The sequence below is a fragment of the Phycobacter sedimenti genome (genome assembly GCF_038148855.1).
In the GTDB taxonomy this organism is placed as follows: Bacteria; Pseudomonadota; Alphaproteobacteria; order Rhodobacterales; family Rhodobacteraceae; genus Phycobacter; species Phycobacter sedimenti.
On record NZ_JBBVGR010000001.1, the window covers coordinates 284,984 to 341,018 of the forward strand.

Annotated in this window: 57 protein-coding genes, 1 tRNA gene and 2 riboswitches (2 of these 60 cut by a window edge); of the genes, 30 read left to right on the forward strand and 28 right to left on the reverse strand. The window is 61.1% G+C overall.

All coding sequences use genetic code 11. The annotated features are described in order from the left end of the window. Both AADA15_RS01355 and AADA15_RS01360 read left to right on the forward strand, forming a co-directional pair. Positions 1–454, forward strand: partial view of a corrinoid protein gene (locus AADA15_RS01355; protein WP_341639744.1) — the 3' portion only. 248 nt of this gene lie to the left of the window's left edge; the window shows 454 of its 702 coding nt (coding positions 249–702); the start codon falls outside the window, past its left edge; it ends in the stop codon at positions 452–454. Position 455: 1 nt separating this feature from the next. Beyond that, positions 456–1,169 carry a DUF1638 domain-containing protein gene (locus AADA15_RS01360; RefSeq protein WP_341639745.1) on the forward strand — a complete coding sequence of 238 codons (714 nt, stop codon included), beginning with the start codon at positions 456–458 and terminating at the stop codon, positions 1,167–1,169. Positions 1,170–1,205: 36 nt separating this feature from the next. On the opposite strand, the gene AADA15_RS01365 is transcribed toward AADA15_RS01360, so the two are convergent. Then, complete coding sequence (locus tag AADA15_RS01365) at positions 1,206–1,835, reverse strand: glutathione S-transferase family protein (RefSeq protein WP_341639746.1); 630 nt, start codon at positions 1,833–1,835, stop codon at positions 1,206–1,208. A gap of 109 nt (positions 1,836–1,944) precedes the next feature. Between AADA15_RS01365 and AADA15_RS01370 the strand changes: the two genes are divergently transcribed. Continuing rightward, the gene (locus AADA15_RS01370; protein WP_341639747.1) at positions 1,945–2,661 is read left to right on the forward strand and encodes a helix-turn-helix transcriptional regulator; all 717 of its coding nucleotides are present in this window, start codon (positions 1,945–1,947) and stop codon (positions 2,659–2,661) included. Between the two features lie 13 nt (positions 2,662–2,674). Here AADA15_RS01370 and AADA15_RS01375 read toward each other — a convergent pair whose 3' ends face one another. Continuing rightward, positions 2,675–3,082: a SufE family protein gene (locus AADA15_RS01375; protein ID WP_341639748.1), complete on the reverse strand. Its 408-nt coding sequence runs from the start codon at positions 3,080–3,082 to the stop codon at positions 2,675–2,677. Positions 3,083–3,218: 136 nt separating this feature from the next. Between AADA15_RS01375 and AADA15_RS01380 the strand changes: the two genes are divergently transcribed. After that, entirely contained in the window at positions 3,219–3,728 is a 510-nt protein-coding gene (locus tag AADA15_RS01380) for a hypothetical protein (protein WP_341639749.1), read from the forward strand. A gap of 89 nt (positions 3,729–3,817) precedes the next feature. On the opposite strand, the gene rnd is transcribed toward AADA15_RS01380, so the two are convergent. The 4 genes from rnd to AADA15_RS01400 all read right to left on the reverse strand — a co-directional run bounded on the left by rnd (position 3,818) and on the right by AADA15_RS01400 (position 7,790). Next, positions 3,818–4,975, reverse strand: a complete 1,158-nt coding sequence (rnd, locus tag AADA15_RS01385) for a ribonuclease D (protein WP_341639750.1) — start codon at positions 4,973–4,975, stop codon at positions 3,818–3,820. Between the two features lie 83 nt (positions 4,976–5,058). Continuing rightward, the gene (gene purN / locus AADA15_RS01390) at positions 5,059–5,655 is read right to left on the reverse strand and encodes a phosphoribosylglycinamide formyltransferase (protein ID WP_341639751.1); all 597 of its coding nucleotides are present in this window, start codon (positions 5,653–5,655) and stop codon (positions 5,059–5,061) included. Beyond that, positions 5,652–6,698 (reverse strand): phosphoribosylformylglycinamidine cyclo-ligase, encoded by a 1,047-nt coding sequence (gene purM / locus AADA15_RS01395; RefSeq protein ID WP_341639752.1) that lies wholly within the window; start codon positions 6,696–6,698, stop codon positions 5,652–5,654. Before purM ends, purN begins: the two co-directional genes overlap by 4 nt. A gap of 123 nt (positions 6,699–6,821) precedes the next feature. Continuing rightward, on the reverse strand, positions 6,822–7,790 hold the full coding sequence (locus AADA15_RS01400; protein ID WP_341639753.1) for an MBL fold metallo-hydrolase: 969 nt from the start codon (positions 7,788–7,790) through the stop codon (positions 6,822–6,824). Between the two features lie 114 nt (positions 7,791–7,904). Here AADA15_RS01400 and AADA15_RS01405 point away from each other — a divergent pair, with 114 nt between their 5' ends. Together AADA15_RS01405 and AADA15_RS01410 are read left to right on the forward strand one after the other, a co-directional pair. Next, positions 7,905–8,840, forward strand: a complete 936-nt coding sequence (locus AADA15_RS01405) for a LysR family transcriptional regulator (RefSeq protein WP_341639754.1) — start codon at positions 7,905–7,907, stop codon at positions 8,838–8,840. 36 nt (positions 8,841–8,876) lie between these two features. Further along, a tRNA-Ile gene (locus tag AADA15_RS01410) sits at positions 8,877–8,952 on the forward strand. Positions 8,953–9,105: 153 nt separating this feature from the next. Here the strand turns inward: AADA15_RS01410 and AADA15_RS01415 are convergent. The 5 genes from AADA15_RS01415 to AADA15_RS01435 form a co-directional block, all read right to left on the reverse strand. Beyond that, positions 9,106–9,306 carry a hypothetical protein gene (locus AADA15_RS01415; protein ID WP_341639755.1) on the reverse strand — a complete coding sequence of 67 codons (201 nt, stop codon included), beginning with the start codon at positions 9,304–9,306 and terminating at the stop codon, positions 9,106–9,108. 284 nt (positions 9,307–9,590) lie between these two features. Next, complete coding sequence (locus AADA15_RS01420; RefSeq protein WP_341639756.1) at positions 9,591–9,956, reverse strand: hypothetical protein; 366 nt, start codon at positions 9,954–9,956, stop codon at positions 9,591–9,593. Continuing rightward, positions 9,953–10,705, reverse strand: a complete 753-nt coding sequence (locus AADA15_RS01425) for a hypothetical protein (RefSeq protein WP_341639757.1) — start codon at positions 10,703–10,705, stop codon at positions 9,953–9,955. The genes AADA15_RS01420 and AADA15_RS01425 overlap by 4 nt, the downstream gene beginning before the upstream one ends. A 29-nt stretch (positions 10,706–10,734) precedes the next feature. After that, entirely contained in the window at positions 10,735–10,998 is a 264-nt protein-coding gene (locus AADA15_RS01430; protein ID WP_341639758.1) for a spike base protein, RCAP_Rcc01079 family, read from the reverse strand. Between the two features lie 377 nt (positions 10,999–11,375). After that, positions 11,376–12,953 carry a bifunctional metallophosphatase/5'-nucleotidase gene (locus AADA15_RS01435; protein ID WP_341639759.1) on the reverse strand — a complete coding sequence of 526 codons (1,578 nt, stop codon included), beginning with the start codon at positions 12,951–12,953 and terminating at the stop codon, positions 11,376–11,378. A gap of 161 nt (positions 12,954–13,114) precedes the next feature. On the opposite strand from AADA15_RS01435, the gene AADA15_RS01440 reads away from it, so the two are divergent. Genes AADA15_RS01440 through arsC form a run of 4 tightly spaced genes read left to right on the forward strand, consistent with a single transcriptional unit; the run spans position 13,115 to position 15,274 of the window. After that, positions 13,115–13,453, forward strand: coding sequence for a DUF952 domain-containing protein (locus tag AADA15_RS01440; RefSeq protein WP_341639760.1), 339 nt, complete (start codon positions 13,115–13,117; stop codon positions 13,451–13,453). Further along, positions 13,450–13,881, forward strand: coding sequence for a DUF1330 domain-containing protein (locus AADA15_RS01445; RefSeq protein ID WP_341639761.1), 432 nt, complete (start codon positions 13,450–13,452; stop codon positions 13,879–13,881). Before AADA15_RS01440 ends, AADA15_RS01445 begins: the two co-directional genes overlap by 4 nt. Next, positions 13,878–14,936 (forward strand): quinone-dependent dihydroorotate dehydrogenase, encoded by a 1,059-nt coding sequence (locus AADA15_RS01450; protein WP_341639762.1) that lies wholly within the window; start codon positions 13,878–13,880, stop codon positions 14,934–14,936. Before AADA15_RS01445 ends, AADA15_RS01450 begins: the two co-directional genes overlap by 4 nt. Further along, the gene (arsC, locus tag AADA15_RS01455) at positions 14,933–15,274 is read left to right on the forward strand and encodes an arsenate reductase (glutaredoxin) (RefSeq protein WP_341639763.1); all 342 of its coding nucleotides are present in this window, start codon (positions 14,933–14,935) and stop codon (positions 15,272–15,274) included. The genes AADA15_RS01450 and arsC overlap by 4 nt, the downstream gene beginning before the upstream one ends. Here arsC and AADA15_RS01460 read toward each other — a convergent pair. The 3 genes from AADA15_RS01460 to AADA15_RS01470 are packed head-to-tail and all read right to left on the reverse strand — an operon-like array spanning position 15,271 to position 17,550. Then, positions 15,271–16,599: an MATE family efflux transporter gene (locus AADA15_RS01460; RefSeq protein ID WP_341639764.1), complete on the reverse strand. Its 1,329-nt coding sequence runs from the start codon at positions 16,597–16,599 to the stop codon at positions 15,271–15,273. The two genes, arsC and AADA15_RS01460, sit on opposite strands and share 4 nt — an antisense overlap. Positions 16,600–16,612: 13 nt before the next feature. Beyond that, positions 16,613–17,131 (reverse strand): PaaI family thioesterase, encoded by a 519-nt coding sequence (locus tag AADA15_RS01465; RefSeq protein WP_341639765.1) that lies wholly within the window; start codon positions 17,129–17,131, stop codon positions 16,613–16,615. Continuing rightward, entirely contained in the window at positions 17,128–17,550 is a 423-nt protein-coding gene (locus tag AADA15_RS01470) for a PaaI family thioesterase (RefSeq protein WP_341639766.1), read from the reverse strand. Before AADA15_RS01470 ends, AADA15_RS01465 begins: the two co-directional genes overlap by 4 nt. A gap of 137 nt (positions 17,551–17,687) precedes the next feature. Between AADA15_RS01470 and AADA15_RS01475 the strand changes: the two genes are divergently transcribed. The 9 genes from AADA15_RS01475 (at position 17,688) to AADA15_RS01515 (ending at position 26,693) form a co-directional block, all read left to right on the forward strand. Next, a complete protein-coding gene (locus AADA15_RS01475; RefSeq protein WP_341639767.1) occupies positions 17,688–18,056 on the forward strand; it encodes a MerR family transcriptional regulator in 369 nt (122 codons plus the stop codon). 332 nt (positions 18,057–18,388) lie between these two features. Beyond that, the gene (locus AADA15_RS01480; RefSeq protein WP_341639768.1) at positions 18,389–18,790 is read left to right on the forward strand and encodes a MerR family transcriptional regulator; all 402 of its coding nucleotides are present in this window, start codon (positions 18,389–18,391) and stop codon (positions 18,788–18,790) included. Between the two features lie 77 nt (positions 18,791–18,867). Further along, positions 18,868–20,649, forward strand: coding sequence for an acyl-CoA dehydrogenase C-terminal domain-containing protein (locus AADA15_RS01485; RefSeq protein WP_341639769.1), 1,782 nt, complete (start codon positions 18,868–18,870; stop codon positions 20,647–20,649). Positions 20,650–20,725: 76 nt separating this feature from the next. Next, positions 20,726–20,938 carry a hypothetical protein gene (locus AADA15_RS01490; protein ID WP_341639770.1) on the forward strand — a complete coding sequence of 71 codons (213 nt, stop codon included), beginning with the start codon at positions 20,726–20,728 and terminating at the stop codon, positions 20,936–20,938. Between the two features lie 32 nt (positions 20,939–20,970). Then, the gene (locus tag AADA15_RS01495) at positions 20,971–22,122 is read left to right on the forward strand and encodes an acyl-CoA dehydrogenase family protein (RefSeq protein ID WP_341639771.1); all 1,152 of its coding nucleotides are present in this window, start codon (positions 20,971–20,973) and stop codon (positions 22,120–22,122) included. A 30-nt stretch (positions 22,123–22,152) separates the two neighbouring features. Then, entirely contained in the window at positions 22,153–22,785 is a 633-nt protein-coding gene (locus AADA15_RS01500) for a glutathione S-transferase family protein (RefSeq protein ID WP_341639772.1), read from the forward strand. A gap of 10 nt (positions 22,786–22,795) precedes the next feature. Next, a complete protein-coding gene (locus AADA15_RS01505; RefSeq protein ID WP_341639773.1) occupies positions 22,796–24,007 on the forward strand; it encodes an acetyl-CoA C-acetyltransferase in 1,212 nt (403 codons plus the stop codon). After that, positions 24,007–24,492, forward strand: coding sequence for a cupin domain-containing protein (locus AADA15_RS01510; RefSeq protein ID WP_341639774.1), 486 nt, complete (start codon positions 24,007–24,009; stop codon positions 24,490–24,492). The genes AADA15_RS01505 and AADA15_RS01510 overlap by 1 nt, the downstream gene beginning before the upstream one ends. Then, positions 24,489–26,693, forward strand: coding sequence for a 3-hydroxyacyl-CoA dehydrogenase NAD-binding domain-containing protein (locus AADA15_RS01515; RefSeq protein ID WP_341639775.1), 2,205 nt, complete (start codon positions 24,489–24,491; stop codon positions 26,691–26,693). Before AADA15_RS01510 ends, AADA15_RS01515 begins: the two co-directional genes overlap by 4 nt. A 142-nt stretch (positions 26,694–26,835) precedes the next feature. On the opposite strand, the gene AADA15_RS01520 is transcribed toward AADA15_RS01515, so the two are convergent. The 3 genes from AADA15_RS01520 to AADA15_RS01530 form a co-directional block, all read right to left on the reverse strand. Continuing rightward, entirely contained in the window at positions 26,836–27,498 is a 663-nt protein-coding gene (locus tag AADA15_RS01520) for a Hint domain-containing protein (RefSeq protein ID WP_341639776.1), read from the reverse strand. Positions 27,499–27,607: 109 nt separating this feature from the next. Further along, entirely contained in the window at positions 27,608–28,258 is a 651-nt protein-coding gene (locus AADA15_RS01525) for a sulfotransferase family 2 domain-containing protein (RefSeq protein WP_341639777.1), read from the reverse strand. 46 nt (positions 28,259–28,304) lie between these two features. Next, entirely contained in the window at positions 28,305–29,228 is a 924-nt protein-coding gene (locus tag AADA15_RS01530) for a DMT family transporter (protein WP_341639778.1), read from the reverse strand. Between the two features lie 76 nt (positions 29,229–29,304). Here AADA15_RS01530 and AADA15_RS01535 point away from each other — a divergent pair, with 76 nt between their 5' ends. The 3 genes from AADA15_RS01535 to AADA15_RS01545 all read left to right on the forward strand — a co-directional run bounded on the left by AADA15_RS01535 (position 29,305) and on the right by AADA15_RS01545 (position 32,358). Continuing rightward, a complete protein-coding gene (locus AADA15_RS01535; RefSeq protein WP_341639779.1) occupies positions 29,305–30,930 on the forward strand; it encodes an AMP-binding protein in 1,626 nt (541 codons plus the stop codon). Between the two features lie 103 nt (positions 30,931–31,033). Further along, complete coding sequence (locus AADA15_RS01540) at positions 31,034–31,225, forward strand: YgaP family membrane protein (protein ID WP_341639780.1); 192 nt, start codon at positions 31,034–31,036, stop codon at positions 31,223–31,225. Positions 31,226–31,347: 122 nt separating this feature from the next. Beyond that, positions 31,348–32,358 (forward strand): hypothetical protein, encoded by a 1,011-nt coding sequence (locus tag AADA15_RS01545; protein ID WP_341639781.1) that lies wholly within the window; start codon positions 31,348–31,350, stop codon positions 32,356–32,358. 66 nt (positions 32,359–32,424) lie between these two features. On the opposite strand, the gene AADA15_RS01550 is transcribed toward AADA15_RS01545, so the two are convergent. The 7 genes from AADA15_RS01550 to AADA15_RS01580 all read right to left on the reverse strand — a co-directional run bounded on the left by AADA15_RS01550 (position 32,425) and on the right by AADA15_RS01580 (position 43,271). After that, complete coding sequence (locus AADA15_RS01550; RefSeq protein WP_341639782.1) at positions 32,425–34,185, reverse strand: methyl-accepting chemotaxis protein; 1,761 nt, start codon at positions 34,183–34,185, stop codon at positions 32,425–32,427. A gap of 261 nt (positions 34,186–34,446) precedes the next feature. Beyond that, positions 34,447–35,223 carry a transporter substrate-binding domain-containing protein gene (locus AADA15_RS01555; RefSeq protein ID WP_341639783.1) on the reverse strand — a complete coding sequence of 259 codons (777 nt, stop codon included), beginning with the start codon at positions 35,221–35,223 and terminating at the stop codon, positions 34,447–34,449. A gap of 349 nt (positions 35,224–35,572) precedes the next feature. Further along, on the reverse strand, positions 35,573–38,422 hold the full coding sequence (gene gcvP / locus AADA15_RS01560) for an aminomethyl-transferring glycine dehydrogenase (RefSeq protein WP_341639784.1): 2,850 nt from the start codon (positions 38,420–38,422) through the stop codon (positions 35,573–35,575). 110 nt (positions 38,423–38,532) lie between these two features. Next, positions 38,533–38,892 carry a glycine cleavage system protein GcvH gene (gene gcvH, locus AADA15_RS01565; RefSeq protein WP_341639785.1) on the reverse strand — a complete coding sequence of 120 codons (360 nt, stop codon included), beginning with the start codon at positions 38,890–38,892 and terminating at the stop codon, positions 38,533–38,535. Positions 38,893–38,933: 41 nt separating this feature from the next. After that, a complete protein-coding gene (gene gcvT, locus AADA15_RS01570) occupies positions 38,934–40,073 on the reverse strand; it encodes a glycine cleavage system aminomethyltransferase GcvT (protein WP_341639786.1) in 1,140 nt (379 codons plus the stop codon). A 99-nt stretch (positions 40,074–40,172) separates the two neighbouring features. Then, positions 40,173–40,239: riboswitch (glycine riboswitch) on the reverse strand. Positions 40,240–40,242: 3 nt separating this feature from the next. After that, a riboswitch (glycine riboswitch) is annotated at positions 40,243–40,351 on the reverse strand. 82 nt (positions 40,352–40,433) lie between these two features. Next, the gene (locus tag AADA15_RS01575) at positions 40,434–41,885 is read right to left on the reverse strand and encodes a glutamine synthetase family protein (protein WP_341639787.1); all 1,452 of its coding nucleotides are present in this window, start codon (positions 41,883–41,885) and stop codon (positions 40,434–40,436) included. A gap of 69 nt (positions 41,886–41,954) precedes the next feature. After that, positions 41,955–43,271, reverse strand: a complete 1,317-nt coding sequence (locus AADA15_RS01580; RefSeq protein WP_341639788.1) for a Rieske 2Fe-2S domain-containing protein — start codon at positions 43,269–43,271, stop codon at positions 41,955–41,957. A gap of 148 nt (positions 43,272–43,419) precedes the next feature. Between AADA15_RS01580 and AADA15_RS01585 the strand changes: the two genes are divergently transcribed. The 4 genes from AADA15_RS01585 (at position 43,420) to AADA15_RS01600 (ending at position 46,716) form a co-directional block, all read left to right on the forward strand. Continuing rightward, positions 43,420–44,196, forward strand: coding sequence for an IclR family transcriptional regulator domain-containing protein (locus AADA15_RS01585; protein ID WP_341639789.1), 777 nt, complete (start codon positions 43,420–43,422; stop codon positions 44,194–44,196). A 165-nt stretch (positions 44,197–44,361) separates the two neighbouring features. Beyond that, entirely contained in the window at positions 44,362–45,192 is an 831-nt protein-coding gene (locus AADA15_RS01590) for a bifunctional allantoicase/(S)-ureidoglycine aminohydrolase (RefSeq protein ID WP_341639790.1), read from the forward strand. Positions 45,193–45,282: 90 nt separating this feature from the next. Next, positions 45,283–45,630 carry a hypothetical protein gene (locus AADA15_RS01595; RefSeq protein ID WP_341639791.1) on the forward strand — a complete coding sequence of 116 codons (348 nt, stop codon included), beginning with the start codon at positions 45,283–45,285 and terminating at the stop codon, positions 45,628–45,630. Between the two features lie 99 nt (positions 45,631–45,729). Next, positions 45,730–46,716, forward strand: a complete 987-nt coding sequence (locus tag AADA15_RS01600; protein WP_341639792.1) for a type I glyceraldehyde-3-phosphate dehydrogenase — start codon at positions 45,730–45,732, stop codon at positions 46,714–46,716. Between the two features lie 310 nt (positions 46,717–47,026). Here AADA15_RS01600 and AADA15_RS01605 read toward each other — a convergent pair whose 3' ends face one another. The 3 genes from AADA15_RS01605 to puuE form a co-directional block, all read right to left on the reverse strand. Further along, positions 47,027–48,454, reverse strand: a complete 1,428-nt coding sequence (locus AADA15_RS01605; RefSeq protein WP_341639793.1) for a uracil-xanthine permease family protein — start codon at positions 48,452–48,454, stop codon at positions 47,027–47,029. An 84-nt stretch (positions 48,455–48,538) separates the two neighbouring features. Beyond that, the gene (locus AADA15_RS01610; RefSeq protein ID WP_341639794.1) at positions 48,539–49,027 is read right to left on the reverse strand and encodes an ureidoglycolate lyase; all 489 of its coding nucleotides are present in this window, start codon (positions 49,025–49,027) and stop codon (positions 48,539–48,541) included. After that, on the reverse strand, positions 49,024–50,439 hold the full coding sequence (gene puuE, locus AADA15_RS01615) for an allantoinase PuuE (RefSeq protein ID WP_341639795.1): 1,416 nt from the start codon (positions 50,437–50,439) through the stop codon (positions 49,024–49,026). Before puuE ends, AADA15_RS01610 begins: the two co-directional genes overlap by 4 nt. A 202-nt stretch (positions 50,440–50,641) precedes the next feature. Between puuE and uraH the strand changes: the two genes are divergently transcribed. Next, on the forward strand, positions 50,642–50,998 hold the full coding sequence (gene uraH, locus AADA15_RS01620; RefSeq protein WP_341639796.1) for a hydroxyisourate hydrolase: 357 nt from the start codon (positions 50,642–50,644) through the stop codon (positions 50,996–50,998). Between the two features lie 260 nt (positions 50,999–51,258). On the opposite strand, the gene AADA15_RS01625 is transcribed toward uraH, so the two are convergent. After that, positions 51,259–52,188, reverse strand: coding sequence for a LysR family transcriptional regulator (locus tag AADA15_RS01625; RefSeq protein WP_341639797.1), 930 nt, complete (start codon positions 52,186–52,188; stop codon positions 51,259–51,261). 116 nt (positions 52,189–52,304) lie between these two features. On the opposite strand from AADA15_RS01625, the gene AADA15_RS01630 reads away from it, so the two are divergent. The 3 genes from AADA15_RS01630 to AADA15_RS01640 all read left to right on the forward strand — a co-directional run. Next, complete coding sequence (locus AADA15_RS01630; RefSeq protein ID WP_341639798.1) at positions 52,305–53,537, forward strand: urate hydroxylase PuuD; 1,233 nt, start codon at positions 52,305–52,307, stop codon at positions 53,535–53,537. A gap of 173 nt (positions 53,538–53,710) precedes the next feature. After that, positions 53,711–55,522, forward strand: a complete 1,812-nt coding sequence (locus AADA15_RS01635; RefSeq protein ID WP_341639799.1) for an autotransporter assembly complex protein TamA — start codon at positions 53,711–53,713, stop codon at positions 55,520–55,522. Further along, positions 55,519–56,035 carry the 5' portion of a translocation/assembly module TamB domain-containing protein gene (locus AADA15_RS01640; RefSeq protein WP_341639800.1) on the forward strand. Its footprint extends 2,987 nt past the window's final position, so only the first 517 of its 3,504 coding nucleotides appear in the window; it begins with the start codon at positions 55,519–55,521; the stop codon falls past the right edge of the window. Before AADA15_RS01635 ends, AADA15_RS01640 begins: the two co-directional genes overlap by 4 nt.

Consider the following 56,035-nt stretch of genomic DNA (forward strand, 5'->3'; position numbering starts at 1 on the left):
AATGAAGGGCGGCATGGCCATCCTGAAACCGCTGCTGGCCGAAACCGGCGCGCCCCGCATGGGCTCCATGGTGATCGGCACGGTCAAGGGCGACATCCACGACATCGGCAAGAACCTGGTTTCGATGATGATGGAAGGCGCCGGTTTCGAGGTGGTGGATCTGGGCATCAACAACCCGGTTGAGAACTACCTGGAGGCACTGGAAGAGCACCAGCCAGACATCCTTGGCATGTCTGCATTGCTGACCACCACCATGCCCTACATGAAAGTCGTGATCGACACGCTGGTCGAGCAGGGCAAGCGCGACGACTATGTGGTGCTGGTGGGCGGCGCGCCGCTCAACGAAGAGTTCGGCAAGGCCATTGGCGCAGACGCCTATTGCCGCGATGCCGCGGTGGCCGTGGAAACCGCCAAGGACTTTGTTGCGCGCAAGCACAACCAGATGAGCGCCTGATTTGGCCCGCAAAGGACGCGCAGCCCGCCTGACAGAGCGGGTTGCCTTCCGCCCCCCGTCCGGGCGCAGTCTGGATGAGGCCTCCTTGCGCGACGAGGGCCTTGCCGCGCCCGAGAAGAAGACAGGCCGGATCCTTTTGATCGGCTGCGGCGCGCTGGCACGCGAGATCCTTGATATCAAGGAAAAGAACGGTCTGGATCACATGGATCTGACCTGTCTGCCCGCCAAACTGCACCTATATCCAGACCAGATCGCGCAGGCCGTTGAAGGCGCGGTTCTGAAACACCGGTCGGTCTATGATCAGATCTATGTGGTCTATGCCGATTGCGGCACTGGCGGCCAGCTGGAGCGGGCATGCGCCGACTTGGGTGTCGAGATGGTTCCCGGCCCCCATTGCTATGCGTTCTTTGAAGGTAACGACACCTTTGCGCAGCACACCAAAGACGGGGAAATCACCGCCTTTTACCTGACCGACTTTCTCGTCAAACAGTTCGATGCCTTTGTCTGGCGCCCCATGGGGCTGGATAAACACCCCGAGCTGCGCGACCTGATCTTTGGGAACTACACGAAACTGGTCTACCAGTCGCAGATCAAGGACCCGGCCTTGCTGGAGAAAGCGCAGGCCTGTGCCGCGCGAATGGGACTTGCCTTCGAACATCGCCACACCGGCTATGGCGATCTTGAAATCAGCCTGACCCGATGGGCTGCCGACTGACGCACCGCGCAGGCACACCAGCCGGGATTCTGCTGCCTATGCGGGTTCAAGCGCGCTGAGCTGCTCCATTGCGGCGGTCTCATAGGCCTGAAGCGCTGCGCCGTCCATTGCCTCGCCAACCCGTTTGACCCAGGTTTTGATCACCGCACTGTCCGGCATGAACTGAGGCGCCCACTGAAAGGCCGAAGCCATGAGGATGTCAGCCGTGCTCAGGTCTTCACCCAGAAGAAACGGCTTGTCGCCAAGACCGCGCTCAAGTGCGGCACCGACCTCCTCCATGCTGCGGAACGTGCTAGCGAATGCAGGATGTTCGATGCCCGCAAAGGCTGCGACCAGAACAGGCTCCAGTACGCCACCATAATAGGCCATCCAGCTGAGGTAAGCCCCGCGTTCAACTGAACCGGGTTTGGGGTTGAGCGGCTGGCCGAACTGCTCATCCAGGTACATCATGATGGCGGCGCTTTCGCGTACCTCCTGACCATCGTCGGTGATCAGGAACGGCACCTTGCCTTCGGGGTGTGGGTTGCCGGGGTCGCGCCGTCCGCCGCCGTCCTGGCGCGGCACATCGACGACCACGACCTCCACATCGCTCAGATGACCCATCTGCATCAACTGGGCAATCACGCGCGAGGACCGGCTGTTCGGGGAATGGAAAAGTTTCGGCATATCAAAGACCTTCTCGTTTTCATGTCTGTCATCTTGGGATTGATGATGCGCTGCTTATGCGGCTATCTTCCTGCCAATTCCCGTCAGGATGTTTTGATAGCCATACCCCATGTCCAAGAGCGATCGCCTGTTTCGACTTCTCCATCTGATCCGAGGCTTGCGCCCGCCTGTGACGGCGGCGCGGCTGGCCGCTTCGATGGAGGTGTCCGAGCGCACCATCTACCGCGATATCGACAGCCTGCGCGCTGCCGGGGCGCGGATCGAAGGCGAGGCAGGCCTGGGCTATACCATGACCGAGGACCCCGCCCTGCCGCCGCAGACCTTTACCCAAATCGAACTGGAAGCGCTGACGCTGGGTTTGGCAGATGTGAACCAGCGTGGCGATGCCGATCTGGCGCAGGCTGCAAATGACGCTCTGGTCAAGATCCTTGCGACCTTGCCAGAACGCCAGCAGCGTCAGGCCATGCATGCGGTCAATCTGGTACACCGGTTCAACACGCCGCCGGAGCCGACAATCGACATGACCCTCCTGCGGGAAGCAATGTGGGCAGAAGAAGCCCTGGATATCGGCTATCGCGACCTCAAAGAGGTACGCACCGAGCGCCGGATCTATCCGCTCGCCCTGTCCTACCATGATCGCAATGTGATGCTACTCGCCTGGTGCTGCAAACGCCGGGATTTCCGCAGCTTCCATGTCACCCGCATTGAAGGTTATGAAAAGACAACAGAAAGCTTTCGCCCGCGCCGGGTCGCATTGCTACGGGAGTTTGTCAGAACCCTGCGCATACGCGGCCCGCGCGACGCAACCAACGCGCCGTCGCAATAGGCCCCTCCTGCAGTCAGGCGCCTGCGGCGATGTCTCGAATGCGCTCGATCATGGCGCGCAGCCCGTTTGAGCGCTGCGTCGACAGATGGTCGTTGAGCCCCAGACGCCCGAGTTCCGCCTTTGCATCTACCGCAAGCACATCGGCCGGGGACAGCCCGTTGTACAGCGCCCGCAGAACCGCGATCAGCCCGCGCACGATCATCGCGTCGCTGTCACCGTCAAAGCGGAACACCCCATTCTCGAGGGTGGGATGCAGCCAGACCTGGCTTGCACAGCCCTCGACCTTGGTGGCAGGCACCTTGAAGGCATCGTCCAGAGGCTCCATCGCCTTGCCCTGATCGATGACGTGACGATAGCGGTCTTCCCAGTCTTCCAGGAATTCGAAATCCTCGACGATCTCTTCGAACGCGGCGCTGGCCATGGGCAGGATACCCCTTTTCCGGTTTCACTTCGGGCAGCTCAGGACCTATGCCGACCGCCCGGCGTTTTCAACCGCTTTTCAACGCAGCTGCAATGGGGTAACCACATTCAGGGAGAACTCAAACGGGCGGGATATCATGCGCAAACCCCTATCACTACTTCTGGCCGGTTCAATCGTCCTGGCAGGCTGCGGCGGCTGGCGCGACTCCCGTATCAACCCGTCCAACTGGTTCGGCTCATCCCGGGTCGCAGAGGCTCCAGTCAGCGACGACGTGAACCCATTGATCCCTGAGAAAACCGGCAGCGGTCTTTTTGACAAGCCCGAAGCCGAGGATCGCACTGTTCTGGTCGCCGAAGTGAGCGAGTTGCGGATCGAGCGTACACCGGTCGGTGCAATCATCTACGCTACGGGCGTTGCTTCGCGACAGGGTGCCTTTGATGTTGAGCTGCGCCCGGTGGAAAACGACGATCCATCGGTTCTGGAATACGACTTTCGCGTCGTCTACCCCGAAAAAGCCACACCCGTGGGAAGCGCGTTCACACGGACCCTGCGCGCCGCGCGCAGCCAAACCAATGAAGATCTGTCCGGTATTCGCCTGATCCGGGTCAATGGGGCCACCAACGCCCGTGAAAGCCGCCGCCGCTGATCTGCGGCTGGCGGCCCGCCTCGGCGACCAAGCGGGTGACGGGACAGCGCCTCCTGAGAGGAAAGCCCCGGTAGATCTGTCCGATCAGATTACAGCGAAACGACCTTGACCGTCTGTCCCTGCGCGGCCAAGGCGATTTCGCCGTCACACAGGCGCAGGGCATCTTCACCGAACACCTCGCGCCGCCAGCCCGACAGGGCCGGCACATCGCGCTGGCCGCCGGCGATGGCGTCAAGATCGGCGCTTGGAGCGATCAGTTTGGCGGCAACGCCCGAGCTTTCGGTCTTGGCCTTCAAAAGCACCCGCAAAAGATCTGCCAGAGCCGGGTTCACCTGCAGTTTCTCGCGGCTGCGGTCCGGCTTGGGATGTTGCTCCGGCGGGCAGTTCATCCCACGGCCAACGGCCTCTAGGATTCCTTCGGCGATCGCCCCTTTGCGCGCCTCGCGCAACAGCAGGCGAGAGCCGCCCAAATCCGCCGCGGTACGCGGTTTTGTAGAGGCCAGCTCAACCAGCGCATCATCCTTGAAAACCCGGTTGCGCGGCACGTTGTTGCGTTGCGCATAATCCTCCCGGAACGCGGCAAGTTCCCGCACCACGGCAAGGAATTTCCCCGAGGTGGTCCGGGTCTTGACCCGGCGCCAGGCCTCTTCGGGACGGATGTCATAGGTTGCCGGATCGGTCAGCACCTGAAGTTCCTCGGCCACCCAGTGGCTGCGGCCGGAGCGGTCGAGTTCCGCCGCCAGATACTCGTAGATCTTGCGCAGATGCGTTACATCGGCCAGCGCATAGGTCTTTTGAGCTTCACTCAAGGGGCGGCGCGACCAGTCGGTAAAGCGCGAGGTCTTGTCGAGGCCCTGTTTGACGATCTTCCGCACCAGGGTTTCATAACCCACCTGCTCACCAAAGCCGCAGACCATGGCCGCCACTTGGGTATCAAACAGCGGCTCAGGGAACACGCCCGCATCGACCCAGAAGATCTCAAGGTCCTGGCGGGCCGCGTGGAACACCTTGACCACGCTTTCATCGCGAAAGAGCTCATACAGCGGCTCAAGCGACAGCCCATCGGCCAGGGGATCCACCAGAACCGCATCGTCCTTGCCATCCCCGGCAAAGGCCAGCTGGATCAGACAGAGTTTGGAATAATAGGTCCGCTCGCGCAGGAACTCCGTGTCCACCGTCACATAGTCATGTTTGGCCGCTTCCCGGCAGAAGGCGGTCAATGCGTCGGTGGTGGTCAGTGTTTTCATCTGTCGCGGCTTTTCTTGTTATGTCGTCCGTTTGCCTTGGTGATACGCCCTTGGGCTGGGCAATGCAAACGAAGCGCAGCGTGTCAGTCGATCAGGACCGGAGTGCGATCCCCCGCTGCATAACGGCGCAGCACCGCAGGATAAAGAAGGTGTTCCTTGACCAGCACCCGCGCGGCCAACGCCTCGGGTGTGTCTCCGGGCAAGATGGGCACCCGCGCCTGGCCAAGGATGGGACCGTCGTCCAATGCGGGTGTCACCTCGTGCACCGTGCAGCCGTGCTCGGCATCGCCCGCCTCGATCGCCCGTGCATGGGTATGCAGCCCCTTGTATTTCGGCAGGAGCGAGGGATGGATATTGAGCATACGCCCCTGAAACTGCGACACGAACCCCCGCGTCAGCACCCGCATGAACCCCGCCAGACAGACGATATCAGCGCCCGCCTCAAGGATGGGTTTGACGAGTTCTTCCTCAAAGGCCGCACGATCCCCCTTAAACGGGCGGTGATCGACGACGGCTGTCGCGATCCCGGCTGCGGCCGCCTTTTGCAGCCCGCCGGCATCCGCGTTGTTGGACAAGACCAGACAGGGGCGTGCCGGATGATCACCGGTCATGCTATCCACCAGCGACACCATGTTGGAGCCGCCGCCCGAAATCAGGATGGCAACCTTCTTGTGGCTCACAGCAGCTTGCCCGAGTAGCGCATGCCAGCGCCTGCGGTCACGGTGCCAAGGCGCGTCACGGTCTCGCCTTCGCCCGTCAGCACCTCAGTCAATGCATCGGCGCGATCGGCCGATACGGACAGGATCATACCAATGCCGCAGTTGAAGGTCTTCAGCATCTCTGCCTCGGCAATACCGCCGGTTTCAGACATCCATTTGAACACGGGCGGCAGATCCCAGCTGTCGAGGTCGATATCCGCACCCAGACCTTCGGGCAGCACCCGCGGAAGGTTCTCGGTCAGGCCGCCACCGGTGATATGCGCGAGCGCATGAACGCCCCCTGCCCGCACTGCGGCCAGAGACTGTTTCACATATAGGCGAGTCGGCATTAGAAGCGCCTCGCCCAGGCTTCCGTCGGCAAAGGGGCAGTCCGCATCCCAACCGAGACCGGAAAGCTCCACAAGTTTACGCACCAGCGAATAGCCGTTGGAATGCACCCCGTCAGAGGCCAGCCCGAGCAGCACATCACCCTCTTCAACACCCTCCGGCAGGGCGGCTCCGCGCTCCATCGCGCCTACAGCAAAGCCCGCCAGATCAAAATCGCCCTCGGGATACATGCCAGGCATTTCTGCCGTCTCACCACCGATCAGCGCGCAGCCGGAGCGCACGCAGCCCTCGGCAATGCCTTCGATGATCCGCGCGGCGGTGTCTGTCTCCAGTTTTCCAGTTGCGAAATAGTCTAGGAAAAACAGGGGCTCGGCACCCTGACACACCAGATCGTTGACGCACATGGCCACAAGATCGATGCCAACCCCATCCACAACGCCCGTGTCGATGGCAATGCGCAGCTTGGTTCCGACCCCGTCAGTGGCCCCCACCAGAATGGGATCACTGTAGCCTGCCGCCTTGAGATCAAAGAGCGCACCAAAGCCCCCGAGGCCGCTCATCACGCCCGGGCGATTGGTGCGTTTTGCAGCCGGTTTGATCCGGTCCACCAGCGCATTGCCCGCATCGATGTCCACACCCGCGTCCGCATAGGTCAAACCGTTCTTGCCGCTACTCATCGCCTGGCTCCTTTGGAAGTGTTGCGCTGCCTTTAACGCAAGGCGCTTCGGAAGGGAACAAGGGAATCCGCCGCGCCCCAACAGAGGACGCGGCGGCGCACTCATATCACGCGCCCGAGGCCATCACAGGCCGAACTGCCAGGGCGCAGCCTGATAGGCATAGGCCTGCCCCCGCCGCAGCACGCGCCCCAGCCCCGGAAAATCGAGATGGCTGCCAGTCAGCAACAGGGCGTCCGATGCCGCGCGGTCCAGCATCTTGCGCCGGGTCTCAGCCGTGAGCGCCGGATCGGTATCAAAGGCAATCGTCCAGTCCGGATAGGCAAACTGAAGCGCGGTGCTGTGCACCAGATCCCCCCAGAACAATAGCTGTTCTGCCCCGCCATCCAGCATGAACCCGGTGTGGCCCGGCGTATGTCCGGGCAACGGCAGCGCAGTGAAGCCGCTGGCCACAGCCACTTCGCCGTCAAAGAGCTTCAGCCGATCCCCGTAGGGGGCAACGGTACCCCGCGCCATCCTGAAAAAGCCACGGCTGCTCTCGGGAACAGAGGCCATGACCGCATCGTCGTGCCAAAAGTCCCATTCGGTTTTCGACACAACGAGTTCGGCATTTGGAAAGGCGGCTTTTCCGTCGGCACCGATCAACCCGCCAGAGTGGTCAGGGTGAATGTGTGTCAACAGCACCGTTCCGATCTCGGCAGGTTTCACACCCGTTGCGGCCAGCGCCTGCCCCAGCCCGCCGAGGTTTGGCCCCATTAGGTCTGCGGTTCCGGCGTCGATAAGGATCTTTTCCTCTCCCCGCTCGACCAGATAGCCATTCACCGGGATATCGAGGCCCTCCGGCGTCATCCGGTGCAAGCCTCGTGCGAGCGCAGCCTGCGCTTTTTTCTCGTCATAGGCAGCAAAAAGCTGGGAGGGCAACGGCAGATGGCCATCAAGCAGAACCGTGATGCGCACATCACCAAGGGTAAAGCGGTGCAGAACAGGCGGCAGGGCGACATTGGGTTCCCTCTGTGCCATTGCGGGACGCGACACCAGTGACAAAGAGGGAGCAGCCGCAAGAGAAGACAGGAAGGTTCTGCGATTGAACGTCATAACGATCTCCAATATGATCAGACCAGAAATTGGTCTCAGATCCGACCTAAACCCGAGATCCGCTGCCCACTAGAGGGCAAACGCCTATCACCACTATCAGGATTCCTTATACCCATGGACCGTTTGTCACTGCTGGAAAGCTTCACCATCGCCCTGGACGAAGGCAGTCTGAACCGGGCGGCTCGGAGGCGTGGCATCAGCCAGCCTGCCATGAGCCTTCAGATCAAACAGCTGGAAGAGGTCTTGGGGCAGCAACTCCTCCTGCGCACCTCAAGCGGAGTGAAGCCAACCCGGCAGGGCGAACTGGTCTATGCGCAGGCGCAGGGTCTGCTTGCGGGCTATGATCGCATGTGCGCCGAGCTCAGCGCGCTGGACAAATCGGTGTCCGGCACCTTCCGGGTCAGCACCAGCACCTTCTTTGGCCGCATTGTTCTGGGGCCCGTTCTTCTCGACATCAATCAGGAATTTCCCGACCTTGATATCGTCATGAAGCTGGAAGACCGGCTTGTGGACGTCATCCGCGAGAACATTGACCTGGCGATCCGTTCTGGCACGCTCGGGGACACCGAAGGGGCGGCGCGCAAGATCGCCGAGATGGAGAACATTCTCTTCGCCACGCCACAGTATCTCGACTCCGCCGGTCGCCCGGAAACCCCGGACGACCTCAAGCGTTTGAAATTCATCCAGCACCACGAGGATCAGACCGGTGGCTATTTTCCGCTTCACCGGGACGGGGTCGAGCATCAGGCCCCGGTGCGGGTCGGCTTTACGGCAGATGATCCGGACCTCATCATCCGGGCCGTCACGAACCACACAGGCTATGCCCGCGCGCCCCGCCTGTTTCTCAATGACGCCCTGGAAAGTCGTCTGTTCGAGGAAATCCTGCCCGACTATCAGGTTCCGCCAAAACCGATCTTTGCCGTCTACCCCTCACGGCACAGCTTTGATCGGCGCCACGAAGAGATCATCAAGCGCCTGCAGGACAAGCTGAAATCCATGCAGAACGCCGCAATGGTCCGCCAAACAGGTGCAACCGCAATCACCGCTTGACCTCACTGCGGCCATTGCCTAACCAATCCACATGGCGGGCCTGTAGCTCAACGGTTAGAGCAGAGCGCTCATAACGCTTTGGTTGCAGGTTCGAATCCTGCCGGGCCTACCACCTCATAGACCAACCTCTTGAACTATTTTTCGCAGGCATTCCTTCGAGGGTGCAAAGCCGCCACGTCCGAATGAGGGGAAAGCGCCGGGCCTGCAATAGCGGCCACCGGCACCTTGCACGCCGAGATGCAAAAGCGGTCTTCTTGATGACTGCTCAGGCGGACAGGGGCGCAAGACCCCGCAGAGCCTTGGCCATTTCCTGGTAGCCAGCATAGCCGTATTGATCGTGCATGCTCTCGTACCAGGCCGCCCATGGCTCCCGCCGCTCCTCCGGGAATACGTCGTACCAGAATCCCTTGCGAACGCTCACCTGGCCATCAGGCAATCTGGCCACCTCGATCGATGCTGCACTCATCGATACCTCCCCACTTTTTGCTACCCCAAAAGATCTCTTCTTGCCTCGCGCTGAAGGGTCTCAGCCTGCTCCGCTCTCAGGTTGACCTCCGCCCATTTCCAGCACTTTCGCTCTAAAAGAGACGCGGAGATTGGGCAATAGACAGCCTCCCTTTTGGCGGGCTTGCCTGAATCACCGGGCCACTCGTCTGTCCCGCCGAACAGCATCAAAAAGCAGTCCTTTCTCCGCCTCTCCTTTTTCACACGCACCCGCCAATAGCCTCCAGGCTTCGCATCCCTTTGCGCTCAGGGGTCAGGCTGCTCTGCCTCAATCCGCACAAGCCCAGCCGCCTGGGCCAATGCGCTGAATTGCGCGCCCGCGGGCGTTGTGGCTGGCCCGACGGCTTTCAGAAGCACGGGCAGCACCGCGGCAAGATCGGCAGGCGCGACGCCTTTGGGCCCCATACCAGCCCCCGCTGAAGCGAGCGTGCCGACAAAACCCTGGGTGGCCACCGCAGACAGACCCCAGTGCGTTGCCGGCCCGGCGATATCAGTTGCCAGAGGTACGGAATAGCAGCCTGCGCCCCAGTCCATGGCCTCGGCAATCCGGTTTGCCGCCTCATGCTGTTCATCCGGAACGATTAGGGCAATGCGGTAGATATAGACCGTCATGCGACCTGCCCGGACTTGCTGGCGAAATAGGCGCGTACAGCGGCGATCTGTGCATTGGACGGAACGCCGTTCACCTGCATGGCACCATAAAAGCGGATATTGGCCTTGTTGGGTCCTGCGATCGTGAAGGGGTCTGTGGACCCATCGGTCAGTGTGACGCCTGCGCCCAGGGTCACCGCCCCGTTTGCGTGCACTTCCGTTTCACTTGCCGAGGCCAGAGCATGGGCAACAATGTCCAGACCCGTCACAGCCGTTCCGATGGTTGCTCTTCTCCCGTTGCCGCCGAATGAGGCGGTCACCGAGTCCGCAATTGAGGAACTCAGGAAAACCAGAGGGTGTCTGTTCTCGCTCCCTCCGGACGCGCTTCTGTTGCAGACGATGTGCGGGTAGGAAGAACTGAAACTCAGGGACCGGAAAGCGGTGCAGTTGAAGATCTCTGTGGCAAAGGGCAAGGGCATAACCGTTGCAAGCTCATCGTCCACACCGTCAAATTCAAGCCAGTGCAGCCCTTCAGCCTCCTGGTACACCGGCCTTGCCGCATCTGACGGGGCGACAACGTCGTTGCCGTTGCCGCTCTTGTCCTGCAGCAGCCGCACCGGATCACCGGGGGATGTCACAGGCATGGTCCCGGCAACATCCTGGAACATCGTGGAAAGGTCCGACGGGTCCAGCCAGAGGCCGTCATGTCCGGCCGGAAACAGTGCGGCCGGATCAGCACCCGCATTGGCAGCGACAGTCGCATGGATCAACGTGCACGGGCCTGCACCCGGACCCAGCATCAGATCCAGCCCACGGCAGTTGCAGTGGTCCCGGTCGCCTCGACACCGATGGCTGAAAAAGGGAGGATCTGCCCGGATACGACCGGATAGGTCAGCAGGCTGCCCTCGCTGTCCCGGATCACAAGATCCCCCCCAACAAGGATGTAAAGGACACGCGGCCTGACAGGCAGATCGCTCCCGTCAGCAGGCACAATTGCAAAATGCTGGGCGCCGGGGCTTTCAAGACCGCGGGCGAAATTCGAAAACGGATCATCCTGAGGCATGTTCATTCCTATTTTCAGAGGTCCGCTCCCCCGGCCGAAGCAGACACAGGATGCCGGTTCCCGGCCTGCCCATGCGATCCCGAGACAGACCAAGCCCTGTCATTTCTGGTCTCACCGTTCTGCCCGCGGCTCCATTCCGGCAGGCAGATTGACCCAAAGACGTGGAAAAAGGGCAAATCGGACGAACGCCTCGGATGCAACGCTTCCGCGCACTGGCCAAACTGGGCGCGGCAAGACCATGGCCTCCGCAGGCCGCCTGCGGCGCACCAACACAAAAACGGCTCCGCCAACCCAAGTCGGCGAAGCCATACCCTCAACCCGGCTCCTGCCGGACAGCGTCACGGTCGAGCGTCATGCGGCCCCAACCGTCGTGCGGCTTACTTTTGCGCGATACGCCCGTCCGTGTACGGCGTATAAGGTCCCTTCGCTGCAAGGTATTCCGCAAGCACATCGGCCAAATCCGGGCCATAGTCGTAGGCGTTCTTGTCATCGCCCGCAAAGACCTTGTAGCCATCGCCCCCGTTTCGCACGTAGTCGTTGGTCACAACGAGGTAGGTCTTTTCCGGATCAACGGGCGTGAACCCATCGCCCATGTCGACGAGAACCTCCTGGATGCGTCCTTCGTTGGGAGCGACCGACGGATCCCACGTGAACTTCAGGCCGGCAACCTGCGGGAAGCGGCCCTTGATCTCCTCGACCTGGCTCACACCGTTTTCAAGCGCGGCAACCAGTTCCTGACCACTAATTTCAAAAGTTGAAAGCGTGTTCTGAAATGGCAGAATGGTCAGCACTTCGCCCATTGTCACCTCGCCCGGTTCAAGGCTGGCACGAATGCCCCCCGAGTTTGCGATGGCAATCTGTACGCCCTGGTCCTTGACCCGGTCCAGCATCGCATCCGCAACGAGGTTGCCCATCTGGCATTCCTGAACGCGGCAGATCGTGCGATCTCCGTCCACGGCGGCGGCCGCTTCAGCAACAACCTTGTTGCGGATCTCATCAAGCGGCTGGGCAAGCTCGGCAATGCGGGCAACGGTGGCCTCGTCTTCCACCACGTTGCCATCCATGATCAGCGGCTCGCCCGAGGCTTCAATCAGATTGCCCGCGTCGTCAAAGGTGACGTTCAGTTCACCAAGAAACTTGCCGTATGCATAGGCCTGCACGATGGCGACGCCGTTTACCATGGTCGGGTACGGGCCAGATGCACGGTCCGAGACGTTGGACAGGTAGGTGTTGGTATGGCCACCGACGATCACATCGATGCCCTTTGTCTGCGCCGCAATCTGCTGGTCGACACCATAGCCAGAATGGCTCAGGACGATGATCTTGTTCACACCCTCAGCGGTCAGCCGATCCACCTCGGATTGAACGGCTCCGACCGGATCCGAGAAGGTGATGTTCTTTCCCGGGCTGGCCAGTTCATGCGTGTCTTCCGGGGTCAGGCCGATCAGGCCGATCTTCTCTCCGCCACGCTCGATCACGGTGGATTTCTTCAGCACATCAGCCAGCGCCGGTTCCTGGCTTACATCGGCATTGGACATCAGCACCGGAAAGCCCACCGCATCCATGAAGCCGCGAAGTACCTCGGGGCCATCGTCGAACTCATGGTTGCCGACGGTCATGCCGTCGTAGCCCATCTTGTTCATCATCTCGGCAGCGGCCTTGCCCTTGTAGTAGGTGTAAAACAGCGATCCCTGGAACTGGTCACCACCGTCCACAAGGATCGAATTGTTCGAGCGGCCGCGCGCCTCGGAGATCGCGCTGACCAGCCGGGCGGAGCCGCCAAAGCACTTCCCTTCGGCATTATCCCCATCGCGGCAGCCGCTGTCATACTTGCTGATCGGCTCAAACCGGGAATGGAAATCATTGGTGTGCAATATGGTGAGCTTGTAATCGGCTGCGGCCATCCCGGCCGTCAGCCCAAGCACGGCGGCGGCACTCAAAAAACGTGTGATCATGACAGAACTCCCTGGTGTATTGGTTTGGCCAATGGTGCGACCAAAGACCGCGCCAGTCAAAGGGGAAAAACAACCTGTCCGGGTTTCCTAGGGTCAGCCTGACGGTCCCCCGCCCACAATCCGGGCTTGATTCCGCGCCAGCCAGAAGGCATCTGACAATCATGCTGATCTACAAAATCTTCCGAGCGGACGAATGGGCCGCATTTCAGGCCGCAGGGAGCACCCGCGGCGCGCCGATCGACCTCACCGATGGCTATATCCATTTCTCGACCGCAGAGCAGGCTGCCGAGACCGCAGCCAAGCATTTCGCCGGGGCCGAGGGTCTTTATCTCCTTGCGCTCGACGCTGACACATTGGGGGAGGCGCTGAAGTGGGAGGTCTCGCGCGGCGGCGCGAAGTTCCCCCACCTTTATCGGGAGATGCGCCTCGACGAGGTGATCTGGGCCAAACCGTTGCCACTGGTGGACGGCGTGCATCAGTTCCCACAGGAGATGACATGAGCCACTACATCGACCCGGAGCGCGCGCAATTTGAGGCCTTCAAGGCATTGGACCGCGACCAGCCCATCGAGATGCTGAACCTCGTGAAATTCCGCGCCAAGGCGGCCTACCCTGCCGATCATGCGCTGGCCGGGGCGGGTCTGACCGGCGCGCAGGCCTATGCCAACTATGGCCGCGAAACTGGTCTTATCCTTGCCCGCCTTGGCGCCAGCATCACCTGGCGCGGCAGCTGGCAGACGACCCTGATCGGCCCTTCGGACGAGGTCTGGAACGAGATGTTCATCGCACGCTATCCGACCGCACATGCCTTCCTCGAGATGGTCACTGATCCGGCATATCAGAAGGCGGTCGTTCACCGGCAGGCCGCAGTGGAAACCTCGCGCCTGATCCGCACGAGCCCCGCCGACGGGGGAGCGACCTTCGGATGAAACTGACAGAAAAGCTGGCTCTGACCGCCCTGCACCGGGTCGATCCCGAAACCGCCCATGGCCTGTCGATCAAGGCGTTGAAGGCGGGGCTGACGCCGACGCCCGGCCCTGTGACCTCACCGCGCCTAAGGACCACGCTTGCCGGAATTGACCTGCCCAACCCCGTTGGGCTGGCAGCGGGTTTTGACAAGAACGCCGAGGCCCTGTTGCCGCTATCGCGGTCCGGCTTTGGCTTTATCGAGGTGGGCGCGGCAACACCCCGCCCCCAGCCGGGCAACCCCAAACCCCGCCTCTTTCGCCTGACAGCGGACAGGGCCGCCATCAACCGCTTTGGCTTCAACAACGAAGGGATGGAGGCGATCGGCAAGCGCCTGTCGCAACGTCCCAGAGATGCGGTGATCGGGCTGAACCTTGGGGCGAACAAGGACAGCGAGGATCGCGCCGCCGATTTCGCCCGCGTACTCGCCCATTGCGGCGCACATATTGATTTTGCCACCGTCAATGTCTCTTCCCCCAATACCGAGAAACTGCGGGACCTTCAGGGCAAGGCCGCCCTGTCTGCCCTGCTGGCCGGTGTGATCGAAACCCGCAATGGCCTTGAGCGCCGGGTGCCAGTTTTCCTCAAGATCGCACCGGATCTGGATCGCGACGGGATCGAGGACATCGCCGCCGTGGCCCTGGAAACTGGTATCGACGCGGTGATTGCCACCAATACCACCCTGTCCCGTGACGGTCTGAAAAGCCCCCACAAGGATGAGGCGGGTGGCCTGTCCGGCGCGCCCTTGTTCACACGTTCCACCCGCGTTCTGGCCCAGCTTTCGGATCTGTTGCAGGACCATGTGCCGCTGATCGGGGTTGGCGGCATCTCAACGGCCGATCAGGCCTACGCCAAGATCTGCGCCGGGGCCTCGGCGGTGCAGCTATATACCGCGATGGTCTATGGCGGATTGTCTTTGGCGGGCGATATTGCGCAGGGGCTGGATCAGCTTTTGGCGCGCGACGGGTTTGACAATGTCGCGCAGGCCGTAGGCACAAAACGGAAGGACTGGCTGTGATCACCTATTGGCACAACCCACGCTGCTCGAAATCCCGCGCAGGCCTTGCTCTTTTGGAAGAGCGGGGCGCTGAGTTCGAGGTTCGTCTCTACCTGAAGGACACTCCCACCCTGGAAGAGATCCGCGCAGCCCATGAGGCTCTGGGCACGGCGGTCATCGACATGATGCGCACCGGCGAGAAGACCTTCAAGGAGCTTGGCTTGTCCGGGGACAGCAGCGATGCGGATCTACTGGATGCCATGGCCTCCCACCCGATCCTGATCGAACGCCCGATCGCCCTGAAGGGCACCCGCGCCGTGATTGGTCGGCCGACCGAGACGATCGAGGCGCTGCTTTAGGATTGGGTGCCTATTCCTGCCTCAAGGCGGGGATAGCGCAGTGCCAGAGTGATCGCACGGGTCACGTTCAGAACCATCAGCGCTGCCCATAGTCCATGATTGCCAAAGCTGGGCACCAGAACCAGCAGTGCAATCACGTAAAGCCCGACCGACTGAAGCATCGCGATCCGCATGTCCCGCGTCCAGGTCGCGCCGATAAAGACCCCGTCCAGCATATAGCTTGCAACGCTCAAGAGAGGCGCGAGGGCAGCCCAGACAAGGAAGGCACGCGCCGCCGCGCGCACCTCGGGTGACGTGGTCATCAGATCAATGATCGCGCCACCAGCCAGGAAGAACCCAAGCGTCAACAGCAGCGAACCTCCGACCGCCCACATGGAGGCCATGTAGGCCGCCTTGCGCAGTCGAAGGCGGCTTTTGGCACCGACGGCGCCGCCGACCAATGCCTCGGCAGAAAAGGCAAAACCATCAAGCGCAAAGGCGGTGATCTCCAGGAACTGCAAAAGCACCTGATTGGCTGCCAGCTGAACATCGCCAAGATCTGCGCCGATGAACAGGAAGGTGGTGAACGATCCGGTCAGCAGGACGGAACGCACCATGATGTCGCCATTGACCCGAAGCATGCGGCCGAGGCGCGCACGATCGAAGACCCTGGCCCAATCGCGCCACTGACTGCCGGAAAATGCGTCCCGGCACAGCCATACCCCCAGCGCCAGGCCGCTCCATTCCGCGATCAAGGTGGCCGACGCGACGCCCTCGACGCCCCAGCCAAGGCCAAGCACGAACCACAGATCCAGCACGATATTCAGCCCGTTCATCCAGATCTGCAGGACGAAAACGCCCCGCGTGCGCTCCATCGCGATCAACCAGCCTGTCACCGCATAGAGCGCAATGGTCGCGGGAGCCCCCCAGATGCGGATGCTCAGATAGTCGCGGGCAAGGCTTTCCACCTCGGCGCTGGCAGGGGCCAAGGCAAAGGCACCCCAGAAGAGCGCCGATTGGAACAGGATGAAGGTTGCACCGGCCAGTCCGGCCAGGATCAGGCCCCGCATCAAGAGGGCGCCGGTTTCTGCCATGTCGCCGGCGCCGCGCGCCTGCGCAGCAAGGCCCGTGGTTCCCATACGCAGGAAGCCAAATACCCAATAGACAGTCGCCAGGATCACGGCACCAATGCCGACAGCGCCAATCGGGGCCGCCTGCCCCATCTGGCCGACCACACCCGTGTCCACCGCGCCCAGGATCGGAACAGTCACGTTGGACAGCACGATGGGCACGGCGATCTTCAGCACCCGAGAATGGGTGATCGGCGCTTCGGCGGTTGCGCTCATGTTACCCCCGGGATCAGCCTTTGAGCGCCGGATCTTGCGGGATCAGGAAATGGCCAGTGGCCTGCGCAAAAAGCCTGTCCTTATGATCCTGCCAGGCCTCGACATGGACGGAAGCATATCGCCGTCCCGACCGGTTCACCGTCGCGCGCGCATAGGCGTCACGCGGCAGGCCAGAGCGCAGGTAGTCGACGGTGAAATCGATTGTCTTTGGCTGGCGCGGCAGCTTGCCCGCCGCCAGATCCTCGGGGTCCAGTTCACCGGACTCGATACGCGGCCACAGGTGGGACCAGTTGAGTGTGATGACCGAGGTCACCTCAAGAAACGCCGCAGTGACCCCGCCGTGAATGGCCGGCAGGAAGGGGTTGCCGATCAGCTTCTCGTCGAAGTGCAGAACAGATGTCAGCTCATCCCCGCGACGATCGAAGGTGATATTCAGGAACCGGATATAGGGCACGGCATTGACGAGGGCGGCAAGAGCGGCATCGCGGCGCTGCTTGACCACCTGGACAGGCTCGGGACGGGGACGGCTCAAAACCCTTTCTCCACTGTAAAGGCACCCGAGGCCGTGGCGACGGGGCGGTCGGTATCGTCATCCATCGCAACCGCACGCACAAAGGCGACGTTGCGGGTGATGTGATGGCAGGTTGCGCGGGTGATGATGGTTTGACCCGGGGTCGCTGCGCGCATGTAGTCGATCCGCAGATCTATGGTTGCGGTGCCACCCGGCGCCGAAGGGTGGCTCATGACAGCAGCACCGCAGCAGGTATCCATCACCGCCGAGACCGCCCCGCCATGGATCACGCCCGTTTCGGGATCTCCGATCAGCTTCTTATCGTAAGCCATTGTGATCTCGGCCATTCCGTCGCCAATTTCGGTCAGGACCATACCCAATTCGCGGGCATGTGGGATCGCTTCGATAAACTGGCGTGCCAGTTTGGTCTTGTCCGCCATGGCCGTTCCCTTTGATCTGTCAGTTCTTTTCTGCTGCAACCTTGGCGTCGACAATGGCAAAGCGCAAGCCCCACTCATTGGGGGAGCTTGCACTGTGGGAAACAGTTGCATAGGTTCGCGCCCAAGGGAGACTGTGGATGGCCGAAGCCAGATTGTCATTCAAGGAAATGTGCGCCGAGTTCGACGTGACGCCGCGCACCCTGAGGTATTACGAGTATATCGAGCTGCTGCAGCCCGACCGCGAAGGACGCTCCAGATTTTATGGCGCGCGCGAACGGGCGCGGATGAAACTGATCCTGCGGGGCCGCCGGTTCGGCTTTCAGCTCGAAGAAATCCGTCAATGGCTTTTGATCTATGAAAACGAGGGCGATCAGGCCCAGATGAAAGCCTTTGTGGAAATGGCAGACCGCCAGATGATCGAGCTGAAGAAGCAGCGCGAGCAACTGGACGAGGCCATGAACGAGCTCAGCGATCTGCGCACCACAACCCTTTCATTGATCGACTGATTGCCCGCCTGATTTGCATCGCTTTTGACGCTTGGATGCCGGTGATCGCGCCTGCGAAACGCCAGCCCTCGAACGGCCCTCTTCGACACGTTTTCTATCGTGTGGAATCGCTCTGTTCGGATCTTTCAGCAGTCCTTTGAGGGCATGGCGCCCCCCACACCACGCATCGAAGCACCCGCACAAACGCAGGACGTCACGTCACGAATGGCTCTCGCCACGTCATCCCTGCAAGTGACGCAGCGTACAGCTTACGTAAACGTCAAGAAGATGTTGAAAAAGCTCCATCAGCTGTTCAACTTTGACCTGCACCAAGCAGTCATAGAGTGATGACGATGACCGAAGAGACCAAAACCATCCGTCAGATGTGCGATGAGTACGATGTCACTCCGCGCACCCTACGGTTTTACGAGGCCAAAGAGCTGCTGTTCCCGATCCGTGACGGCCAGAGGCGGCTGTTCACGAAACGCGACGGCGCCCGGCTGAAGCTGATCCTGCGCGGCAAACGCTTTGGCTTCAGCCTTGAGGAAATCCGCCAGCTTCTGGACCTCTATCATATCGGCGACCAGCAGCTGACGCAGCTGTCACGCACCTATGATATTGCCTGCGACCGCCTGGCCGACATGGAGCGCCAGCGCGATGAGCTGAATGAGGCGATCGACGACCTCAAGGATCAGCTGAAATGGGGCGAAAGTGTAATCGCCTCGATGAAATCCGAACAGGAGGCCGCCGAGTAACCCGGCCCCCTCCTCCGGTCTCCTGCCCCAAGGGAGGCCTTCCAGAAACAACCAGATGAAACTCGACGAGGACCAAGATGCCCGTTTACAACGCTCCCACCAAGGACACCCAGTTCATCCTGCACGATGTCTTGAAAGTTTCCGAGGCCGCTACGCCTGGCTATGATGAGCTGGAGCGCGATTTCACCGCGGCCATTCTGGAAGAAGCCGGCAAGATCAGCTCTGAAGTGCTGCACCCGCTGAATGTGGTTGGCGACACCGAAGGCTGCCGTCTGGAAAACGGCATGGTCTACACACCGACCGGCTTCAAGGCGGCCTTTGAGCAGGTCAAGGAAGGCGGCTGGACCGGCCTCGACATGCCCGAAGAATATGGCGGGCAGAACATGCCCTATGTCATCGGCACCGCCGTGGGCGAGATGTTCTCTTCGGCGAACCAGGCCTTTACCATGTACCAGGGCCTGACCCATGGCGCAGCCTCGGCCATTCTGGCCCACGGCACCGACGAACAGAAAAACACCTACCTGCCGAAAATGGTCTCCTGCGAGTGGACCGGCACCATGAACCTGACCGAACCGCACTGCGGCACCGATTTGGGCCTGATGCGCACCAAGGCCGAACCGCAGGACGATGGCACCTACAAGGTGTCGGGTCAGAAGATCTTCATCTCGTCCGGCGATCACGACATGTCCGACAACGTGATCCATCTGGTGCTTGCCAAGATCCCCGGCGGCCCCGAAGGCATCAAGGGTGTCAGCCTTTTCATCGTGCCCAAGTTCATCGTGAACGAAGACGGCACGCCGGGCGCCCGCAACGGTGTATCGGTCGGCAACATCGAGAAAAAGATGGGCATCCACGGCAACTCCACCTGCGTGATGAACTATGACGAGGCGACCGGCTACCTTCTGGGCACCGAGCACAAGGGTATGCGCGCCATGTTCACCATGATGAACGAGGCCCGTTTGGGCGTCGGCATGCAGGGCGTCGCCCAGGCCGAAGCCGCCTATCAGAACGCGGTGGAATACGCCAAGGACCGCCTGCAGGGCCGTGACGTGACCGGCGTCAAGAACCCCGATGGCCCCGCCGATCCGCTGATCGTTCACCCCGATATCCGCCGCAGCCTGATGGATCAGAAAAGCTTTGTCGAAGGGGGCCGCGCCTTCCTTCTGTGGGGCGCCACCATGATCGACAAGGCCCACCGCGACGGCGACAAGGACGCCGATGGTCTGGTTTCGCTGCTGACCCCTGTTATCAAGGGCTTCCTGACGGATGAAGGCTACGACATGACCGTGAAGGCCCAGCAGGTCTATGGCGGCCACGGCTACATCGAAGAATGGGGCATGAGCCAGTACACCCGCGACGCCCGTATCGCGCAGATCTATGAAGGTGCGAACGGCGTTCAGGCGCTGGACCTCGTGGGCCGCAAACTGGCGCAGGACGGCGGCAAGCACGTCATGGCCTTCTTTGAGCTGGTAAAAACCTTCTGCAAGGAAAACGCGGATGTCTCCGAGACCTACGCAAAGGACTTCATCGAGCCCCTGAAAGCGGCCTCGAAGGATCTGCAGGCGGCTGGCATGTACTTCATGCAGAACGGCATGAAGAACCCCAACAACGCCCTGTCCGGCTCCTATGACTTCATGCACATGTTCGGCCATGTCTGCCTTGGCCTGATGTGGGCCGAGATGGGCAAAGCGGCGCAAGCTGCGCTGGATGTCGGCACCGATGACGCGGCGTTCTACGAGACAAAGCTGACCACCGGCCGTTACTACATGGCACGTCGCCTGCCTGCCACCAAACTGCACCTTGCGCGCATCGAAAGCGGTGCCGACACGGTGATGGCGCTGGACGCGGCAAACTTCTGATCCATCCTCGGGGCGCCTGTCTGCGGCGCCCCGATCCGCCCCCAAGCCTGTTCGTCACCATGAGGACGCATTTGCGATGCCAAAACGGTTCCGCCTGACCCGTCGCTTTCCGGTCGCCATGACCGAGGACGGCTACCGTCGGCTGAAACGCTTTGCCGCTGATTCCGGATTGGATGAGGGCGAGGCGCTGTCCTTTCTGTTCGAAAACTTCGACAGCGTCACCGACACGGAAAACCTGGCCCACCGGCTGCGGCTGTTCAACAGCACGCTGGAAGACCGCAAGAAATAGCCACGCCTAGGTGCGTGGCGAAAGGGAGAGACATGAGCACGGAAACCCGCTCCGCCTGGATGACCGAAGAGCACCGGATGCTCGCCGACATGACAGCCCAGTTCATCACCAACGAATGGATGCCCAAATACGAAAAGTGGCGCAAACAGGGAATGATGGACCGCGACACCTGGAACCAGGCCGGTGAGCTGGGCCTGCTCTGCCCTTCCGTGCCCGAGGAATACGGCGGAGCTGGTGGTGATTTTGGCCATGAGGCCGCGATCCTCATCGAAGGCAGCCGCGCCAATCTGGCCAGCTGGGGCCATGGCATCCACTCAGGCATCGTTGCGCATTACATCCTAGAATACGGCACCGAAGAACAAAAGAAACGCTGGCTCCCCAAGATGGTCTCGGGTGAGCTGGTCGGCGCGCTGGCGATGACCGAACCCTCGACCGGCTCAGACGTCCAGCGGATCAAGACCAAGGCGATCCGCGACGGCAACGCCTACCGCCTGTCGGGCCAGAAGACCTTCATCACCAACGGTCAGCACGCCAACCTGATCCTGGTTGCGGCCAAGACCGATCCCTCGCAGGGCTCCAAGGGCGTATCCCTAGTGGCGCTTGAAACCGACGGCGCAGAAGGCTTCCAGCGCGGCCGCAACCTTGAAAAGGTCGGCCTGCATGCCGCCGACACCTCCGAGCTGTTCTTCGACAACGTCGAAATCCCGCCAGAGAACATCCTTGGCCAGGAAGAGGGCAAGGGCTTCTATCAGATGATGCAGCAGCTGCCGCAGGAACGTCTGATCATCGCCTGCGGCGCGGTCGGCGCAATGGAAGGCGCCGTCGAGCGCACCATCGCCTACTGCAAGGAACGCGAGGCCTTTGGCGGCCCGCTCACACAGTTCCAGAACACCCGGTTCAAACTGGTGGAATGCCTGACCAAGACCAAGGTCGCCCGCGCCTTCCTCGATGAATGCATGGTCGAACACCTTGAGGGCAAGCTGACCGTCGAAAAGGCCGCGATGGCCAAATACTGGACCACCGACACCCAGGGCGAAGTGCTGGATGAATGCGTTCAGATGCACGGCGGCTATGGCTTTATGCAGGAATATGCCGTCGCGGAAATGTGGGCTGACGCCCGCGTGCAGCGGATCTACGGTGGCACCAACGAGATCATGAAGGAACTGATTTCGCGCAGCCTTTGATCAACAGATTTCCGTGGGAGGATTTGAGAGATGACCATCAAACTGCACTGTTTCGGCGAAAGCGGTAACGCCTACAAGGCCGCGCTGGCGCTGGAGATGTCGGGCCTTGAGTGGGAGCCGGTTTACGTCGACTTTTTCGCCGGTGTGAACCGCACGCCGGAGTTCCGGGAAAAAAACGTGATGGGCGAAGCCCCGATCCTGGAAGACGGCGACATGCGGCTGACCCAGTCCGGCGCCATCCAGCAGTATATCACCGATAAATCGGGCAAATTCGGCGGCGCGCCGGAAGACAAATACGAGGTGCTGCGCTGGGTACTGTGGGACAATCACAAACTGTCCAGCCAGGCGGGCATGACCCGTTTCCTGATGAACTTCCTGCCCGCGGACAAGCGCCCCGAGCAGGTGATCGGCTTCATGCAGGGTCGGCTCAAGGCTGCCTATGCGACGCTGAATGCCCATCTTGAGGGGCGCGAGTGGATCGTCGGCGACGGGATCACCAATGCCGATCTCTCGTGCTGCGGCTACCTCTATTATCCCGAACCCTTCGGCTTTGACCGCGCCGAATGGCCCCATATCGATGCCTGGCTGACCCGCCTCAGCGAAACGCCCGGCTGGAAACACCCCTATGATCTGATGCCCGGCAACCCGTCGGACCGAGCTTGAGGAGATACTGATGACCGAAGCTTATATCTATGACGCGATCCGCACCCCGCGCGGCAAGGGTCGCAAGGACGGCTCCCTGCACGAGGTGACCTCGGTGCGCCTCTCTGCCGTCACGCTCAACGCGCTGAAAGAGCGCAACAACCTTGAAGGCCACGCCGTTGAGGACGTGATCTGGGGCAATGTCACCCAGGTGATGGAACAGGGCGGCTGCCTTGCGCGCACCGCGGTCCTGGCCTCGGACCTCGATGAACGCATTCCGGGCCTTGCCATCAACCGCTTCTGCGCCTCCGGCATGGAAGCCGTGAACCTGGCCGCAAACCAGGTGAAGGGCGGCGCAGGCAAGGCCTATATCGCGGGCGGCGTCGAAATGATGGGCCGCGTGGCCATGGGCAGCGATGGCGCCGCCATCGCCGTGGACCCTTCGGTCGCGATGGAGACCTATTTCGTGCCGCAGGGTATCTCGGCCGATATCATCGCCACCGAATACGGCTTCACCCGCGAGCAAGCCGATGCGCTGGCCGTTGAATCCCAGCGCCGCGCCAAGGAAGCCTGGGACCAGGGCCGGTTCTCCAAATCGGTGATCTCCGTCAAGGATCAGAACGGTCTGACCATCCTGGACCGCGACGAATACATGCGCCCGCAGACCGACATGCAATCGCTTGGCGCGCTGAACCCCTCATTCCAGATGATGGGCGAGCAGATGCCCGGCTTTGATGCGGTGGCTAAGCTGAAGTACCCGCATCTGGAGCGGATCAACCACATCCACCACGCTGGGAACTCTTCCGGTATCGTCGATGGCGCCGCTGCCGTACTGATCGGCAACAAGGAATTCGGCGAAGAATTCGGTCTGAAGCCGCGCGCCCGTATCAAGGCGACCACCAAGATCGGCACAGATCCCACCATCATGCTGACCGGCCCCGTGCCCGCAACGCAGAAGATCCTTGCCGACAACGGCATGGCAATCGGCGATATCGATCTCTTTGAGGTGAACGAAGCCTTCGCCTCGGTCGTGCTGCGCTTCCAGCAGGCGTTCGACGTAGATCCTGCACTGGTGAACCCCAACGGCGGCTCCATCGCCATGGGTCACCCGCTGGGCGCCACCGGCGCGATGATCATCGGCGCATTGCTGGACGAGCTGGAGCGGACCGACAAGGAAGTTGGCCTTGCGACGCTCTGCATCGCCTCCGGCATGGGCGCCGCCACCATCATCGAGCGCGTCTGATGCCCAAGCTGAACCTTGCCGATATCCCCTGGCGGACGGGCTCTGCCTATCCCGGCAAGCTGGCAGAGGCGGTCGCAGGCCGCTCCAGCCAGCGGTTGGGGGATGCGGGCGGGCTGACGCAGTTTGGCGTTAACCTGGTTCAGCTGGAACCCGGAGGCCTGTCGTCCTTGCGCCATTACCACATGGAGCAGGACGAATTCCTGATGGTCACATCCGGGGTCTGCACCCTGATAGACGATCAAGGGCAGACAGAGCTGCACCCCGGCGACTGCGCCACTTTCCCCGCAGGCGATGCCAACGGCCATCACCTGAAAAACAACACCGACGCGCCGGCCACCTTTCTGGTGGTGGGCACGCGCACCGAAACAGAGACCGCTTACTACAGCGATATGGACATGATGGTGAAACAAGGCCCCGAAGGGTCGGTCTTCACCCGCAAGGACGGCAGCCCGCTGACGGCTGACCAGATCGGAGACGAAACATGACTGAGTTTACGCTTTCCAAGGACGCTGACGGCGTCGCAACCATCACCTGGGACGTGCCCGGCAAGACCATGAACGTGATGTCCTTCGAGGGGCTCATGGAGTTGGAGGCCGCCATTGACGACGCGCTGGCCGACGACGCGGTCAAGGGCATCGTGATCACCTCGGGCAAGGACGGCTCCTTTGCCGGTGGCATGGACCTGAACCTCTTGGCGGTGATGAAGGAAGAGGCCGGCGACGATCCGGCGCGCGGCGTCTTTGAGGGCATCATGAAAATGCACGCCCTCCTGCGCAAGATCGAACTGGCGGGCATGGACCCCAAGACCAAGAAGGGCGGCAAGCCGATTGCCACCGCCCTGCCCGGCACTGCGGCAGGCATTGGCATGGAGCTGCCACTGGCCACGCATCGCATCTTTGCCGCCGAGAACCCCAAGGCGAAATACGGCCTGCCGGAAATCATGGTCGGCATCTTCCCCGGCGCAGGCGGCACCACCCGCATGGTGCGCAAAGTCGGTGCCATTGCTGCCGCTCCGCTGCTGCTTGAAGGCAAGATGCTGGACGTGAAAAAGGCCAAAGGCGCAGGCTATATCGATGAGATCGCAGCAGATCCCGTCGCTGCCGCGAAAGAATGGGTTCTGGGCGCCAAAGACGCTGACCTCGTGAAACCCTGGGACGCGAAGGGCTATAAAATGCCCGGCGGCGCGCCCTACCACCCTGCAGGCTTCATGAACTTCGTCGGTGCCTCGGCGATGATCAACGGCAAGACCCAGGGCGCCTTCCCTGCGGCCAAGGCGCTGCTGTCGGCGGTCTATGAAGGCGCGCTGGTCGATTTCGACACCGCGCTCAAGATCGAAGCGCGCTGGTTCACCTCTGTCATCATGAACCCCTCGTCGGGCGCCATGATCCGATCCTTGTTCCTCAACAAGGAAGCCCTGGAAAAAGGCGCGGTGCGTCCCAAGGATGTGCCCGATCAGCGGGTGAAGAAACTCGGCGTTCTGGGCGCGGGCATGATGGGCGCGGGCATTGCACTCGTTTCGGCACAGGCAGGTATGGAAGTGGTTCTGGTGGACCGCGATCAGGCTGCCGCCGACAAGGGCAAGGCCTATACCGAATCTTACCTCGACAAGGGTATCAAGCGCGGCAAGGTCACGGCGGAGAAGAAAGAGGCGATGCTGGGCCTGATCAATGCAACGCCGGATCTGGACGCGCTGAAGGGCTGCGATCTGATCATCGAAGCGGTGTTCGAAGATCCCGGCGTCAAGGCCGAGATGACCAAGAAGGTCGAGGCGATCATCCCCGAGGATTGCATCTTTGCCTCCAACACCTCAACCCTGCCGATCACCGATCTGGCCAAGGCGTCGAGCCGCCCGGAGCAGTTCATCGGCATCCACTTCTTCTCTCCGGTGGAGAAGATGCTGCTGGTTGAAATCATCAAGGGCAAGGAAACCGGCGACCGGGCCGTGGCCAAGGCGCTCGACTATGTGCGCCAGATCCGCAAGACCCCGATCGTGGTGAACGATGCGCGGTTCTTCTACGCCAATCGCTGCATCATTCCCTACATCAACGAAGGTCTGCGCATGATCACCGAGGGTGTTTCCCCTGTGCTGATCGACAATGCCGCCCGCCAGCTGGGCTTCCCGGTGGGTCCGATCCAGCTCAACGATGAGACCTCGATTGATCTGGGGGCCAAGATTGCCCGTGCGACCAAGGCCGCCATGGGCAACGCCTACCCCGACAGCCCCGCAGACGATCTGATCTTCTGGCTTGAGGATCTGGGCCGTCTAGGCCGCAAGGCGAATGCCGGCTTCTTTGACTATGATGAAAAGGGCAAGCGGGTCGAGTATTGGAAGGGCATGCAGGAGAAGTATCCGCTGGCCGAAGATCAGCCCGACCTGATCGAAGTGCAGGAACGCCTGATGTTCGCACAGGTTCTGGAGGCCGTTCGCGCCCTCGAAGAAGGTGTGCTGATGGACATCCGCGAAGGCGACGTGGGCGCGATTCTGGCCTGGGGCTTTGCGCCCTGGTCCGGTGGTCCGCTGAGCTGGCTCGACATCATCGGCACGCCCTATGCGGCAGAACGCTGCGATCAGTTGAGCGCGACCTATGGGGAGCGTTTCACCTGCCCGCCCCTGCTGCGGGAAATGGCCGAAAAGGGCCAAAGCTTCTACGGACGCTTCAACCCGGACGCGGCAGAAGCGGCTTAAAGCCTGAAGCGAATATCTGATTGGCGGCACGAAAAGTTGTTCCGTCAATCAGATTGATCGGCAAGCACTTGAATTCAAATAACGAACCAGCCGCGTCAGAGAGATCTGACGCGGCTGGTTTCTTCTGTGCTGCTCGATAGGGTCAGCTTATGAATGGAAATCCTGTGGGGCTGTGCGGGGCGCTTGCCGAGATCTGACTGCAGGTCTCGTTTGAAATCATCGCAAGCACAAGATCGCGCGCGTCCTTGTGAGAGAGAACGGAGTAAAGCTCTTCCCCCGTTGGATCTGCCACAAGATCACGTTGAGCCGGGGCATACCCAAGGAAGCCTGCCTCCAGATAGATCACCTGATCCTGTGCGAAACGAGGCACGATCAACTCCATTCTTGCGCCGGGATGCAGACGCTGAATGCCGCGATAGCCATCCAGCGCGCAGGCGGGCACGATAGCAAATGGATCCCCCTGCACATCCTCAACGAGATCACTTTCGATCAGAACGCCCTGGTCGGGCATCAGATACATGGGCACACGATTGTTCAGGGCATCCCGCGGAACCAGAAGCGGGCAAAGCATGGCATCCAGCAGCTCTTCGCTCATCAACAGGGTTTCGCGCCCAAGTTCCACAATGGGTTGCATCCCGTGATCAAAGGTCAGTACCTCATCCCCCACTGCCAATGCCTCGATCGGACGCCAGCCAAGGTTCGAAGCCACATGCGTGCCCGCCATGAAACCGCCCTGCCCGACAGAGACCATGGGCAGGGGCATTTCTTGCGCGCCACCACTGCGTTTCTGGAACCAATCGAACATTTGCGATCCTCTCCGGCCTGCGCCGCAAGGGAGTTCAACCCTTTGAACACACGGCCCGTTTCATCTGTTCACGTTTGGCGCGAAGGCCCGTCTTAAACAGAAGTAAAGGCTAATGGTTAAAAGAATATTCAAATTGATCGATTTCTTGGGCGCAACTGGCCGCCACCGCTGCCCTCGTTTGCGGATCGTAATAGTCCCGCCAGTCAATATCGCGCTCTGACGTGTTGGTTCTCTCAAGGTTCAGGCGGAAGCCCAAGTGATCGAACAGGGGTTCCGCATCCTGTTCGAAATGCTCGATTCGAATATAGGCATCGCAATGCTCACGCCCGTCCGAATGACGCATGTAGGACCTTGGCGGATGCGTCTCAAACGCACGCAGGGTATCCGAACTCAGGATAAACTCCCGAAACCCCAAAGCCTTGGAAAGATGCACTGCCGGGTGGTCAAATGCCTGCACGCGCAGCCAGTGATAATAGCTCACCGCCCGGTCAAACGGATTGCGCACCAGCGTGAAGGCAAAAAGGCTGCGCAGCTCATCCTCGGGCAAGAGCCCCTCGATATCGGCCAGCGTCGAGTGCTTCCACAGGCGTCCCCGGGCTGTGGCATCGCGCAGGCGACGACGCCGGTTCAGCGCCTTTGGCGTATCCCCCAGCATCATGTCGTCTTTCATCGCCCGCGCCTCAAGCGCAAGCGACAGGGCGGTTCCCCCTGTCTTGGGGATATGGATGAAGACGAATTTGCGACCCGGCGACAGTATCATGAACGAAGTCTATGCAATCCCTTGCGGAATGCCAACGCAGTCGGCCTTACCCGCCGCGCACCGCAATGGTCGCCCCGGCCAGGACAATCAGCGCAATGCCCGCCATCTGCACGGCTTCAAGGCTTTGGTCAAAAACCACCCAGGCAAATGCGGGGCCTACAATGATGACCGAGTACTCGAAGACAGACACGTAAGACGCCTCTCCCAACTGGTAAGCCTTGGTGATCAGAAACACGCCCAGCACCGAGGCAACCCCTTGCAGGATTATCCAGTGGGATACCTCCCAGACGGGCCAGACCCAGCCTCGCGTCACAAATCCATCGGCTCCCTCGGCGATGGGCATTGGCCACAGGGCAAGTCCGCAAAGCGCAATTGCGCCAATCAGAGCCTGCGCCAGAAGCATGGCAAGCAGCATCGAAACGGTGCTTTCATCGCGGCACATCCCCCCGGTCGCAAGTGATCCAAGGGCATAAAACAATCCTCCGCAGACCGGCAGCAGGATCAGCCAGTCAAAATCGTTCGGATCGGGCTGCAGGACACAGAGCACACCCATAAACCCCATCACAACAGCCGCAATTCGGATCGGTCCGATTCTCTGCTTCAGGAACAGGACAGAGATCAACACGATCAGGATAGGCGAGGTGAAAAGCCCCGCCAGAGCCTGTGCCATCGGCATCAGGGCGACAGCAGAAAAGTAAAATACCATGGACACCGCCACCAGCAGGCCGCGCAGCGCAACCGCGCCAATCCGTTTTGGCCGCATCTGCCCAAGGCCTGCGCGCATCATCAACCAGACCAGAGGCAGGGTAATCACCGTGCGCATCAGATAGAACTGCCAAATACCGATCTGCTCGGCCATCAGCGGAACCGCATTGTCGCTGATCCCGATAATCACCATGGCCGCCAGCATAGTCTGCGCCGCAGCACCCTGGCAGCCGGAAACGGCTGGGGAAAAGGTCATTTGTTTCATATGACTTCCAATGCGCGCAACTTTCCGCAATATCTGTTCTCAAAGCGACATCGCGCGGAATCACGGGAGGAAAATCATGGGCTGGATGGCAGACGAAACCGGATTGGACAAAAACGCAGCAAACTATGTGCCGCTGACGCCACTGTCACATCTGCGCCGTGCCGCGCATGTCTTTGCCGAGGTCCCGGCCGTGGTCTATGGCAAGCACCGCAAGACCTACGCGGCCTATTATGACCGCTGCACACGGCTTGCCTCGGCCCTGGCGGGCATGGGCGTCAAACCCGGTGATGTGGTGGCGACCCTGATTCCCAACCTCCCGGCCCAGGCCGAGGCGCATTTCGGCGTGCCCGCTTGCGGGGCGGTTCTTAACACCATAAACACGCGCCTCGATGTGGACACCGTCGCCTATATCTTTGGCCACGGGGACGCCAAAGTCGCCCTTGTCGACTCCGAATTCCTGTCCCTGGCCGAGGCCGCAAAGGCCCAGATGGAGAGCGAGGGTCCGATCCTGATCGAAGTACCGGACCCCGAGGCCGGATTTGCCGCCTCCGGGCGCTACCCGGTCTATGAAGACGTCCTTGGCAACGCCTCCCATGATTTCGAATGGATCATGCCCGAGGACGAGTGGGAAAGCCTTGCGCTGAACTATACGTCCGGCACGACGGGGCGGCCCAAAGGTGTCGTCTATCACCACCGCGGCGCGTATCTCATGACCATGGGCACGGTAATCTCCTGGCGGATGGTCATGCACCCGGTCTATCTGACAATCGTTCCGCTGTTTCACTGCAACGGCTGGAACCACACCTGGATGATGCCGGTTCTGGGCGGCACACTGGTTTGCTGCCGCAATATCACCGCGCCTGCTGTCTATGACGCCATCGCCGACGAAGGCGTCACCCATTTCGGCGGCGCCCCCATCGTGCTCAACATGATCGTCAACGCCAAGGAAGAAGAGCGCCGCGCATTTGATCACACGGTCGAGGTCTTTACCGCAGGCGCGCCCCCTGCCCCGGCAACCCTTGAAAAGATCGAGCGCCTCGGCTTTCACGTCACGCAGGTCTACGGTCTGACCGAGACCTACGGCCATGTCACCGAATGCCTGTGGAAAGGCGGAAGCTGGGATGCGCTTGACCAGCAGGGACGCGCGGCGATCAAGGCCCGCCAGGGCGTTGCCTTCCCGATGATGGATCACATCACCGTGGTCGATGAGACCATGAGCCAGATCCCGATGAACGCCAAGGATCAGGGCGAGATCGTCATGCGCGGCAATTCAGTCATGAAAGGCTATCTGAAGAACCCCGAAGCCACGGCCGAGAGCTTCAAGGGCGGGTATTTTCATTCCGGCGACATCGCGATCCAGCATCCCGACGGCTATATCCAGATCGCCGACCGTGCCAAGGACATCATCATATCGGGCGGCGAGAACATCTCTTCGGTCGAGGTTGAGGGCGTGCTGATGGCCCACCCGGATGTCAACCTGGCCGCCGTGGTGGCAAAACAGGACGAAAAGTGGGGCGAAGTGCCCTGCGCCTTTGTGGAGCTGAAAGAGGGCGCCACAGTGGATGAGGCAGGCTTGATCGCGTTTTCCCGCGAAACGCTTGCCGGGTTCAAGGCCCCCAAGAAGGTCGTGTTTCAGGAACTGCCCAAGACCTCGACCGGAAAAATCCAGAAATTCGAGCTGAGAAAGATCGCCAACGCCTGACCAAGACCATTTTCCTTTCGATTGCCCCTTGCGTCGCGCCCTTCACATTCCTATTTTGGAATACAAATAGCGCGGCGTGGCGCCGCAATCGAAAGGAAACGACATGACGATCAACAAAGCGGTTATGGCCCTTGCCGGCTTCATCGTTCTTCTGTCTGTGGTGCTGACACAGTTCGTCTCGCCCCACTTTATGTGGCTGACGGTTCTTGTGGGCGCAAACCTGTTTCAATACGCCTTTACCGGTTTCTGCCCGGCGGCCATGATCTTTGCCCGGCTCGGACTGAAGCCCGCATAAGAAAAGCCGTATCGGCTTCCCGGTGCTGATTGCGTTTTTTTGGGCAAAGCGGTTTGCCGCTTTGCCCATTGGCATGCTAATTTGCCGTTAACAGAACCAAGAACGCAACACAGGCAGTCTGCATGACAGCACTCAGGGAATTTCAACGGCTGGAGGCTGCGGGTCTATGGCGTGCAGACCCCGAGGCGCAGCGCAGAGATGTCATCGTCTCGGTCGGCGATGCGACGCTCACAATCTCGGACATGAACGACAGGCCGCTGGCTCATTGGTCCCTTGCCGCGATCGAGCGGGCCAATCCCGGCCAGTTCCCGGCCCTGTTTCATCCCGATGGCGATCCCGGCGAGACCCTGGAGATCGCCGAGGACGAAGCAACAATGCTCGATGCGATCGAGCGGGTGCGGAGCGCCATTGAGCATCGTCGCCCACATCCCGGACGCCTGCGTGCTGCCAGTATTCTGGCAACGATGGGACTTCTGGCGCTGCTTGTGGTTCTTTGGCTTCCGGCTGCATTACAACGCCACGCCGAAAACGTCGTCCCGGACATCAAGCGCAAGGCGATCGGCGAAGCCCTGCTCGGCCGCATAGAACGCATCACGGGGCAAGCCTGCGCCAGCACAGATGCCGGAGCCGTTCTTGAAAAGCTGGCACTGCGCACCGGCATTCGGCGTCTGGTGATATTCCGCTCGGGGCTGGCCAGCAGCCTGCATCTTCCTGGCGGCATCGTTCTGTTGAACAGGACATATGTCGAAGACTACGAAGATCCCGCCGTCGCTGCAGGCGCCATCCTGGCTGAGCGCGCCCGCGCGCAGACGACGGATCCGCTGGCAGAGCTGTTGATGTCAGGCGGCACACCGGCCTCTTTCCGCCTGCTTACAACCGGCCAGCTCAAGCGGGAAACACTGGATCACTATGTGGAGACGGTCCTGAGCACCCCGCGACCACCTTTGCCGGATGAAACGCTTCTGTCAGAATTCGCCCGTGCAGCAATTCCTTCAACGCCCTACGCCTACGCGCTCGACATAACGGGAGAAACCACTCTGGGTCTGATCGAAGCCGATCCAATGGCCGGACGCAGCCTCGAACCTGTTCTCAGCGACGCAGATTGGGTTAGGCTACAAAACATCTGCAGCTAACTTCGCCGCCAGTTGACCGGGCTGCGGGCCCACTTGAAGTGCGCCCGGCTGAATTCACTTCCCGTGTCAACCGGCCAAGCGATCCTGTTCGAAGTCCGCAAAGTCATCGCCATGACCACGGGCGGCCTGAGACAACCCCGCCATCGCCTTGGCAGATGGCTTGAACTGGGCAACCAGAGCGGCAAGCTCACCGGCCGCCTGCTGCAGAGTCTTGCCTTGTTCGCTCGATTTCAGAACCATACTGGCGTTTTGCTGGGTCACCCGGTCAAGTTCGGTCATGCCGGAATTGATCTCGGAAATGGTGACGGCCTGCTCCCCCGAAGAGGCCGCAATCTGGCTGACAAGGTTGGAAACGGATTGGATCTTGTCGATGATCTCTTCAAGAGAAACGCCCGCCGCATCCACGAGTTCCACGCCGATCTTGACCTTCTCCGAGCTGCTACGAATCAAGCCGCGGATTTCATTGGCAGAATTTGCGGATTTAAGCGCCAAAGACCGCACCTCGGAGGCGACAACCGCAAACCCTCTGCCAAACTCACCGGCCCGGGCCGCCTCAACGCCGGCATTGAGGGCCAGAAGGTTGGTCTGGAAAGAGATATCGTCAATCACGCTGTTGATTTCGGAAATCTTGTCCGAGGCCTCGTTGATCTCCCGCATGGCATTCACAGTACGCTTGACGATGTCTCCGCTGCGCTGCACCTCTGCCGTGGTATTGGCAATGGTCGCTTCGACCTCGCGGGTTTGCTCTGTCGCCGTTTGCACGCTTGATGTGATGTTGTCCAGCGCAGCAGCCGTTTCCTCCAGTGTTGCCGCCTGGTTTTCGGTGCGCCGGGACAGGTTGTCCGTGCCAAGAGCCATATCGCCGGTTTGACGTTCAATATTCGCCACAGTGGACAGCACCCGGCCGATAACATCGTCCAAAGTCTCTGCGGTCTGGTTGAAGTCGGTGCGCAGCCCGATGTATTCGGCGCTCATTTTCTTGGTGATGCGATAGGACAGGTTGCCTGAAGAAAGATTGTTGAGCGCATTGGCCAGTTCCAGCACCACCTCCGCCTGTTCTCGCGCCGCGGAGCGGGATTTGCCTTCCAGTTCGGCATTGGCCCGCATCGCCTCGACGAATTCCTCAACTGCGGCCGCAAGCCGCCCCAGTTCGTCACCACGGTCCTGTTCGGGCACATCGCTGTCCATATCCCCGTTTCGAAGAGCATCAATCCGATCAACAATACGATCCAGAGGGCGGGTAACGGAAGCTGCCGAAAAGTAGACGATCAACCCAATCAGGACACAGACGGCCAGACCGATCACCGCAGACTGCAGATAGAGCGCAGACACGGTTTCCTGGATAGCTCCGTTTTCGAACCCCATCACCATTTCCCCGACGACAGTCCCGTCTCCAAGAGCGATCGGGAATTTGACGTAGACCACATGATTGACTTCAAGGGTGCTTTCTTCGTCCGGGTTCTCGAGCAACGTGGAGACTGCCTTCAGGAATTCCTCCCGGCGCCCTTCCACCACAAAGGTTTCGGCAAAACTCTGTCCGTCCACCACCACCTGCGCAAAGACGGCATTTTCCATCTCGGCAACGCCCTGAAGCGCTCCCATTGCCGCATCACCATTGAAGTCCCAAACAGCAGCAGCAACCGGTGGCCCCACAAAACGTTGCGCCAGCTTCACTTCGTTTTCAAAGGCGTCAATCAGAGCGCTGCTGTGTTTGGACGCCCAAAAGACAGTGTAGGCCACATTGGACACAAGGATACAGGCCAGGATGGGAAGCAGAAGCTTCCTTTTGATCGACATACCTAAGACTTTTGCCAGCTGGCGTTTCATTTCAGTGCTCCGGTTGGACAACACTCAGTTGTCGTTTTCTTGGTCATCACTACCTGCAAAGGCCTCAGGTTGGCCTTTTTGTTTTCTCGTGGGCCATGGCCGCGGGTGTTCAACACCTGAAACAATTGTGCCAAGGCAGGCTGAACAGGTCGAACTCTCCAGCCTGGACTATTTCAGAACGTATTCCGGCATCCTGCTTTTGCCTGTCGCGCCGCCAGAGGCCCAGTTTCTCTCGTCTTCGGCCTCTGGCATCGGGACGCATCAGAATGACAGGTAGTTGTCCGCAAGCGCGTCGCGGTACTTCTCGGTCCAGCGGGTGTTGATTTCCCGAATGGTTCCATTGGCTTCGAGTTCCGCGAAACAGCGGTCGAAATCAGCCCCGATCGCAGGGTCCCGGAAACTCATGGCATAGGGGCTGGGATCAAAGATGGCGCGGAATTCGATTGGCTGCCCCGCATCCACGCCGGAAGACGCACCAGCCTCCTGCAGTTGGCGGCTGAATTCGGCAAACAGCATACCATCGCCCAGGATACCATTCACGCGCTTGCCATAGAGCAGTTTGCTTTGGGTCTTCTGATCGGCCATTTCACGGTAGGACTTGAAGGAGGATGTCACATCGCCCAACCCGGGAATGATGTTGCTGGCCCCCTCAAAGGCCACGATATCCCAGCCTTCCAGATCGGCAAGGGCGTCTGCCTGCTGGTTCGAGGACGCCAGGAACGACACCCCGTTTTGGTAATTGATATAGGCTTGCGTCTGAGTGCCGGCAGTGGGCATGCCGACAGGAACCGTTGCGACCGCATCACCCGACCCGTTCTCAAAAGACTGCCAGTGACGCGTGAAGGGCTGCACCACAAAGGTGGTGGTGTGGCCGCAGTGGCCCAGAACGGTTGAGATGATCTCGGCCTCACGGCCGGTTCCGTCCTGATTGATCATGGGCGGCAGATCACCCGCCATGACCGTGATCTCAGCCGCAAAAGCGGAATTCGAAAGGAACAGGATAGATGCAGACATGCAGGCTGCAATACCGATTTTCATGTTTGGCTCCTAAGCAAGGTGTGACGCCATGGAACCTTCAAGCCCTTAAAACCGGCTTAGCAAAAAGATTCGGATTTTCTGCATCCACGCAATCCCCACGTTAAAAATGCTTCAGCTTGAATCTTGTGCACCACGCTGCACCCGAACGTACCGCACGCGCATAAAAGTTCCGCAAACTCCACCCTTCTAAAGGTGAAAATTTCCCAGTGGACAGCTGCAAACCCTGAACGCCGCGAATCACGGGACCTTTGGTTTTCTTGAACCGCCTGGCCGAGCAGCACGAGAACATAAAAAAGGGCCCCCGTCAGGGGGCCCGGTTTCAAGTCTTCGAGAATGGAGCGCCAGCGCTCTATTCGGCCGCCTCGGCGTACTCCTCCAGCGGCGGGCAGGTGCAGATCAGGTGGCGGTCGCCATAGACGTTGTCCACGCGGTTGACCGGCGGCCAGTATTTGTCCACCCGAAAGGCACCCGGCGGGAAACAGCCCTGCTCGCGGCTGTAGGGACGATCCCAGTCCTTGACCAGATCCTCCATCGTGTGCGGCGCGTGTTTCAGCGGGTTGTTCTCGGCGTCGATGCGGCCCTCTTCGATATCCCGGATCTCCTCGCGGATCGACAGCATGGCATCGCAGAACCGATCCAGCTCGGCTTTGGTTTCCGATTCCGTCGGCTCCACCATCAGCGTACCCGCCACCGGCCAGCTCATGGTCGGGGCATGGAAGCCGCTGTCGATCAGGCGCTTGGCCACATCGTCGACGGTGACATGGGCGCTGTCCGCAAAGGGGCGCGTATCCAGAATGCACTCATGTGCGACGCGCCCGGTCGGTCCCTTGTAGAGCACCTCATACGCCCCTTCGAGGCGCTTGGCGATGTAGTTGGCGTTCAGGATCGCAACCTTGGTGGCCTGGGTCAGCCCCGCACCGCCCATCATCAGACAATAGGCCCAGCTGATCGTCAGGATCGAGGCAGAGCCAAAGGGCGCCGCAGATACCGGCCCCTCTTCACCACCGGTTTCCGGATGGCCAGGCAGATGCGGAACCAGATGCGACTTCACACCGATCGGTCCCATGCCGGGGCCACCGCCGCCATGGGGGATGGCAAAGGTCTTGTGCAGGTTCAGGTGGCTGACATCCCCGCCGAGATCGCCAGGACGGCTGAGGCCAACCATGGCGTTCATGTTCGCGCCGTCGATATAGACCTGACCGCCAAACTCATGGGTGATCTTGCAGACCTCATGCACGGTTTCCTCGAACACGCCGTGGGTCGAAGGATAGGTGATCATGCAGCCCGCCAGGTTGTCGCGGTGCTGCTCTGCCTTGGCACGGAAGTCATCCAGATCGATATCGCCGTTCTCCGCCGATTTCACCACCACGACCTTCCAGCCCACCATCTGCGCCGAGGCCGGATTGGTGCCATGGGCCGATACCGGGATGAGGCAGATGTTGCGGTGTCCTTCGCCGCGCGCTCGGTGATAGGCGGCGATGGTCAGAAGGCCCGCATATTCCCCCTGCGCGCCCGAGTTGGGCTGCATTGAAATCGCATCATAGCCGGTGATCTGGCACAGCTTGGCCGACAGGTCGGTGACCATTTCCGTGTAGCCTTCGGTCTGGTCCGACGGGGCAAAGGGATGGATATGGGCGAACTCTGGCCAGCTGAGCGGCATCATCTCGGCCGCGGCATTCAGTTTCATGGTGCAGGAGCCAAGCGGGATCATCGCCCGGTCCAGCGCCAGGTCGCGATCCGCCAGACGGCGCATGTAGCGCATCATCTCGGTCTCGGCCCGGTTCATGTGGAAGATCGGGTGGGTCAGGTAGTCCGAAGTCCGGTGCAGGTTCTCGGGCACACGGTATTCCGGCGTGAAATCATCATCAGCCCGCACGATCCCGAAGGCACGCCAGACGGCCTCGATCGTTTCGGGGCGGGTGGTTTCATCCAGCGTGATCCCGACACGTGTTTCTCCGACACGACGCAGGTTGATACCTTCGTCCACGGCGGATTTCAGCACTGCCGCCTGCAGCGGCCCCACATCCACGGTGATGGTGTCAAAGAACACCCGTGGATCCACTTTGAACCCGGCTTCCTCCAGCCCCTTGGCCAGACGCACGGTCTTGCGGTGGATGCGCTGCGCGATGGCTTTCAGACCTTGTGGGCCGTGGAACACGCCGTACATGGATGCCATCACCGCCAGGAGTGCCTGCGCGGTGCAGACGTTAGAGGTCGCCTTTTCGCGGCGGATATGCTGTTCGCGCGTCTGCAGCGACAGGCGGTAGGCCTTGTTGCCGTGCGCATCGATGGAGACGCCCACGATCCGGCCCGGCATGGCGCGCTTGTAGGCGTCTTTCGAGGCCATATAGGCCGCATGCGGCCCCCCTGCCCCCATCGGCACGCCAAAGCGCTGGGTCGAGCCGACAGCGATATCCGCGCCCATGGCGCCGGGTTCTTTCAGCAGCGTCAGCGCCAGCGGATCGGCGGTGACCACGGCGATGGCCTTGCTTGCGTGCAGCTTTTCGATATGGGGCGTGAAATCGGTCACATGGCCATAGGTGCCGGGATACTGGAAGATCGCGCCAAAGACCTGATCGGGATCCATCTTGTCCGGGTTGCCGACGATGATCTCGATCCCCAAGGGTTCGGCGCGGGTCTTCATGACGGCGATGTTCTGCGGATGGCAGTCGCGGTCGATGAAAAACGCCTTGGCTTTGGATTTGGCCACGCGCTGCGCCATGGTCATCGCCTCGGCGCAGGCGGTCGCTTCGTCCAGCAGCGAGGCATTGGCGATCTCAAGACCGGTCAGGTCCGAAATCATCGTCTGGAAGTTCAGGAGCGCCTCAAGCCGCCCTTGCGAAATCTCCGGCTGGTAGGGCGTATAGGCCGTATACCAGGCCGGATTTTCCAGAATGTTGCGCTGGATCGCAGGCGGGGTGACGGTGCCATGATAACCCTGCCCGATGAGCGAGGTCATCAGCTTGTTCTTTTTCGCCGTCTCACGCATGTGGAAGAGCAGCTCCCGCTCGGACAGCGGACGGCCAAACTCCAGAGCCGCCTTCTGGCGGATCGAGACCGGAACGGTCTCGTCGATCAGCGCATCAAGGCTGTCGGCGCCCACCACACGCAGCATCTCTTCCATCTCCTGCGGAGAGGGGCCGATGTGGCGTCGGTTGGCAAAGTCATACGGAAGGTAGTCCGTCGGTTCAAAAGACATGAGGCACCCCTTTGAGGATCATGGGTTCGGACATCAAGAATGGCTTCGGGCAGGCCCGCTCGCCAGGTCGTGTGCACCCCCGCCCCCGTTTCGGCGGCGGGGAAAGGTGATCAGCCGATAAAGGCCTTGTAGGCGGCTTCGTCCATGTAGTCGTCCATGGGCGACAGATCGGAAGCCTTGATTTTGAAGAACCAGGCGCCGCCCTCAGGATCATCATTGACCTTGCCGGGCTCATCCACGATGGCCTCGTTGATCTCGACGATCTCGCCGTCGAGCGGCGACAGAATGTCCGACGCGGCCTTGACGGATTCGATCACAACGATCTCTTCGTCCTTGGTGACTTCGGTGCCAACTTCAGGCAGCTCGACGAAAACCACATCGCCCAGCTGTTCAGCCGCATGGGCGGTGATGCCCACGGTGATGATCTCGCCCTCGGCCTGCAGCCATTCGTGTTCTTCGGTATATTTCATGGTCTCGTTCCCTTTGAACCAATGCGCTTTGTTGTTTGCTTTCAGCGCTTGAAGTTGGCCGCCACGAAGGGCAGCGATGCAACGGTGACGGGCACGCGTTTGCCGCGCAGCTCGCCAAAGATCTGAGTGCCGGGCGTCGCCATGTCCGCAGGCACATAGCCCATGGCCACCGGGCCGCCAACAGTGGGGCCAAAACCGCCCGAGGTGATCTTGCCAATCGGGGCGCCGCCTTCGGCGGCGGCAAACAGCTCAACACCTTCGCGCATGGGCGCGCGTCCCTCGGGTTTCAGCCCCACACGACGCTGGACCGGACCCTCGGCCATTTCCGCAAAGACCGCCGCAGCACCGGGGAAACCGCCCTCGCGGTCGCCGCCCGCGCGGCGCACCTTCTGGATTGCCCAGGTGAGCGAGGCAGCCGCGGGGCGGGCTTCAGAATCGATATCATGACCATAAAGGCAAAGACCGCCTTCAAGGCGCAGGGAATCCCGCGCACCAAGGCCGATCGGCTCCACATCGGCGTGGGCCAGCAGGCGGCGGGCAAATTCCTCGGCCTTGTCCGCAGGCACGGAAATCTCGTAACCGTCCTCCCCGGTGTAGCCCGAGCGGGAGACCCACAGCTCAAGCCCATCCGCATCGAGCGTGGCCACATCCATGAACTTCATGCCGGCAGCGGCGGGAACGATGGAAGACAGAACGGCCTCTGCCGCAGGGCCTTGCAAGGCCAGCAACGCGCGATCTGTGACCGGGGTGATCGTTACAGCAGGCTCAAGGGTGGCTTTCATGCGGGCAATGTCGGCGTCCTTGCAGGCGGCGTTGACCACAACAAAAAGATGATCGCCACGGTTGGCGAACATCAGGTCATCCTCGATGCCGCCCTGATCGTTCGTAAACAGACCATAGCGCTGACGGCCTTCCTTGAGGCCCAGAACATCCATCGGCACGAGGCCCTCGAACGCCTCGGCCACCGCCTGATAGCTACCTGCGCGCAGGATCACCTGCCCCATGTGGCTGACGTCAAAAAGGCCAGCCTTGGCGCGGGTGTGCTTGTGCTCGCCCATGATGCCCATGGGGTATTGCACCGGCATCAGATACCCAGCAAAGGGCACCATCTTGCCGCCCAGCTCTTCATGCAAGGCAAAAAGTGGCGTCTTTTTCAATTCAGACGTGGTTTCGTCAGACATGCGCGTCCGTCCCGTTGTCACGGCCGGTCCGATCCATCTGCGCGAATGGGTCCGGCATCCAAGTTTCGCGCAGATTTCGCCTGCACACTTCGATGCCCCCTCTGTCCCTTATGCCTGAGATCGCTATCCCTTCGGCGCCCCGGATGTGTCCGGGATCTCTCCAGAGTTCACTGCGCAGGCGGTCCCTTGGGCCTGAGAGTTTCCGGGGCGGTTGCTCCTTCGGCACCGGTTTGGAGCATCACGATTCTGCTCCGCCTCGGTTCTCCCGTCTGCGCGCCGCGAACCTAGCAGCGCACCGCCGACCGTTCAAGACGCAAACAAGGCCAAATATGCCGCTTTTGCGCTTCCTGTACGCCGGTTTCAGAACAGGTTGAAATACTCCGCCTGCTCCCACTCGGAAATGGTGCCCAGGTAACGCTCCCATTCGAACCGCTTGAGGTGGCTCAGATAGGCACTGAAATCGTCACCGAGCGCCGCTGCAAACACAGCGGATGCCTCAAAGGCTTCCAGCGCATCACCCAAGGATGCAGGCAGCTTCTCTGCCTCCCCCTCATAAGGAGAGGTCGTGGGAGCAGGCGCCGCCAGCCCTGCCTTGATCCCTGCCGTCCCTGCGATCAGCTGGGCGGCAAAGGCATAATAGGGGTTGGCGGAACTGTCGGGCGCGCGGTTCTCGATCCGGCTGGCAGGATCACGGGGTGCCATCAGCGCCCGCAGCATGGCTCCGCGATTGTCGGCGCCCCACTGAATGCGGTTCGGGGCCAGCTGATATGGCTGGTAGCGTTTGTAGCTGTTGACCGTCGGCGCGATCATCAGGGAGGCCGCCCTGGCATGGGTCAGGAGGCCCGCGATCCATCCCGAGGCTGCGGCGGTGAGACCGCCCCCCGCTTCGGGCATGAAAAGGTTGCGCCCGGTGGCAATGTCCTGCACCGACTGATGCACATGCCAGCCGTTGGCCACGGCGTTTTCCAGCCGAGGCTTGGCCATGAAACTGGCGTGCATCCCTTCGGCGGCGCAGACCTCTTTCACCATGGTGCGGAACATCACCATGGCATCGGCCTGGGTCACGGGGTCGGCCGGCGCAAAGGTGAACTCCACCTGGCTCGGTCCCATCTCCACCTCGACCGAGCGGACCGGCAGGCCCAGCCCTTGGGCATTGCGGCGAACAAGATCCAGCGCACGCTCCATCTCGCCATAGCGGGTCTCGGTCAGGTACTGGTAGCCCTGCGCCAGATTGCGGGTTTCCACCGGCGCACCGGGCATTCCGGAGCGGCCATGATCGCGGGCATCATCCACACGCTCGTAGATCTGGAACTCCACCTCGAGCCCGAGCGTGGCCACCATGCCTTGCTCTGCCAGCTGACCCACGGCCGTCCGCAAAACCCTGTCCGAGGCAAAGGGAATGACGCAGCCGTCCCGCATCACCGGAGTGCACAGCATCCAGGCGGAATGAGGCGACCACGGCAGCACGCGAAAGGTTTCAGGGCGCGGCACCAGCAGGACATCGCTGGCGCCCTGCATCAGATGCGCAGGCCCGCCGCTTGCCTCGGACCAGACCGGAAAAGCGGTACGGTGGGAGGTGTCCTTGAGCAGCAGCGTCGACGGCACATTGAGCCCCGCGTCAAACAGGCCTGCAAATGCCTCTGCCACCAGGGTCTTGCCGCGCAGTATCCCGTGCTGATCAGCAAAAAGCACGCGAATGGTCTCAATACCCTCGGCATTCACCCGCGCGACCAGATCCTGCGCCAAGGCACAGACATCGGAAGACCACAGGCCCATCTGGGCCAGCTTGCCGGTGGAATAGTCTCTGCCCATCACGCCTCTTTCATGGCTGCGCGCCGACTGGGTCGGCACTGGCTGCTCTGCGGATCGCTCCTGGAAGGGTCAGACGCTGGCATCCCAGGGGCAGCTGCTGCGACGGGCATCGTCCGCCTCCCCTGCCGCCTTCTGCCAATCGCCATCCTGCGCGATCGAGTCATTGGAAATAGGCCCGAAAATACCGCCCACGTCCAGACCGCCCTGCATCGGAAGATCGCCTTCACGCCCCTCCTTCACTGCGTCGATGGCCGCGCGCAACATGCGTCGATAGCGGATGATGGCCACATCGGTCTTGCCCAGATGCTCTTCTGTGCGATCCTGGATGGCGCCCATGCTTTCGACCGCCCACTGATCGTGCACGTTGATATCAAGACCCATACCGGTATAGGTCTCGCTCTCCTGCTCCTTGGGGTCATAGCCATAGTTGTTGCGCTTGTTCTTCTTGGGCGCATAGGTCGGAAGCACGTGCTCCTTGAGGCGCTGTTCGCGCATCAGATCCTTGTCGACCGGTTTGTCAAAACTGGTGAACATGGAATACCAGTAGCAGTTCTCATCATCGATCGGCACATGCCACTGGGTGATGGTCATCTCGCGGCTCATCGGGATGCAGATCGCCTCGGGGAAGATCTGGTTGGTCACGCGCACATGGGTGCGCCCGTCTTCCATATGGCGCAGAGCGGTGATCTTCAGCCCATGATCCGCCTCGTCCACCTGAATCTCCGGGCGCGGATAATCGCGCAACAGCTTGGTCATCGGGATCTCGGTATTGCCGGCCTTGTCACGGAATTGCTTACCATAGCTGTCGGCGGGATCTTCGTCCTGAAGGAACCGGTGCAGGAAGGACGCATGGGCAGGATCGATCCCCACTTCCATTGCCTGCAGCCAGTTACACTCCCAAAGTCCCTTGAAGGCAAACACATGCGTATCCGGCGCGCGGAAACAGTCAAAGTTCGGGAAGGCAGGCGGCTCCCCCGGCCCCATATAGGCCCAGATGATGCCGTTCTTTTCCACCACCGGATATGAGGCCGTCTGGATCTTTTCGTGCATCCGGCTGCCCTCGGGTTCACCGGGTTGTTCGACGCATTGCCCCGACCGGTTGAAATGCCAGCCATGGAAGGGGCAGCGCAATCCGTTGTCCTCAAGCCGCCCGTAACACATGTCGGCGCCCCGATGCGGACAATGCCGCCCGATCAGCCCGAGCTGACCCTCACTGTCGCGAAACAGCACAAGATCCTCTCCGAGCAGGCGCACGGGAACCACCGGTCTGCCCTGCTGCAATTCGTCCAAAAGAGCGGCAGGTTGCCAATATCTGCGCAAAACCTCTCCGGCATCGCTGCCTTTGCCCACCCGGGTTAGACTGTTGTTGAGTTCCTGGCTGATCATGGCTTCGGTCCTTTTGCTGGCATTTTCGCGAACAGGGCTTGACTGCGTGCGTCATACGAACCATAAAAACTAAATACGCACCATTTCTGTGCGCCCGCGCCCGCTCTGTCAAGAGCGGCCACCGATTTGAATTTCAGGCATCAGACTCATGACCAAGACTCCTCAAGATCGAAATATTTCCTCCAGCTTTGCCAAGGGCCTGACCGTTCTGGCCGTGTTTGATGCGGAAACGCCCAGCCTGACCCTGGCCGAAATCGCCCGTCGCACCGGACAGGACAGGGCGACAGCACGGCGCGGGGCGCTGACCTTGGTGCAGGCGGGGTATCTGCGTCAGGATGGCCGCATGCTGTCCCTCACTCCGCGCGTCCTGGCCCTGGCCGGCGGATTTCTTCAGGCCAACCAGTTCGGACGCCGCGTTCAGCCAGTGCTGAACCAGCATGCCCGGGCGCTGGACGTCGGAATCACCCTTTGCATCCTCGATCAGGACCGGGTCCTGGTTCTGGCACAATCAACCGTCGATCAGGGCCCCGTAACATACGGGTTCACGGCCGGCTCTCATATTCCCCTGGTCCACACCAGCCTGGGGCGGATGCTGTTGGCCGGGCTGCCAGCGGAAGAGCTGGAGAACACCCTCGCGCGCGTACCCATCCCGCGCCACACCGAACTCTCGCTGACAGACCCAGGCGAGATCCGAAAACAAATCGATCTGGCCCGTAGTCAGGGCTGGTCCCTGACCGACAGCGAGTTTGAGACCGGCATTCTAGGTCTGGCCGTGCCGGTCTCGGCTCCGGGGCGCACACCGATCGTTGTCGGCGCCTCCCTGCCGCGCGGCCAAAGCCCTGAAAACGACAGTGAGGCGCTGTTGCGAGGGCTACAGATCTGCGCCGCGGACCTGAGGCAATCAAGGGCGGTCGAGTCCTTTTGACGGCGCTGTCGCTGGCCGCGGATATTCAAAATATCGCGAAAGTTGTTTTCGCCCTGCGCCGCCTTGGAGCCAGAGCGCAGCAGGCCCATAGTCCCGGCAGGATCCGTGCACCATGAACGGATGGAACAAGGTCGGCCTCCGAGACCGTTGAAGGATACACAAACTATGACAGACCGCAGCTATTTCACGCCGACCGGAGGCCACCCCGGACAGGATCAATTGCTCACCGGGCGCGCGGTATTCACCGAGGCCTATGCAGTCATCCCCAAAGGCACCATGCAGGACATCGTTACCTCAGTCCTTCCCGGCTGGTCCGGCATGCGGATGTGGGTAATTGCCCGCCCTCTCAGCGGATTTGCCGAAACCTTTTCGCAGTATATCGTCGAGCTGCAACCGGGTGGCGGGTCGGACACGCCAGAGACCGACCCACGTGCTCAAGGCGCCCTGTTCGTCAGCGCCGGAGAGGTCGAGCTGATCATTGACGGCTCGGCGCATCTCTTGAATGCGGGCAGCTTTGCCTATGTACCGCCGGGCAGCGACTGGTCCTTGTTCAACAATGGAAAGAGCGCCGCGTCCTTCCACTGGATCCGCAAGCGCTGGCAGAGCGCGCCGGGCCTGTCCGCCCCGGCATTCTTTACGGTCAACGAACAGGATCTGGCGCCAAACATGATGCCGGGCACCGATGGGCGCTGGGGCACGACACGTTTCATGGACCCCGAGGATCTGGCCCATGATATGCATGTCACCATCGTGACATTTGAACCCGGCGGCACAATCCCTTTTGCCGAAACCCATGTGATGGAGCACGGGCTGTTCGTTCTGGAGGGCAAGGCCGTCTATCGCCTCAATCAGGACTGGGTCGAAGTGGAGGCCGGCGATTTCATGTGGCTGCGCGCCTTTTGCCCTCAGGCCTGCTATGCGGGCGGGCCGGGCCGGTTCCGCTATCTTCTGTACAAAGACGTGAACCGTCACATGCCGCTCTCACTGCAGGGCTGATCCCGGCTGCGGCTTTTTCCGGCGGCCCCCATTGCAAACCGGCGCAGCTTCGCTAGGCTGCGCCCGTATCTTGCCATCAGGAGCCGTCAGATGACTGTTGCTTTTGCCCCGGCCATTCTTCGCACCTTGAGCCTCTGCTGCGCCCTTGGCACAGGTTTTGCCGTTGCGAAGCCGGCTGCCGCTGGAGACACGGGTTTCACTCAGGTCAAGGTTCTGGGCCGGGACTGGCGCGTTGGCCCTTCCGAAGCCTTTCCGGGCCGATATGAGGCAACCCGCCTCAATCCAGAGCTTGTCCCCTTTCGCCCTCCGGCCATCATCGGTGCGCGGCAGGCCGCCCGCGCCTTTCGTGCGGCTACCGGCTGCCAGTTGGAACGCGACACGCTGAAAAGAACGATTTCAGGGACTTACATAGGCGCGCTCCGCTGCCCATCACAGTAATTCAGTTATCTCAAACAGATCGTTTCAGACCGCCATCAAGTCAGGTCGCGAGCCGGTGCTTCCCCTCGGGGGCACCAGCTTCCGACCGGAGAAAAGACCATGAAAATCGCCATCAACGGATTCGGTCGCATTGGCCGGGCCATTCTGCGCCAGATCCTCACTCAAGCGGAACACCAGGACATAGAGGTCGTGCATATCAACGACATCGCACCGCTCGATCTTTGTGCCTATCTGCTCCAGTACGACAGCACCTACGGCCCCTTGCCTGGCGAGGCGGGCACCGCCCCCGGAACTCTGCGTGTCATGGGACGCGAGATTGCCTTCAGTCAGGAAGCGGACCTGACCTGCGTGGATCTGTCGGGGGTCGACGTCATACTGGAATGCACCGGCATTGCGCGAACCTCGGACGTGGCACGGCGCGGGATCAAAGCCGGAGCCCAAAAGGTACTGATTTCGGGTCCCTCTCCTGCGGCTGAACGGACCATTGTACTGGGCGCAAATGAAGAGGCTTTGGGCGATGCGCAGATCGTCTCGAACGCTTCCTGCACCACCAATGGGCTGGCCCCGCTTCTGAAGATTCTCGATGGTCTGTTCGGGATCGAAAGCGCCCATATGACCACGATCCATTGCTATACGAACTCCCAGCCTCTGGTCGATGCGCCGCGTGGCGATTTCGCACGCTCCCGCAGTGCGGCCATGTCGATGGTGCCCACGACGTCCTCCGCCACGCACCTGATCGACGAGGTTCTGCCTCAACTCAAAGGGCGGATCAGCGGCGCCGCAGTGCGTGTTCCCACCGCGAGCGTTTCGGCCATCGATCTGGTTGCACAGCTCAAAAAACCTGCCCCGCAGGCAGAGATGCTCGACGGTCTGAAGTCCGCCGTGGACCGTTCCGCCCAACTTGGCTGGACAGAGCTTCCTCTGGTGTCCTCCGATCTGCGCGCGCGGCCTGAATCCCTTGTTCTGGCCGTTCCGGAAACCCGGATCATCGGCGACAGGCAAATCCGCCTCTTTGGATGGTACGACAACGAATGGGGGTTTTCGGCCCGCATGCTGGATGTGGCCCGGCTGATGACGCAAGGCTGACCCCTGCTCCCCAATGCGCTCCTGCCTGCGCCAGCCGCGCTACCTGCGCACGCGCAGTGCGGCAACGCACCTCTCCAAGGCTGTTTCCGGAGTCAAGGGCAGCGAAGCTGCCGCGCATTGCGCGGTTTACCCTTGAGGCCGGAAACCGACTCTCACCCTGGGCTGGGTGCCTTGAGGCAAACTTGCCCTCAAGGCACCTCTCAGCAAAAAAGACGGCGCCGCGCGATAGCGCGGCGCCGGGCCCAACTGGGCCAGATCATCTTTGATGATCGCAGGTCAGGCGGGAGGCACCTGCTGCATTTTCACGCACTCACTTGTCACCCAGACTGCCTTGCCCATGACCAGCCATGCCGCCAGAAACCTCTTCGGTTCCACTGTCCGCAAGCTCTTCGGGCAGAACCAGGTTCAAGACGATGGCAATCACGGCCGCGGGAAGCAACCCGCTGGTCATCAGGATACGCAGCGTATCGGGCAGGTACTGAACCGCGCCAGGCTCCAGCTGGAGCCCCAGGCCAACGGACAGCGCGATCGCAAAGATCACCATGTTCCGCCGGTTCCAGTTCACATCCGACAGCATCGATATCCCGGCCGCAACCACCATCCCGAACATAACGATGACACCGCCGCCCAGCACCTCGATCGGAATGGTGCGAATGATGGCGCCAACCTTGGGCACCAGCCCGCAGATGATCAGGAAGATCGCTCCACAGGTCACCACATGGCGACTCATCACGCCGGTCATGGCAATCAGCCCAACGTTCTGGCTGAAAGACGTATTCGGCAGGCCTCCAAAGATCCCCGCAATGGCCGTGCCGAAACCATCCGCATAGGTTGCACCGGCAATCTCCTTGTCCGTGGCTTCGCGCCCGGCGCCGCCGCGGGTGATCCCGCTGACATCGCCGACGGTCTCAACCGCCGACACAAAGGCCATGAGGCAGAAACCGATGATGGCCGCAAAGGAGAACTCGAAGCCGTATTTGAATGGCATGGGCAGCGCAAAACCCGCCGCACGCGACCAGCTGGTCCCGATCACCTCAAAGCTGACCATCCCCACCATAAGCGCATAGACGTAGCCCACCAAAAGCCCCAGAAGCACGGCAGAAACGGACAGCATGCCGCGGGCAAAGAACTTCAGTCCCAGTGTCGCAAAGATCACGATCAGAGCCGCCGACCAGTTCAGAAGCGATCCGTATTCCGGCTTGCCGATGGCAGGAACACCCCCGGCCGCATACTGAATGCCAACCTTGACCAGTGCGAGGCCGATCATCGTCACCACAAGCCCCGTCACCAGGGGCGGCAGCGCAAAGCGGATCCTGCCGATGAACAGCCCCAGAACCGCATGAAACAGGCCACCGATCAGCACTCCGCCAAATAGCGCGCCCAGCGCATCCACGCCTTTTCCGGCCACCAGCGGGATCATGATCGGCAGAAACGCAAAGCTCGTCCCCTGCACGATCGGCAACGCAGCACCGACCGGCCCCAGCGTGATCGTCTGCAGCAGCGTCGCCACCCCGGCAAAGAGCATGGACATCTGGATCAAATACAAAAGCTCCGGGAAATCCGGAGAGTTGGAGCCAAACCCAAAGCCCGCCGCCCCCGCAACAATGATCGCCGGGGTTACGTTGGATACAAACATCGCCAAAACATGCTGAATCCCCAGCGGCACCGCTTGGGCCAGCGGCGGCGTGTAATTCGGATCGCGCAGCTGTGCCGCCGTTCCGATGGAACCATCTGCCATTTTCATCATCCCTCTTCTGTTGAGTGTTTTTAGATTTGTAAGCTCCACCTCTTGCCGGGCGGGTTGAATGAGAAAAGGCGCCCGTCAGGGGCGCCTCACCTCATATGGGGTATCGAACCAATGCTCCTGCAGATTGGCGCCCGAGCCGATCCGGTCCACCACCGCGAAGAGTCCCGGTGCGCAAAGCGGCGTCAACACGCCGTGCCAGGTGCCACGATGGAAATTGATGGCCTGTCCCGGTTCTGTCTCAAATGCCAGCGGCTCTCCGGGCAAATTGCCCAAATCTTCGGCAACGATGACAAGAAAACCGTGTTCGCTCATGGGGATGAAGGCCTGACTTCCCTCCGGGTGACGCTCCACCATCTCAAGTTTCAAAGGCAGGGATCGCGGCTCGGCCTTGAACAGGCTGAGGCCCGCGCGCCCATCGGCAAAGTCCATCTGGGCCCGGTCGTGGAAACGCCCGCAAAGCCCTTGGTTGATCATCTTGTCGGGCGCGCCAGAGGTATCGATCAGATCGCCAAAGGACCGGAAAGCCTCGGCGCTGATCGGCTGGATCTCGATCACCCGGCTCACGGCAAGAGATCCTTCAGACGAAACTCAGCGATCCGTTCCACCTGTCGGCAAGCCTCGGCGAATTCCGTTGGGCGGTCGTTTCCGATCCTCTGTTCGAACGCCCGAAGGATCGACGCCTTATCGTGATCGCGCACCGCGATGATGAAGGGAAACCCGTGCTTTTCCACATAGGTCGCATTGAGGCGCGTGAAGGCGCGGCGTTCCTCATCCGTCAGCGCATCAAGTCCCGCGCTGGCCTGCTCGGACGTGCTTTCGGCTGTCAGGCGCTTTGCAGCAGCCAGTTTCCCGGCCAGGTCGGGATGCGCGGTCAGGACACTCAGGCGTTCCTCTTCGCTGGCCGAGCGGAACATGCGGCACAGCGCATTGTGGAGCCCCAGAGCCGTGTCATGGGCTGGCCCCAGTTCCAGATCGAACGCGCGCTCGGCAATCCAAGGGGAGTGTTCGAATATACCCCCATAGGCGGCAACGAAGCCTTCGCGCTCCATCTGGCTGGGACGCAGGCGGCGCTCATGCGGATGGATCCGCGCCCAATGCTCTGCAATATCGATCCGGCGCGGGCACCAAACCCCCTCGAAGGACTGGATATAGTCAATAAAGCGCTTCAGCCCCGCTGCCTTGCCCGGCCGCCCGATCAGGCGGCAATGAAGGCCGACAGACATCATCCTGGGGACGCCAGCCTCTCCTTCGGCATAAAGCACATCGAACGAATCCTTCAGATACTGAAAGAACTGCTCTCCCGTGATGTACCCCGGCGCCGTGGCAAAGCGCATGTCGTTGGCTTCCAGCGTATAGGGGATGATCAGCTGGTCACGATCCCCCACTTCCAGCCAGTAGGGCAGATCATCGTCGTAAGTATCCGAGATGTAATCGAAACCGCCCTCCTCGGCCACGAGGCGCACCGTGTTGACACTGCAGCGCCCGGTATACCACCCACGCGGACGGGTGCCGACAACCTCGGCATGGAGGCGGATCGCTTCGGCAATCGCCGCGCGTTCCTCGTCCTCGGGCATATCCTTGTGCTCAACCCATTTTAGCCCGTGGGAGGCAATCTCCCATCCGGCGTCCTTCATGGCGGCCACCTGTTCGGGAGATCGTGCCAGTGCACTCGCAACGCCATAGATCGTCACCGGAATACCTGCGCCCGTGAACATGCGGTGCAGCCGCCAGAACCCTGCACGCGCGCCGTACTCGTAAATGGACTCCATGTTCCAATGCCGCTGACCGGGCCAGGGCGCCGCCCCTGCAATGTCCGACAGAAAAGCCTCCGAGGCCGCATCCCCATGCAGGACAGAGTTCTCTCCGCCCTCCTCATAGTTCAGAACGAATTGTACGGCGACCTTGGCCCCGCCCGGCCAGGCCGCATCCGGAGGTGTCGCCCCATAGCCGATCATGTTGCGGGGGTATCTGGTCATGTCCATGTCTCTTTCGTCAGGGAGTCGATACTGGCTCAACCGCGAGTTTCCTCTTATTATGGCAGAAGACGAGACGTTTTTTTCAAAATTTCACGAATGCACTGTCAATCGCATGCGGTTTGCCGAATGCTGGGGCATGGTGCAGGAAGTTCGTGCACAACGAGACATCACTTCACTCAGGCTTTGATTGAGGGAACCCATCATGACCGGATACCTGACCACACATGTTCTGGACACCGCACGCGGCTGCCCCGCCACCGGAATGACCATCACGCTGTTCCGCATCAAGGGCACGGCTCGCGAACAGATTGCCCAGATGCAAACCAACGATGATGGACGCACGGACAGCCCCATCCTGCCACAGGAAGAGTTCGGGGTCGGCACGTACGAGCTGGAGTTTGGCGCTGGCGCCTATCTGCGCGCCAGCGGACAGGCGGGCGAAGATCCATTGTTCCTCGATGTGATTCCGATCCGCTTTGGCATCAGCGATGCCACAGCACACTACCACGTGCCTCTTCTGCTCTCTCCCTTCGGCTACTCCACCTACCGCGGCAGCTAAGGGACGCCCTGCTGCACATCACAGGGCCAAGGGAGGCGCAGCCTGCGTGCATCGCCCCTGACGCGGTGATATGGGGGGACAGACCGGATATGGCGCGTTCAGGGCAGACTTGCCCCTGAACCGTTTCTCAACACTCTGTTTTTGCTGCAAAGCGGCGCGTTCCGGACCTGGCGGCGCTGCAAAGCAGCGCCACACCCAACTCTAGAATGGGCCGCAAGGCCCCTTCAGAGGCGGGAGCCCCCACCTGCAAACCGGCCCAGTCAGGCAGAACCGAAGGCGCTTTCCGCGTCCCGGATCGCGCGCGCCATACGCTCGGTCATGTAAGTCATGAACAGGCGCGTTTTTGGATCCTGGTGGCGACGATGCGTATAGAGACAGGCCATCTGAACCGACACCGGCGGCGTCTTGATCGCCACAGGCAGCAAGCGCCCGGCGGCCAGATGTCCCGCCACCTCAAACACCGGCTTGAGCGCGATCCCCTCACCCCCCAACGCCCAATCGGTCAGCACATCCCCGTCGTCGCATTCATGGCGGCCCGAGACCGCAAACCTCTGCGGCCCATCCGGGGTTTGCAGCATCCACTGGAACTCGCTGGCACCGGGATACCGCAGGTTCAGGCAGTTGTGTCCCTCCCTCAGCAGCGCCGCACCATCTGCGGGCATGCCCCGCCTGGCGATGTATTCGGGGGCCGCACATAAAACCCTCCGGCAATCGGAGATCTTCCGGATCTTCAGGTTGCTGTCCGCAGGCTGACCCAGAAAGAACGCCAGATCCAGGCCTTCCGTAGTCAGATCCACCGCCCGATCCGACAGGCGCAGGCGCAGGTTGATTTCCGGGTAGTCAGCCAGAAACCCTGGCACTTGCGGTGCAACCAGACGCCGCCCCATCCCCAAAGGCGCCGCGACAAACAGAGTCCCCCTCGGCGCGTCCGTCAGATGCATCACCTTGGCCTCGGCCTGATCCACCGCCTCAAGAACCGAGACCGCGCCTGGATAGAACGCCTGCCCCTGTTCGGTCGGCGACAGGTTGCGCGTGGTGCGCTGGAACAGTCTGACACCCAGATAATCCTCAAGCTGCGAAATCCGTGCCGAAGTTACAGCCGGTGATATCCTCAGATCGCGGCCTGCCGCCGACATGGAGCCAAGCTCGTAGACACGGACAAAGGTGCGGATATTGTCGAGATAGGACATGGGGCGGCTCGCCATTCTTCCATGATTTTTGATACAGCTTGGAATTTATCTGCAATACCGAAGAAAAGCCGCTTTGCCTAGTCTGCAGCGGCGGCACAAATCAGGGACTTTTGCGCATGTATGAACTTGTGATGATGTGGGATTGGCTGGGCTTTGCCATCCGCTGGCTGCATGTGATCACGGCCATCGCCTGGATCGGATCCTCCTTCTATTTCATCGCGCTGGACCTGGGCCTGCGCAGGGCGCCCGACCTGCCCGTCGGCGCCCATGGCGAGGAATGGCAGGTCCATGGCGGTGGTTTCTACCACATCCGAAAGTACCTGGTGGCGCCGTCCGAAATGCCCGAGCATCTCACATGGTTCAAATGGGAAAGCTACTCCACCTGGCTTTCGGGCTTTGCCCTGTTAATGGTCGTCTACTGGGCGGGCGGAGAGCTCTATCTCATTGACCAGTCCAAGGCGGATCTGACCCTCTGGCAGGGGATCGCGATCTCTGCGGCGACCCTGTCGATCGGCTGGATCGTCTACGACCGGCTTTGCAAGTCGGGCCTGGCTGAACGCCCCACCCTGTTGATGGTACTTCTGTTCGTGCTGCTGGTGGCGATGGGCTGGGGCCTCAATCAGGTCTTTACGGGTCGCGCAATGATGCTGCACCTCGGCGCCTTCACCGCCACCATCATGACGGCGAATGTCTTTTTCATCATCATGCCGAACCAGCGCATCGTGGTGAAGGACCTGCAGGAAGGGCGCGCGCCGGACGCAAAGTACGGCAAGATCGCCAAGCTGCGCTCGACCCACAACAATTATCTGACGCTGCCGGTCATCTTTTTGATGCTCTCCAATCACTACCCCCTGGCCTTTGCCAGCGAATACAACTGGCTGATTGCGGCACTGGTTTTCCTGATGGGCGTTACGATCCGCCACTACTTCAACACCCGCCACGCCCGCGCAGGCAATCCGACTTGGACCTGGCTGGCCACGGTCCTGTTGTTCCTTGGCGTGATCATTCTGTCCACCGCAGGTTTGGAATACGAGGGTGACGAGGACATTGACGCTACCGAACTCACCGGAACCGCCCTTTTGATGGCCAATGCCGAAGGCTTTGAAGAAGTGCATGAGATCGTCATGGGCCGCTGCAGCATGTGCCATGCGCGCGCCCCCTTCTGGGATGGCATCCGCACCGCACCGAAAGGTGTCCTGCTGGAGACAGAAGCCGATGTCGCGCGCCGCGCACGGGAGATCTACCTGCAGGCCGGCCTTACCCATGCCATGCCACCGGCAAACATAACCTACATGGAACCAGAGGACCGCGCCGCCATCCGCCGCTGGTTCCGCGCCGCGCAAATGTAACCCGCCCTGCCGGCAATCTGACCTCGATCTGCGCGCAGATCCGCCACCCTCTGTCTGCGGACAAGCATTTGTCCCTGCAGCGCCTTTACCTCCGGCTGCTCTGTGATACGGTTTGGTGCGGCGGGGCATTTCCCCGCCCTCTGCACTGTCGCCTGCCGCTGCCCGGAGAGCCGATGCCGTTACGACCGAGAGCCAGCACCGCCCTGACGGGTATGGTGCCCGTTTTGCTGATCTGTGCAACCCTGTTCGGCACACCCGCCGACAGCGCTGAAACACGGCTCACTGCGCCGGGTGCGACCGAGGCTCTGACCGTGCGCCTGCAGAAGGCCTCGGCCGTTCTTTCTTCTGCACAAGACAGCGACGTGCAGGACCTTCTTGCGGCTGCCTTGTCGGATTACCGGACCCTTGTTCAGGTGCTTTATGATGCAGGGCATTTTGCCCCGGTCGTCACCATCCGCATTGACGGGCGCGAAGCCGCGGGGATTGACCCCATCACCCCGCCCGGGCGCATTGATCGGATCGAGATCACGGTCGATGCAGGCCCACAGTTCACCTTTGGCACAGCCGAAGTTGTGCCCTGGCCACAACAAAGCGACACCGAGGTGCCCTCGGAATTTGCACGCCAGGCGCCAGCCAGCACCGGGGCGATACGCGATGCGGCCAACAGCGGCATCCGTGCATGGCGGCGCGCAGGCCACGCCAAGGCAACGCTTTCTGGCCAAAGGATCACCGCCAACCACAGCCGCGCGACCCTCGATGCAAGGCTCACCATCCGCCCGGGTGCGCGCCTGCAGTTTGGGCAGATGGCCGTGTCTGGCCCAAGCCGTGTCCGCGACGAAGCCATTCGCAAGATCGCCGGTTTCCCTGAAGGGGAGACCTATCATCCCGACCTTGTCAGCCGATCCGCGAACCGCCTGCGCCGTACCGGGACCTTCTCATCGGTCTCCTTCCAGGAAGCCGAGAAGGCAAACCCCGATGGCACACTGGATTTCACCGCCAAGATAGAAGACATGCCCCCCCGAAGGCTGACCTTTGGCGCCGAGATGAGCTCGACCGAAGGGTTGTCTGTCACCACCAGTTGGATGCATCGCAATCTTTTTGGCGCGGCGGAAAAACTGCGCTTCGAGGCCCGCGTCAGCGGGATCGGCGGCAGCAACGATATTGACGGCCGCATCTCTCTGCGGCTGGATCGCCCGGCGACCCTTGGACCCGATGACAACATCTTCTACCTGACCGAGGCGGAAAGCCTGGATCAAGAGCATTTCACCGCCGTTCACGGCATGGGCGGCATCGGCGTGCGGCGGGTCTATTCGGATCAATTGTACGGTGAGGCCGTGCTTGGGTTTGATTCGATCCTGGCCACCGATGCCTTCGGGAAACGCCGGTTCAAGTATGTCTTTGCCAGCCTGCGCGCCGAGTTCGACAGGCGCGACAGCACGACCGACCCCACCAAAGGCCTGTTCCTGAGCGGGCGGGTTTCCCCGTTTTTCGGCGCCGATGGCGGCGATCCGGGCGTTCAGGTGACGATGGATGCCAGGACTTATGTAGGGCTTGGCGCAGATGACCGCATTGTATTGGCGGGGCGGGCGCAACTGGGGTCCGTCATCGGCCCCTCACACAGCGGCACCTCTCCGACGATGCTGTTCTTTTCAGGAGGCGGCGGAACTGTGCGTGGGCACGAGTATCAATCCCTTGGCGTTCCGGTTGCAGGCGGCACCGCAGGCGGGCGGGGTTTCTTCGCGCTTTCAGGTGAAATTCGTGGCCGCATCACGGACAAGATTTCTGTCGTCGGCTTCTACGATCACGCCTATGTGGATGCGGACAGTTTCATAACCAGCAGCTCCTCAAGCCATTCCGGCGCGGGCCTTGGCTTGCGGTATTCCGTGGCGGGCATAGGCGCCATTCGCGTCGATCTGGCCTATCCTGTCACCGGCGGCACGGCGGACGGCGCACAACTCTACATCGGGATAGGACAGGCGTTTTGAGACTCATCTGCTCCTTTGACCGCATGTCGCCCGCAGCCCTTGCCGTGATGGTTGCCACGCTGACAGCGCCAAGCCTTGCGCAGGCGCAGTCAGATCAGGACAGCGGCGGGTTTCTGGTCGACTTTCTCGAGGATACGCTCTCGGCTGACAGCCGCTACATCTCGGTTGAGGGGTTAAGCGGCGCCCTGTCGTCGGAAGCCGCAATCCAGCGCCTGACGGTGGCCGATGACGATGGTGTGTGGCTGATCCTTGAGGACGCCAAGCTGGACTGGAACCGACTTGCGCTGATCCAGGGGCGGTTTTCGGTGAACACCCTCAGCGCAGAGGCGATCACCGTCATCCGCAAGCCGAACCCAGTGCCCGAAGACCCGGCCCTGCCGACGCCAGAGGCAACCCCCTTTGCCCTGCCGGATCTGCCGGTTGCGGTCGAGCTTGGGGAGATCCGCGTCTCCCGCTTTGATCTTGGCGCGGATTTGCTGGGGCAGCCAGCCAGTCTTTCTATGAAAGGCGCGC

Coding starts and splice junctions, on each gene's coding strand:
- AADA15_RS01530 (WP_341639778.1), bottom strand. CDS start 29,228: ATGAAACAAATGACCTTTTCCCCAGCCGTTTCCGGCTGCCAGGGTGCT.
- AADA15_RS01420 (WP_341639756.1), bottom strand. CDS start 9,956: ATGACGGTCTATATCTACCGCATTGCCCTAATCGTTCCGGATGAACAG.
- AADA15_RS01405 (WP_341639754.1), top strand. CDS start 7,905: ATGGACCGTTTGTCACTGCTGGAAAGCTTCACCATCGCCCTGGACGAA.
- AADA15_RS01630 (WP_341639798.1), top strand. CDS start 52,305: ATGTATGAACTTGTGATGATGTGGGATTGGCTGGGCTTTGCCATCCGC.
- rnd (WP_341639750.1), bottom strand. CDS start 4,975: ATGAAAACACTGACCACCACCGACGCATTGACCGCCTTCTGCCGGGAA.
- AADA15_RS01380 (WP_341639749.1), top strand. CDS start 3,219: ATGCGCAAACCCCTATCACTACTTCTGGCCGGTTCAATCGTCCTGGCA.
- puuE (WP_341639795.1), bottom strand. CDS start 50,439: ATGACCAGATACCCCCGCAACATGATCGGCTATGGGGCGACACCTCCG.
- AADA15_RS01480 (WP_341639768.1), top strand. CDS start 18,389: ATGACCGAAGAGACCAAAACCATCCGTCAGATGTGCGATGAGTACGAT.
- uraH (WP_341639796.1), top strand. CDS start 50,642: ATGACCGGATACCTGACCACACATGTTCTGGACACCGCACGCGGCTGC.
- AADA15_RS01600 (WP_341639792.1), top strand. CDS start 45,730: ATGAAAATCGCCATCAACGGATTCGGTCGCATTGGCCGGGCCATTCTG.
- AADA15_RS01510 (WP_341639774.1), top strand. CDS start 24,007: ATGCCCAAGCTGAACCTTGCCGATATCCCCTGGCGGACGGGCTCTGCC.
- gcvP (WP_341639784.1), bottom strand. CDS start 38,422: ATGTCTTTTGAACCGACGGACTACCTTCCGTATGACTTTGCCAACCGA.
- AADA15_RS01535 (WP_341639779.1), top strand. CDS start 29,305: ATGGGCTGGATGGCAGACGAAACCGGATTGGACAAAAACGCAGCAAAC.
- AADA15_RS01485 (WP_341639769.1), top strand. CDS start 18,868: ATGCCCGTTTACAACGCTCCCACCAAGGACACCCAGTTCATCCTGCAC.
- gcvH (WP_341639785.1), bottom strand. CDS start 38,892: ATGAAATATACCGAAGAACACGAATGGCTGCAGGCCGAGGGCGAGATC.
- AADA15_RS01550 (WP_341639782.1), bottom strand. CDS start 34,185: ATGAAACGCCAGCTGGCAAAAGTCTTAGGTATGTCGATCAAAAGGAAG.
- AADA15_RS01475 (WP_341639767.1), top strand. CDS start 17,688: ATGGCCGAAGCCAGATTGTCATTCAAGGAAATGTGCGCCGAGTTCGAC.
- AADA15_RS01525 (WP_341639777.1), bottom strand. CDS start 28,258: ATGATACTGTCGCCGGGTCGCAAATTCGTCTTCATCCATATCCCCAAG.
- AADA15_RS01585 (WP_341639789.1), top strand. CDS start 43,420: ATGACCAAGACTCCTCAAGATCGAAATATTTCCTCCAGCTTTGCCAAG.
- AADA15_RS01435 (WP_341639759.1), bottom strand. CDS start 12,953: ATGATCACACGTTTTTTGAGTGCCGCCGCCGTGCTTGGGCTGACGGCC.
- AADA15_RS01375 (WP_341639748.1), bottom strand. CDS start 3,082: ATGGCCAGCGCCGCGTTCGAAGAGATCGTCGAGGATTTCGAATTCCTG.
- gcvT (WP_341639786.1), bottom strand. CDS start 40,073: ATGTCTGACGAAACCACGTCTGAATTGAAAAAGACGCCACTTTTTGCC.
- AADA15_RS01590 (WP_341639790.1), top strand. CDS start 44,362: ATGACAGACCGCAGCTATTTCACGCCGACCGGAGGCCACCCCGGACAG.
- AADA15_RS01505 (WP_341639773.1), top strand. CDS start 22,796: ATGACCGAAGCTTATATCTATGACGCGATCCGCACCCCGCGCGGCAAG.
- AADA15_RS01595 (WP_341639791.1), top strand. CDS start 45,283: ATGACTGTTGCTTTTGCCCCGGCCATTCTTCGCACCTTGAGCCTCTGC.
- AADA15_RS01580 (WP_341639788.1), bottom strand. CDS start 43,271: ATGATCAGCCAGGAACTCAACAACAGTCTAACCCGGGTGGGCAAAGGC.
- AADA15_RS01555 (WP_341639783.1), bottom strand. CDS start 35,223: ATGAAAATCGGTATTGCAGCCTGCATGTCTGCATCTATCCTGTTCCTT.
- AADA15_RS01460 (WP_341639764.1), bottom strand. CDS start 16,599: ATGAGCGCAACCGCCGAAGCGCCGATCACCCATTCTCGGGTGCTGAAG.
- AADA15_RS01445 (WP_341639761.1), top strand. CDS start 13,450: ATGAGCCACTACATCGACCCGGAGCGCGCGCAATTTGAGGCCTTCAAG.
- AADA15_RS01515 (WP_341639775.1), top strand. CDS start 24,489: ATGACTGAGTTTACGCTTTCCAAGGACGCTGACGGCGTCGCAACCATC.
- AADA15_RS01605 (WP_341639793.1), bottom strand. CDS start 48,454: ATGGCAGATGGTTCCATCGGAACGGCGGCACAGCTGCGCGATCCGAAT.
- AADA15_RS01450 (WP_341639762.1), top strand. CDS start 13,878: ATGAAACTGACAGAAAAGCTGGCTCTGACCGCCCTGCACCGGGTCGAT.
- AADA15_RS01520 (WP_341639776.1), bottom strand. CDS start 27,498: ATGTTCGATTGGTTCCAGAAACGCAGTGGTGGCGCGCAAGAAATGCCC.
- AADA15_RS01625 (WP_341639797.1), bottom strand. CDS start 52,188: ATGTCCTATCTCGACAATATCCGCACCTTTGTCCGTGTCTACGAGCTT.
- AADA15_RS01365 (WP_341639746.1), bottom strand. CDS start 1,835: ATGCCGAAACTTTTCCATTCCCCGAACAGCCGGTCCTCGCGCGTGATT.
- AADA15_RS01540 (WP_341639780.1), top strand. CDS start 31,034: ATGACGATCAACAAAGCGGTTATGGCCCTTGCCGGCTTCATCGTTCTT.
- AADA15_RS01490 (WP_341639770.1), top strand. CDS start 20,726: ATGCCAAAACGGTTCCGCCTGACCCGTCGCTTTCCGGTCGCCATGACC.
- AADA15_RS01430 (WP_341639758.1), bottom strand. CDS start 10,998: ATGCCTCAGGATGATCCGTTTTCGAATTTCGCCCGCGGTCTTGAAAGC.
- AADA15_RS01575 (WP_341639787.1), bottom strand. CDS start 41,885: ATGGGCAGAGACTATTCCACCGGCAAGCTGGCCCAGATGGGCCTGTGG.
- AADA15_RS01500 (WP_341639772.1), top strand. CDS start 22,153: ATGACCATCAAACTGCACTGTTTCGGCGAAAGCGGTAACGCCTACAAG.
- AADA15_RS01635 (WP_341639799.1), top strand. CDS start 53,711: ATGCCGTTACGACCGAGAGCCAGCACCGCCCTGACGGGTATGGTGCCC.
- AADA15_RS01545 (WP_341639781.1), top strand. CDS start 31,348: ATGACAGCACTCAGGGAATTTCAACGGCTGGAGGCTGCGGGTCTATGG.
- AADA15_RS01370 (WP_341639747.1), top strand. CDS start 1,945: ATGTCCAAGAGCGATCGCCTGTTTCGACTTCTCCATCTGATCCGAGGC.
- AADA15_RS01470 (WP_341639766.1), bottom strand. CDS start 17,550: ATGGCGGACAAGACCAAACTGGCACGCCAGTTTATCGAAGCGATCCCA.
- AADA15_RS01495 (WP_341639771.1), top strand. CDS start 20,971: ATGAGCACGGAAACCCGCTCCGCCTGGATGACCGAAGAGCACCGGATG.
- AADA15_RS01400 (WP_341639753.1), bottom strand. CDS start 7,790: ATGACGTTCAATCGCAGAACCTTCCTGTCTTCTCTTGCGGCTGCTCCC.
- purM (WP_341639752.1), bottom strand. CDS start 6,698: ATGAGTAGCGGCAAGAACGGTTTGACCTATGCGGACGCGGGTGTGGAC.
- AADA15_RS01440 (WP_341639760.1), top strand. CDS start 13,115: ATGCTGATCTACAAAATCTTCCGAGCGGACGAATGGGCCGCATTTCAG.
- AADA15_RS01415 (WP_341639755.1), bottom strand. CDS start 9,306: ATGAGTGCAGCATCGATCGAGGTGGCCAGATTGCCTGATGGCCAGGTG.